The organism is Brevibacillus sp. SKDU10 (assembly GCF_001645205.1).
Lineage (GTDB): Bacteria > Bacillota > Bacilli > Brevibacillales > Brevibacillaceae > Brevibacillus_B > Brevibacillus_B halotolerans.
The window spans coordinates 1-41,056 of record NZ_LSSO01000101.1; the positions used below are offsets into that span (position 1 = coordinate 1).

A 41,056-nucleotide genomic window follows, 5' to 3' on the forward strand; every position below is an offset into this window, starting at 1 on the left:
CTGATAACGCAGGAATAACACCTGATAAATTCGAGAATTTCGTAATAGTTAGTGATCTACTTGTATCCCTGGCAGAACAACAAAAGGGTAAAAAGCAAGTACATTGTGTAAATCCGAAAACTAAGGAGCAATTTTGGGAACAGGTTGATCGACCACTTACCCAAGATGAAGAAATATTACAGTTAAAACAAGACAAACAGATGCTACAACTTGCAATTACTGATTTATATGAGCAAATCCTTGCGCAATCTAATACAGGAAAGGATGTAGAATAATGAAATATATCGCTAAAATCTATTGTGAGTTAATAAACGATGGGCTTAAGTTACTGGAAGATGTCCCTATCTGTATACGTCCAGAAGTCGAACAACTACTAACTGAAAAATAAACGCCTTTTCCGATCAGGAGAGGGCGTTTTTTAATGGGAGCTTCGGCTCCCTATTTTATTTGCCCCTAGGGGGTGATAAGGAGAGGGAAAAGCATGGAAGAGAGCGTAATGAACACATTGCTTCAACAGGGCCCGTTCGCTGCTCTGTTTGTTTGGCTGTTATTCTCTACAAAAAAGGAAGGAAGAGAGCGCGAGACCCAACTAGTTAAACAGGCTCAGACACGTGAAGCAAAGCTTATGGAACATAACGAGCGAATGGTAATCCAATTAGAACGTAATACCACTACATTGCAACAGATTGAGCGCAGTCTAAACGGCTTGGAAAACGAATTACAAGAACTAAAAGAAAAGGTGGGCTAATGATGATAGAAATTGGTTTAGTAATTGCAGTAGTAATGGCGTCAGGAGCATGGCTGAAAACACGGAGTTGGTTCCCAAATGATTACATTCCTCTGGCTATTGTTGTAATGGCAGTAGCTTATAATGCAATCAACGCTTTATTGTTCGGGGGAGATTTACTGGAAGCTGGCAAGCTGGCTTTTATTGAGGCAACGGCTGCCATTGGAATTCATTCAGGAGTGAAAAATTCATTTCAGAAGGGGGATGAGCAGTGATGCAGACTATCCAAGATTTTGTTCCAGCAGGGAGAAGGAACCGCCCAGGACGTAAGATGACCCCAAAATACATCACAATTCATAATACAGGCAATGCAGGAAAAGGCGCTGACGCTCTTTCACACGCTAAATACATCAAGAGTGATGCGGCTGCTCAACGTCAGGCATCTTGGCATTTTACTGTAGATGATAAACGCATTATTCAGCATTTACCTTTAGATGAAATGGCATGGCATTGCGGTGATGGTAATGGTCCTGGTAATTCATCATCAATTGGGATTGAAATTTGTGAGAACATTGACGGAGATATTCGAAAAGCAGAGGATTTGGCTGCTCAGCTCGCTGCTGATCTGCTCAAGCAGTTTAATCTTGGAATTGATAGAGTTAAGCAACATTGGGATTGGAGTGGGAAGAACTGCCCACACGTTTTAAGAGCGCGTCCTAATGGCTGGCGAGACTTTGTAGCATTAATTAAATCAAAAGGAGAGGTTCAAATGAAACCAGAGGTAGCGAACGAAATTATTGATCACTTACAGACTCAGTGGTTAATGTTCAATAAATTAGGGATGGAAGAACATAAAAATCGACTTCATCAACTTGCTAATGAGTTACGAATTGCAAGTGGACAAGAGCCAAAAAGCGTTTAAATGATGAATTTTTTGGGTTAATTTTCTATATATACATTTCCTGTGATTCTAAAAAATGTAAAATAATTTTCTGATAATAGTGACTTCATGGCTTGGATTTGATAGAATAGGAGTATCAATAGAAACGGTCGGGAGGATTTTTAGGTATGGATGAGAAGGTGAATGATATCGAAACACCGGAAGATAATGGACATCCCTATCCTCCTGATCAACCTACGATATTTAATCATCTTTGGGCTAGATTTGTATATATTCTAATAGCGTGGGTGATACTTGGAATGGGAATTAATGAAGGTTTTTTTACATCTTTGACATTGTTTTATGTCCCACTTTTCTTGGATTATCTAAAATTCGATAGAAAAACTTACATACGTAAATGGGTTAAGGTATGCGGAATCTTTACATCAGCCTTTTGGGCAATAATGGGTTTTGTTGGCACATCAGGTATTTTAAAGGTTGTCACAGAAGATGGAAGATTGATGGGAATGGTAAGTGAAAAATACATTATTTTTTCGGGTGCATCTTTTCCTTTAATTATCATATGGTGTTGTATAGCCTTTAATGTTTTATTGGCTGCAATTGATCCGTTTATATACGAAAGCACCAGTGAGAAGAAAGTTATTATGAAAATGGAAGTACCACAAAGAGTGGAAGGATGATTCTTATGCTAACATTTGGGCAAATTATTTTTATTGTTATAGCAGTAGGATATGTATCTATAAGTATTGGTGTAACAATAAAATTATACAATGTGGGTCTAAGAGGTCTTCTCCTCCTTTGCGGTACTTTTCTGCCGTTTGCCTTCGCTATAATGTGCGTAGCAATAACTAACAGTATTGCAAATGAGTTGAAAATAAAACCAAGACATAAGGTGAGTTTTTTTATAGCTGCTTTTAAACACGCCCCATGGTTGTTGCCCACAAGTACAGCAATGGTAGGAAAAGTGTTGATGAAAGTTAAATCAAAAAGGAAAAGCGATCAATTAGGGAATGTAACAAGCAGTTATAAAGAAATACTCTTTAAAGAACTCTTGCATATGAAATTGTCTTGAAATAAAAGTAATCCTCCAGTGACGGAGGGTTATTTTTATTTAAACAAATTACTAATCAAGTTAAAAAACATGAGAACCCCCTCCGTGTGTAGGAAGGGGTATCTTATTATCTACTGTATTCTTGAACCTCAAAGCTTTCAATATGACTGTAGCTAATGAAGTCTTTTCTAGAATTGAAAGGTCCGATGTTGTATTTCTTATTAACGATGTATGCTTCTCTACCGTTTCCTTTGGCTCTACCTTCATACCATTCGGTAAAGTTTCTTATTTCTTCATTTGTCATTTCATATTCTTTGATTAAACCACTATCCATGTAAATAACTAAGAGGGCGTTTCCGGTTGGGTTTGGATTAGGGTTCGGTTCTGGATTAGGATCGGGATTAGGATTAGGGTCTGGGTTCGGATCTGGAGTCGAGTCCGGATTAATTAGTTCGGAAAGATTTAACTCAACTACCTCTGAAGTAGTACTAGGTGCTCTCCCGCCAATCATGTATAGTTTGTCGTTTACAATACCGTAAGTACCACCACTTCTATCAAACGGGGGTACAGAATACGTAACTAGTTTATTATTAACATCATAACTAGATAATGTAAATGGGGTTACAAATATAATTTTTCCATTAAAATTTAATGCTCCTATGACCACTCCTAATTCTGATGGGATTTCATCTATTTTTGTCCAGATATCTTCTACATGGTTATAATGATAAATAATGTTTTTATCATCTTTTGAAAATACAGCATAAATAGAATCGTTTGCTATAAATGCTTTTAAATATTCCTTCTCTGGCATTGGGTTTTTCAAAGTCCAAGAGCCAGTTTGAGTGTTAAAAGAGTATACCAAATTAGTGTATTCATTTCCATTTTCTATTCCACCAAAAGTATAGATAGTATTATCTAAAGAAATAGCATTAATAAAACGAAGAGATTTTGGCATTGACTGCGCCGATGTCCAGTTATTTGAAACAGGGTCAAACACTTCGACAATGTTAGTAGGTCCAGAGTGAGTGTCTCCCCCGATGGCATAAAATTTTCCTTTGTTTTCTACAAACGCCATAGAGCCTCTAGCATGAGAAGAACTAGGTAACACTTCCCACTCATCTTTTGCTGGATCATATACTTCAAAATTAGCCAAGGAACCAGATCCGGGAGTCCCACCATATACATAAATCTTATTATCATATACTATACCACCAACGTTGTATCTAGCCGTCGGCATTGGTGCTTTTTTAACCCACTCCATTTCTTCTGCTGCAAACGAAGACGTTTGAAAACTAAACAAGGTCATAATCATCGCAATAGCGAATAATCCTATTTTTTTTAGGTTCATTTGTTTAACACTCTTACTCTATTTATTATAGAAAGAGAAAAGTGCTTACCTCCTTTATGAGTGTATGTAAGAATAACGAATAAAAAATGTTGTAAGAATATTAGCTATGTCGGCCGACACATTTGCATTATACGAAATTAAATTTCATAAAACAAAACATAAATTGAAAAATATGTAATTAATTATGGTGTATTTTGTATATTTTTAAAAAAATATTTTCTTTTTTAATTATGATAGAGAATGGATATAATCTCTTTCTTAGGCGTAACGGAACATTAAATCATTTATACATAGAAAAACCCCCTAGGAAGCCTAGAGGGTTTTAGTTATTTAAACAACTTATCAATTACCTTAAATATATCAAACGTAGTCTTGTTATAAACTTTATTATAAGCATACTTCTTAGGATTTCTGAGCCATCCCCATCCTCTTGGCATCTTCAATCCAGCTCGATGTACTAATTGTCTTTTTAGGCTTGTCCTAGCTGCTACACGCTTTTTGAAACTTGGTTTACGCATTCCAAACTTCATAGCAACCACCCTTTATTTTTTATCTGAATCAGGAAGGTAAATCATCCATGGTGATTTAGGATCAGTTGGCTCCAGCAATTGAGCTTTTAACTTTCCAGACTTGCAATCGTTTCGTATTTGTCTTTCTGACTTCCTTAAAATTTGCGCTGCTCTTTTTGTGCTTATAATCCCCTCAAATGGGTTTTGCTTACCTGCCAATTATCTACCCTCACTTCCGTAATCGGAATATTTAATCTAATTGTATAATTTCCGTAAACGGAAGTCAACAGCTTACACTGGAAAGATTTTTATTTACTACCTTAATATTGAAAATATATGTAAAATAATGTAATATATTGTAAATTAACAAAATAAAAAGTTGGAGGATGGTCATGAAAAAGTTTCTTGTTGGTGTTTTGAGTTTGGCTTTACTGATTCCTGCGTTGTCCGTATCAGCAGCAGAAAGTGAATACACACAAGAAGAAGAAAAAATAATAAAAGAACTATCTCAAGACAAATCTTATAACAATTTGTATCCAACAAGCGATGAATTTAAAGCTGGGAAAGTTTCAAGAATAGAAACAGAGGTAGACACCACTTGGGTAGGTAGTAAAGACCTCAAAGCAAAAGAGGAAGAAGATGACGAGGTAAAGCCTTTCAAAGTTGACTGCGATTGCGAACCCATCAAGATGCGGACGAATGTTATTGACATGTACGGGATTCCTTTAGAATACACTATCAAACATGGGGAGTTTTCTATTTTTAAACGTCCAGACATTTATTATTACCAACAGAATGCGAAAACTACCTGGTTTGACATGGCAACAGGCGATGTTGCTAAAATGGCTGCAAATTCTTTAGGCACTTATGTGTCCTATAAAATTATAGATAGAATCCCATACGTTTCGAGATTGCTTGACAAATACGGAAAAGAAAAGCCTTATAACTGGCAGGATTGGACGAAAAGTGGTTTAGCCCTTTATGCCCAATATAAACTTCCACTGTGGGGTTCAATAGTTTCAGCTTCCGTACCGAGAAGAGGAACGGAAACCATTTTGGTATATCTAAGCGAAGACGATAAGAATTGGGAAAGAAGAATCAATATACAAATTGATTCTGAAGGCACTGTTACTACCAAAAAATGGTGGGTAGATTAATAGTATAAAAGAGTAAAATTCTTGCTAGGAGGTACATCATGGACAATTTGTTAACCATTTTTCTTATAATGTCGGGTTTCCAGTTGCTCCTGTACACTTCCAAAGGTAAGAAAAAAGAACAGCTAAAATATATTATCATTGAAACAGTGATTACCTCAGTATTAATATGGGGCGTTATTAATCTGGCGAAGATAATATTTTGATCGCTCTCATGAATAGCATATCGTAATATTGTAATCCCCTGTCTAAAGTGGCAGGGGATTTTATTTTGCGGTATATCCATTTCTAACCATTGCATAAATTCCTTACCATCTAATAAAATAGGAACATATATTCGCGTTCAAGGAGATGTTTTGATGGCTAGCAAAATTCTTGATCCACTTGTAACAAAATTTATTTTGCCAGAGCATGCAGAAATGTTACGTCAGTATCACGAGGATAAGAAACTGATCGAGAAACCGATCATTGAAGAGGATGAGCTGGCCGAGTTTTGTTACAGGATATCTGACTCACGTCAGTATGACTATGCCTTAACGATTAGCTGGTGGAAAGAAACAAAAGAAGGTAGAGGAGTAATTGAATCAGCTTGGGGCTGGGTAGATAGGTTTGATTCAACGTATAAACAAATCAAATTAAAGAATGATGAGGATTTTTGGTGGATACCTGTTGAGAATGTAGTCAATATGGAAGCCTAATAGCATGTCTTACAATCACACAGAATTTGCTACCTTTGAAATCAGATACATAGTAATTCCCCGTCATTGATAGCCTGACGGGGCAGGAATTTTGAAGGGTATCTGTAGAGTTTACATATATTTAAATATTATTGGCGTTTTTAATGGGTTACTTATGGTATGCACGGGGAACCCCTCCACTTGGTTCCTATTGAACTACGTCCTGAATTTGAGCAAGAATTTGGTGTGAAGATTGAAGGAGAGCTAACTCCTTTCAACAGAATGCGATTGGAAACAGAGTACAGTGGCCGAATAGAAGATTTCCCCGTAACACGGATTTTCTTTTCGGAGTCGAAAAGAGTGGGGATTGGTACCTTTAGCCCGTCTGATCCAAAATCGCAGGATATTGCCGATTTAACGGGGACTATCGATTTTTCTACGATTACGAAGTATGGTTCTGAATCTGATCCTCGTGCCTATCGGTTTGATGGTGAATTAAACAAAGCGAACCGTGGTATCATGGAATTCCAAGAGATGCTGAAATGCGATGAAAAATTCCTGTGGCATTTATTGTCGCTAACTCAAGAAGGGAATTTCAAAGCGGGTAGATTTGCTCTGATTTCAGCAGATGAGCTTATAATTGCTCACACAAACGAAACGGAATATAAAACCTTTATCGGAAATAAAAAAAATGAAGCATTACAGTCTCGAATGATTGTTATGCCAGTACCGTATAATCTTCGCGTGAAAGAAGAAGAGAAAATTTATGATAAATTAATTAAGCAATCTGATTTAGGTCATGTTCATATTGCTCCACATGCGTTATATACAGCGGCTATTTTTTCCATTTTAACTCGTTTAAAAGAGTCCAAAAAACAAGGTGCCGATCTTTTAAAAAAATTGCGTTTGTACAATGGAGAATCCGTTGAGGGTTTCAAAGGATCAGATATCGAGGAATTACGGAATGAGTATACAGATGAAGGAATGTTTGGGGTTGATCCTCGTTATGTCATTAATAGGATCTCCAGTGCACTCATACGCCGTGATACGGAATCTATAAATGCCTTGGATATTTTGCGGGCGTTAAAAGAAGGACTCGATCAGCATGCTTCCATCAGTAAGGAACAGCGAGAGCGTTATTTAAATTTCATCTCAATTGCGCGTAAAGAGTATGATGAAATTGCAAAAAAAGAAGTCCAGAAGGCATTTGTATACAGCTATGAGGAATCAGCGAAAACGATGATGGATAATTACTTGGATAATGTTGAGGCGTATTGCAATTCTAACCGCTTGCGTGATCCAGTAACAGGTGAGGAATTGGAACCAGATGAGCGCCTCATGAGATCTATTGAAGAGCAAATCGGTATTTCTGAAAATGCCAAGCGTGCATTTCGTGAAGAGATTCTTATTCGGATATCAGCTTATGCGCGTAAAGGAAAGCGGTTTGACTACAACACGCATGATCGCCTACGTGAAGCGATAGAGAAAAAATTATTTGCAGATTTAAAAGATGTGGTCAAAATAACAACCTCCACAAAAACGCCAGATGAGCACCAATTGAAAAAAATCAATGAGGTAACACGTCGCTTAGTAGAAGAACACGGATACACGCCAATTTCAGCAAATGAACTGCTGCGTTATGTAGGTAGTTTGCTGAATCGATAGGGGGGAGCTTGATGAACGATTCCTCGTTTATCGTCTCCAAAGAAGACTGGTCTCTGCATAGAAAAGGTCATCAGGACCAGAGCAGACATCAGGAAAAGGTAAAGGAGGCGATCAAGAGAAACCTGTCTGATTTAGTAAGCGAAGAGAACATCATAATGTCGAATGGTCGAGACATTATTAAAATACCAATCAGATCGCTGGATGAGTATCGCTTTCGTTACAATTTTAATAAAGGGCAGCATACAGGCCAAGGTAAAGGTGACTCCAAGGTAGGAGATGTTATAGCTAAAGACGGTGACACGGCTGATGCTAGTGCTGGTCAGGGGCAAGGAGCCGGGGATCAACCTGGTGATGATTATTATGAAGCTGAGATTACAGTTGAAGAATTACAGGAGATGCTATTTTCAGAGTTAGAGTTACCCAACCTTCAAACAAAAGATGAACAGAAAATTACCATAGAAGATATTCAATTTAATGATGTTCGGAAAAAAGGTTTGATGGGGAATATTGATAAAAAACGTACCTTACTGTCTGCCATTCGTCGGAATGCATTAGCTGGGTATACTGATCTGGAACTAGGAATTTCTATGGAAGATTTGCGCTTTAAAACCTGGGAAGAGATTGTGAAGCCTCATTCCAATGCTGTAATTATAGCGATGATGGATACGAGCGGTTCTATGGGAGTTTTCGAAAAATATGTAGCGCGTAGCTTTTTCTTTTGGATGCTTCGCTTTTTGCGCACCAAGTATGAAAAGGTGGAGATTGCTTTTATTGCACATCATACGGAAGCGAAAGAAGTGACAGAGGATGCGTTCTTTTCTAAAGGAGAAAGCGGTGGAACTATCTGCTCGTCGGCCTATCGGAAAGCCTTGGAAATTATTGACGAACGATATCCTGTAAGCCAATATAACATCTATCCGTTTCATTTTTCAGATGGGGATAACCTCACCTCAGATAATGAACGCTGCGTAAAATTGGTAAAGGAATTAATGGAAAGATCGAATATGTTTGGATATGGTGAGGTAAATCAGTATAACTCACCGACATATATACAGAACGGTCCCCTATGTAGGGAACCGCAAGATAACTTCAAGTTCAAATTGCTCAGGCTTCAACCATTCTTTCTTACGAATATACATAACCTTCTCAATAACTGATTTGAGGAGGTTATTTTTTTGTTCAGCATCCTCTAAAGATTTATATGCTTGAATAACCTTATGAATTTTAGGGATAAGTTGAGCTTGCATCCTCATTCTAATTTTCAATTGAGCAATTTCTTCCTGAGACTTTTCTATTTCTGCCTCAAGTTGTTTTATCTTATCAGAAATGATTTTATGACGCTGTAAAAATAATTCCTCAGTGTAGACTTTTCGTTCTAACATTTCAAAGGTGGTTTCTCTCATGCTGTGTTGTTCGTTCAGCTCAGTAGTGGCTTTTTGAATATAATTAGTTAAAGCAAGTATTCGTTCTTCATTCTTATTTTTTCGTTCCGCGCTATTATTTAATTCTGATTGTGTCATTTTCCTTTGCTCTACTAATTCTTCTAAACTAGATATAAGCTTTTCCTCAAAAAGGTAAGTGAGTGAACCCTTTTGTATAGACTTGCATGCAGGGTTGTTGCATCTTATTTGAGGATTGGGTCTATCGTAAGAATGAGTTTGTGTTAAAGTGCGTCCACATACTCCACACTTAGCAATACCAGCAAGGGGATTAGTTATAGCTGTACCTTCTTTTCTGGAGACACGTAAGCGCCCTGTATGGGCTTCATTAGCTCTATCAAATAGTTCCTGGCTTACTATCGGTTCGTGAGCATTATCGTGTCTGGTCCATAATTCTGGAGGGAGATTTTTTCTTACCCTTCTCCCGTTACGTTTCGTATGCTTTTGTTTACCCCATACGAGGTGGCCAAGATAAACTTCATTTTTTACTATATAACTTATAGTTGACTGCTCCCAAATATCTTTGTTTGATGGAGCTTTATATCCGGATCGCATAAGATAATCTATTACTTTATAACGTCCAGATCCTTCAGCTAGTAATTCGAATATTTTTTTCACAACAGGAGCTTCTTCGGGATGAGGATAGAGCTTTAGGTTTTCGTCTCTTAAATAGCCATATGGAGGGTTTTTTGCGATATGCCTACCATCTTTTACTGCGCGTCTTCGACCACCTTGCAGACGCTTATTGATCTGTTTTAACTCTTCACGAGCGATAATTGACTTCACGCCAAATAAAAGTTCAGCGCCTTCGGCGTTACAGTCGATGACTTCGGTAGGGGTGATAATGAGTGTTTCGGAATATTTGAAGGCTCGAAAGATGGTTCCTGCGTCGATCATATCGCCACGCCCAAGACGATCTAAGTCCATTACGATTACAGCATCGCATTCCCCGTCTTCAACGTTACGTAGCATTTCTTGTGCTTCGGGTCTTTCGGATAGAAATTCGCCTGATACAATTTCCTCAAAGATTCTAATAACATTATGCTGCTCTCTTCTGACAAGCTCCATGAGTTCACGTTTGTGCTTATCGAGAGTATCAAAAGGCACACCAGTTTCAAGGGCCTTTTTTTCCTCTTCGATATCTTTTCGGCTTTTTCGTAGATGGATAATCACGTCAAGGTTTGTAGGTCTAGTCATCAAATCACCTCTCCGTCCATTATACACATGGTTGTAGAAAAGTAGAGAATAGTAAAATTTTTCATGTTACAATAGCCATGTACAATTGACTAGGCTCTCTCAAGGGTGGTCGGCTCACTCTCTTTTATCCCGATAGGGAAGGGGGTGAGAATATGGAGGTATAAGCTTTGTCTTTAATGCTCATGTTTGGCATGTTCATTTTAGCTCTGCTTACCTACCTAAAAAAGAAATGACCTCCCTTGAGCTTGACAGGCTGGGAGATCATTCTCACTAGTTCTTGAGCCACCCCTTTGCAGGGACAGTCTATTGTATCGACCGTAGGTGTTGGAGCACCTGCGGTCTTTTTTATTATATGCGTACTTGTACTCTTATAATACCATATTCTAGGTATTTATAAAAAGCATTCCAACAATATAAATTCTATTATTAAGAAATGTTCAATAAAATTAATTAAATTTGACTTTTTTTTACATTATGGTAATATCTAGTGGGGATGAAAATTACAAATATTAGAAGGTGATATGATGGTTGCAAAAAAAGGGATACATTACTTTTTATTAGCTTGTTATATACTTGCATTTTCACTGATATTAATCTCATGTGACGATAAAAAAAATTCGGTAGTTCTTGATAGCAATAAATTTAACAACATGTATGAGAATATTAAAAATAATTTTAAACCAGAAGGGTATGTTGAAATTACTGGTGATTGGAAAATTTCAACTATGGTTCCAACACTAGTGGGAGAATCTGAAAAGCAGCATGATGTATTTCAAGAAAATAATAAAACTTTAGTATATAAAAACGAAAAAGAAGGAATTATTGTTCAAATGGGTTTAACGCCTAGTAACACCGAAGCGTTTGAGTGGAAAAACGCAATTAGATATGCACCGAATTTTTATAACTCTCAAAAAAAAGATTATGGGATCTCAGATCATTATAGTGATGTGTATCCCAATACCGAGGTTAATACCTATATTTTCACGGGAAAAGGGCTGAATTTAAGCATAGTTTCTATTTCAGACAAAATAAAAGTACCAAATGGAACTGACCTTTCTGGTGATTTCCTCAATTCTTTCTTGGAGTTTTTAAGTAAACAACCTTAACTATGGTTTTATAGCAAAATTGGCTATGAAATATATAATTTATTTTTAGGAGGATTATTTTTATGAAGAAGAGCAAGGTATTACCTTTATTGGCTTTAGGAGTGGCTTTATTCTCAACTAATGTAACCTCTACTGTATTTGCAGAAGACATTACTACCTATGAAAAAGATAGTAATCATCCAGATAAATATCGTGAGGTGGGCTCTTATAGTGAACCAGAGTCTACTAGAGTGAAGAGAGATACTGGTATTACATATTATGCGGACGGGTATGTTGATGGTACAGCTAAAGCAAAATATTATAAAGATGATAAAAAATTTAAATTGATTCACAGAGAATATGTAACCTTTGTTAAAGGGGTTAAAATTAAGCATGAATATTCTTCGAATGTTAAAGCAGTTGTTGAAAGTGAACATAATTTTAAAGGTGGTGTAGAATTTCCAATCAAAGTAGTAAAAGCGGATTTAGGATACGAGTATGTCTCCAAAACAACTCATATAATTGAAAAAGGGCAAAAAATGAATGCCGAGTTTGATGAACCAGGAGAATATGTTGTAAATATATATGCAGTAGGAAAAGTATACGATATTACTGCTGATTGGAAGGCAGTTAAATACCCTAATAATAAAACTACTGTTCGTGACAGACATATTGGTAGAATCACAGTTCCAACTGAGTACCGTCATACTCAAGTTATTTTAGATAATTAAATGTAAAAGGGCTGGATTAACAATGATTTTCTCTAAAAAAAGAAAATGATCTCCTTTAGCTAACGAGCTAGGAGATCATCTTCAAGTAAATTTGACCCAATTTGAAACGTTGACCGTAGGTGTTGGTAGCACTTACGGTCTTTTTTATTATATCACGAACTAATTATTCCTGTTAGACAATAGAATTTGCAATCTCATAGCGCTCATAAATAAAGGTCACGATGGTACTAAAGCAGAAGGTAATATTGTAATCATCGCTCGAAAATAAATTAAGGTAAAAGCCGGCTGCTTAGTGTTGCAGTCGGCTTTCTTTATGAGATTCTTTAGTTTTAGACAAAATTGCTATAAACGAAAACCAGCCTTTAACAAATACGAATCCTATCACACCACCTACTACATTAAGAATGATATCATCAATATCAAAGAAGCCAACTCGAATTACTAATATCATTGAATTCATTAAAAGGCTAAGGGCTAGAGTAAACACAAAATTTCTTGACATGTTATTTATCGAGCTAAATAACAAAGGAATCAGAATTCCAATAGGAATATAAAGTAGAATCTTCCCTAGTAATTCAAAGCGATTGTAGGATTCAAAGTGTGTAAAAAAAGAGATGATAGTATCAAACGGAATCAAACTTATTTCAAAGTAACTACCATGTAAACGTATTGTTTTTAGAAGAATGTATAGTAGATAAAGGGGGAGGATAAAGAAAAGCGTGTTATACAGGAGTAGATTCTTTTTAATCATCGTAATAGAACGCCTCCTTAACGTAATTAATTAAAAAACAAATCTTACATATCAGGCAAAGTATACCAAAAAACAAGTAAAATTCTAATTAGAGGGAATAGTTTTATTATAACGTATCATATTTAGATAAACCTATGATACAGAGGGCAAACCTCCTAGAAATAAAAAAAGCGCATCCAAAAAGGTGCGTTTTTTATGTTGCAATCGACTTTAATTACCTTACTAATTCGCTAGTGTTGCATAAAAATCCTTTTTTTTTATTTTATGCAACCCACTTGGATTTTTTTGATAAACTGCTATAATTTTCTTATTACAATAGATCAGTACTCTTTTTGTGGTTGGTTCATCCCCAGAAAGGGGGTGAGCTTATGGCGGTAACTCACGAAACTCTTTCTCTATTGTTCCAGTTTGGAGGCTTCATTGTGTCCATACTGGGACTAGTCGTGACAATTGTCGTTGTTCTGAGACAAACTGTAAAATGATGACTATAAACATCATTTTGTTGAATATTGCTTACATTTTATACTACAAGACTTACTTCTTGCCTATAATATAAAAGACCGCTGGTGCTGCAACACCAATCGGTCTTGTTAATTACAATAGTCTGTCCTTTCATTTGGGCCGGCTCATGATGAAATTTTAAGGCCGCTACTAAAAACTTACTCGTTGCCTAGTAGACGGTCTAATTTTACTTCAAGTCTTATCTGTCCTAACTTACAAAAGATAGATATTTAAAGTGGCTTATCCTGGAAACTCATAGTAAACTAATAGTATTACAATAGATCGGTGCTCCTCGTTGGCGGTCGGCTCATCCCCAAGGGAAGGGGGTGGGCGAATGGTAATTACTCACGAAACGCTTTCTTTACTGTTCCAGTTTGGAGGCTTTATTGTGGCCTTGCTGGGATTAGTCGTGACAATAGTGGTTGCCTTGACCAAAAAAAAGTAAGACCGCCATCGAGCCCTCAGAAGCTTTAGCGGTCTAACTATCTTAGAATTCCATATGAGCCGCCCCATTGGGGACAGTCTATTGTAATAAACCGTAGGTGCGCCAACACCTGCGGTCTTTTTAATTATAAGCAAGGTGATTTAAAAATATTCAGTTGATATGATTTTCGTATCAATACTTTTATTATAAACGTATTGGAAAAAACCGCAACAGTAAAGTTAGGTGTGATTTTCTTCTACCTGTTATTCGAACAGCTTCCAACAAATTCATTATATATTTTTATACATTATTATGGGCGGCTCACTCCTATATTCTTTATAGGAAGGGGATGAGATCATGACAGTAACCAGCTTTCTACTAATGATTTATATAATCAAATTAGTAAATATAAATAAATAATTGGTTATAAAGTAAAGAACAACGAAGGAGAGGAGCATATTTATCAAGGCCTAAATTATAAACAATTTAAAAATAAAGGAGAACACATATATTGTACATGACTAAAATGTATTTCCTTTATTTTTTATTAAAGCCCAAGTTTTAGCTTTAAAATAAATTTTATTCAAAAATATTCATCAAACTCATATTCTGCGACATAAAAAAAGAATCATTTTGAATGGATTAAATGAACATTCCATTTTATAAACAAGTTTGATTAAAAATCACTTAGAATTCTTTAATCTAAAAGAAATGAAACGATATAACTTTCTTTAAAAACAGTATATTTTAAATTCCCATTTTTGAAAATTTAGATATGCCTCTCAAATCCCATTTCATGTATATCCAGATTAATTTGGTACATCCTATTTGTGAGCCATCATAAAACACCATTCTGGGCTAGAGTGCACACTACCGTTGCTACTCTTCGAGATATGAATGACGATTCCACTGACATCAGAAGTCGTCCGGATGTCTGTAGTCTTGAAGCCCCAAAGGTGACCTCCCCAGATCCGGTATGGATTAGAGGGAGATATGAGTAAGGCTACATAATCCATACGGAGGTAATGCAAGGTGAATACAAGTAAATCCTCGGAGGAGAAACCAACGGTTTTAATGTTTCAACCCCTTCCATTAGATTTCTTCGATGACGAACGCATTTCAAATTGGGAAAAGCAAAAATGTGAGGAATTTGGCCTATCCAGTGATTCGGCGAGACGCAATCCTAGCGTTTCGTACTGTCAACATGGTGACCACTACCATGCTTGCGACAGTGATGAGGTCTGATTTCAAAAGAGGTTGTGTGGCAATTGTGAGTCACCACAACGATCTTCATGCACATGCTGTTCAAAGAGAATTAGAAACATATATGGATATACAGTGTCATATTATTCCTAGTGATCGAATATCTGAGAGTGGGCAGCTAACGTGGACGAACCTTAACGAGCGAGAAAATTCTTCCGTGTTGCCTACTTACGACGGACAAGGGATAGATATAAGAGAGATTGATACGATCTGGTATCGTCGTGGTTTCGTACCCCAGGAAGTAGGGATGAACGGTGATCCAACACGCATAGACGCTACAAAAGACGTGATCAATAATAGTTCTAATTGGGCATTGTATGGTCTCCTTCTTAGCAATTTCAGGGGCAAGTGGATCAATGATCCTAGCTCTAATCGTATCGCCGAGAACAAAGCAGTCCAACTCAAGGTTGCACGAGAGGTTGGCTTGGTCACTCCAAGAACATTAATTAGCAGTGACCCTGTTGAAGTAAGAAAATTTTGTTCACTGCTCAATAATCAGGTTGTTGTGAAGCCAATCCGACCCTGCCGTTACACACCAATCGTAACCCAAAAGCTCAGACCTGAACATCTTGCGTCAGATGAGTCTATTCGACTCTGTCCAGCTATATATCAGGAGTACATACCTGGGGATCGTCATTTGCGAGTTCATGTATTCGGTGATCTCATCCTCGCTAGCTCCATAGAGTCAAGTAGTTTGGACTGGAGACCTGACATTGATTTTAAATGCCACAGTTACGATTTAAGTGAAACGCTCTCCTCGAAGATTCGTCAGGTTGTACAAGCACTAAATCTATGTATGGGAATTGTCGACTTAAAACTAGACGGTGAGGAGCCCATTTTTCTTGAAATTAACCCGCAGGGGCAGTTCCTCTTCGTTGAAGCCTTGAGTGATGCACCACTAACTGCCGCTATGGCTAAATTCCTGTACTCAGAGTCACTGGCAGCTCGCTTAGTATAGCTAGATTCCATAACATACCAGTGCAAGCAAAACCGCCCAAAATTAGGGGCGGTTTTGCTTGCAATTGCCATTTTTACAAACGCCGGTTAGATGGTGAAAACAAGTATAAATGACTATTTTATAGGCGAGAGGATTTATTTTTTATAACACCATATTATGGGAATTCGGTATCATTTAATTAATGAATATTTAGGTGGATTGAAAGTATTTGGAAGGGTAAAATGTTAATTGAAGTGAAAAAATCATCATCGGGGAAATGTTATGGATATTTTGTTATATCTGGTGTTTGGTGTGCTGGACCAAATGGCTGTCATGATTATTGCTTTTAAGATGTTCCGGTTTCCTGTTTTAAGCTATATAAGAGATTTTTTACTAATTGCAAGTGTTTTATCACTAATCTCTTATTTTAATAGGTTTATACTGGATATTCCTCAATACGATACTGGTATACAGTACATAGCACTAGTTATATTCTTTAGACGATTGTTAGTGTTTAGATTATACGAGGCTACATTGGTTACAGTTGCAGGATGCATAGCCTTTACAGGAATACAATTTATAGCACTTTCCTTGCTTTTAAAAACCAGTTTGGTATCTCTTAATGATCTAGGGCAATTTACAGAACTAGGAACGTTTATCATACAGTTTGTTGCAGATGCTTTAGTAGTGCTGGTTGCGTGGTTGCTGAAAGTTTTAAATCTAGGCTATAGTTTTATTTCTCAGCCTCCGCATAGCATGACTTACAAGCCAGAAATGAACAAGTTATCATTCTTATTAATCTTAGCAGTAGGGCTGTCAGTATTTGTTTTAATAACAGTTTTATATGTATTGATCATGAGCAAAGCTAATACATTTATTATATTGGGATATGTATTGATTCCACTTGCTATTCTATTATGGCTACTAAGGAAACGGGATTACTTATGATTGAAAAAATTTCGAAGAAAATTGCTATATTAATTAATAGAACAGATCCTGCTCAAACAAGCAGTGTTGCTGTATTAACTTATTCTATATCTGTAACCATAAATTTTATTGTGGTCTTGATGTTTTCAATTTTGTTTGGTTATCTATTGGGAAAATTGGCTGATACAATGATGGCTTTATTTTCTTTTATGATACTGAGAGCCTTTTCAGGAGGGTATCATTTCAAATCGTTAGATGGATGTGCAGTAGTTACAGTAGCTATCATGTCTATTATTCCGAACATTCCTATGACACCTATAGTTACTATTACATTAACTGCAATTTCAATGATTCTGGTACTGTTACTGGCTCCAAATAATGTGTACGACGAAGTAAGAATACCTAAGGAGAGGCATTTATTTCTAAAGGTAATGTCACTTCTGATTATTTGTTTTAATTTTATTCTTTATTCTCCAATATTATCTTTGTCGTTCTTTGTTCAATCTATTTTATTACTCCCTAAAAAGGAGGTGACATCATGATGAAAAGCAAAACGGCAATTACACTATCTAAAATTTTTTCTGCACTTGCAGGTGTATATGTAGTTAGTTTCAAGTTTACGATTGGTAGCCCTGAGGTACCAACAGAATTAAAAAATAAGCGAGTGTAATCTATGACAATGTTTTCGGGTATTCGTTTTGGAACCAATGACATTGAAGAGTTTAGCATTGAAGAGGTCAATAAGGTCGACCTCTTCAGACCCAAAAATTCGAAAAATGGTATATTGCAATACCACACCAATAATGGAAAATTTCTCGGACTATCAACCCTTGAGGATGTTTGGCAAAAGTGGGGAAAGTTCGGTTTTATGCAGTTAGATCCCGTAAATGTGGTAAATCTATACGCAATAAAATATATAGTAGATGATTCATTTTCAATACGAGCATATTTTGAAGATGGGACATATGCTACAGTATCAAGGCCAAAATATAAGCAAATTGAACAATTGGGAATACCAAAAAGGGACCATCCAGATTAAATCGGATGATCCCTTTTTGGTATTTTAGGAATAATATTATAATTTCTATAGATTGTGATGTCAAGATAAATCGTCCCGGGTCAATTGTTGTACAAAAATCGCAAAATTCGACAAAAAATTCATTTGTTAAGTGATACCATTTTTTACAGAAATAAAATTTTAGTAAAGAAATATCTAAAACCACTTTATCACTCAAGATAGACTTTTAATACGAAGGGAGATCATTCGATGGTAGATTCTAAACAAATAAAAACCTCTAATTTAACCCAACAGGAAGTGGAGTGGGTTAAGGTGGTTCTTAAGTGTCAGGATGATGATCCCAAAGCTAAGGAATTGATTGAGAAAATAAAAAAAAGCCGTTCGCTATTTATTAGTTGAACGGTTTTTTGCTTTTAAACCCTCAGCAAAAATTCTTGCTTGGTTAATAATAATAGTTCTTTCCTCAGGTGGAAGCTGCATGAGGTCATCAAGTAATTCTTTGATTTCACCTGTTACGGTAGGGTCTTTAGTATAATCATAATTTTCTTCCTGTCTTCCTAACAAGTAATCAATCTTGACATTAAAAAAGTCAGCTAATTTTTGGAGGGTTTCATTATCTGGTTCTCGCTTATTTTGCTCATACATTGCATATGTAGTACGTGCAATACCAATTTTCAATGCGACATCTTCCTGACGCAAATTCCTTCTAATCCTTTGTTCTTTTAAGCGCTGACCTAACATATAAAGCACCTCCCATATTGTAATTATAGCTACACAAAGAGTGACATTAAATTCATGTCACGAAAAGTGTAATTAATCATTGACATGTCACGAGTGTGTATTAAATTAGTAATTGAGATACACGATTCGTGACATTGCGGGAGGTGAACTATGAGACATTGGATGATTAAGAAACGTGTTGAACTCAATTTTACACAAGAACAAGTCGCTAACAGAGCTGATATTGCAAGAACAACTTATGCAATGATAGAACAAGAAAATCGTACGCCAAGTGTTAATGTTGCTAAGAAAATAGCAAGAGTATTAGGAGTAGATTGGACAATTTTTTTTGAAGAAAAATGTCACGATTCGCGTCACGGAACGCAAAAACTAGCTTGAAAGCAGTTAAGGCTTCAAAGAAATACAAAGAGAACCGACCTATCGTAATCACATCCATTGAGACGCATTTCTCCATAAATAACAACGGATAGGACAAACTTCCTCACACATGTACATAGATACAGGGTGGGATAGAGATGATTCAAAATAACCAGTATAGGAGTGATAAGAATGTCAATTACAACTCAACAAGAAGTAGAAAAAACTATTGTTATTTTATGCGGATGGGTCAACGAGCGAGTTACAGGTACATGCTCGGAAGAACAAAGAGAAATCCTTCCGAGCGTAATACAAAGTATTTCTGGTTTAGTTGAAGCGATTAAAAACTAACTGCGTGTACCTGAAAGGAGAAACCAAATGTCAATATCATCTAGGGTTGTCCCATTAACATCACCACATATACATAGGTCAAGAGGTGATGGGAGAATGGAAAAATTCGGTCCATGGTTCAAAGTACTACGTGAATCAAAAAAGATGACGGTTGATGAACTATCTAACATCTCAGATGTAAGTATTGATTACATCACAGAGATGGAGGAAGAAGAAAGATTTTTGATTGAACCAGAAGCATTTAGGAAGTTAGCCAGCGCTTTAGAAATGGACTTTGTAGACCTCATATCCAAAGCAAGCTTCTTAGCCAAAAGAGAAGATCGACCTTTATATGTAAAAAAACTCGGATTAACGACAGTAAAAATCAGATCTGCACTTCCGTTTATGACACCAGATGAAAGAGACAAGTGGTATGACGATAATTCTGATCTGCCAGAAGTGAAGAACTATCGTAGAGCTTTAGCCGAAGCAAATATTTACATTCACGAAAGAGAGCAACAAAAAAATGCAACAACAGCTTAAATGCCCAGTATGGGCATGGTGGACAAGCTTACAAAAATTCCCCCAGGTGAGCAGCCCGAGGGAAAGCATGAAAGATGAACACAACTTAATTGTAATGCCTGATTAAGACGAAAGGGAGACTATTTTCATGGCGATTCAACCAAGTTTTATGTGGAATTTCGGGGAGTTTTTACGACATTTCAGGGTTAACGGAGGTAATCACGACTTTTCAACGCAAGTCAAACTTGCTAAACACTTATGTGTCGATCCTAAGAAAATTTCCAAAGTGGAATGCGAAAACGAAAGCATTGATGTTGAAGTAGCAGCTAAGTGGTGCAAAGCAGTGGGATGGTACGAAGGGCTAGACCTACTATCAAGCAAGATTGGTCTTGATCCCTTCGGGCTAGTCCCAGTAAATCCAAAGCTTAACGAAAATGTCTTAGCAGCACTGAATAACTTACATACACAACTTACAGAAGCGTTACGAGCAGTAGAGAAATTGCAGGAAGAGGAACGCAAAGCCCAACCAGCAATAGCAAGGGGAGTATACAAGCCAAACAAAAACATGGTGATGTACAAGAAAGAAATTGCTGATTGTATCCCTGCTGTAAAAACATTCTTCTATGCTAACGAGCGACAAAACAGAATTGGGATGAAAGAAATAGGGGCTTTATGGAACCAGCAAGCTTTAGATGATCTTGTTGCAATGCCAAGGCTTGATGAGTTAAGAGCTTCAGTAGCTCTTTGAAAGGAGGTGAAAAGGTGAAAGAAATGCTGGATGGTTTGGACGAAGAGGAGCTATATCACATTGTAAATGGGATGCTCGATCAATCTGAGATAAGCCTCCAGAATGGCGATCCTATTGACGCTAAAAAGAAGCAAATCATAGCAGAAAAGGTTTTAAACATTAAGTTATCAAGACAAGCTGAACAAATTGAAAGAATCCTGAAAGGGAGGTGAAAATGTGAGCATCGAGACTGCTGAAAGAAAGCTTCTGTTCTATCAAAGAATGATGGTCATTGCCAAAACAGATGGAGACAACATCGCTTACGAAATTTATAGGCAGATCACTCGTGAGATTGAAAAAACGATAAGAGAGCATGAAAAAACCGCCTGCGACCAACAGACGGCATCTTAACAAAAATTTGTACCTCTACAATATCAAATAATCGGAGGTTGGACAAGCATGGAACGAAAAATCGGAACCGTTCAAATGGAACTAAACGAACAAAATCGTGCTATCGAGCGCTTGTATACAGAAATTAGATCAATGGATGAAGACATGCGAGCTTTAGAAGAAAAGTTAAACAAGATCAGCAGAGAGCTTGCTGAAATGGAATCAACAAGAAGTGGTTTACGGGAAGAGTTATGGCGCCGCGAAGATTATGTAGCAGCCTTAGTACGGGAGGGAAAACAATATGCCAGCATTGCATGATTTTCCACAACATGTAGAGCGTGTTGAACCTGATCGTCAAGGGTATCTCCTGCATGGTATTAAAGCCTTTAATGAACCGGGGGATGAGTTACGGGAGAAGGTAGAAAGCATTAGTGATGATTTAAAATACCTAACCTCATCTTGGGAGGAATTTTCAACAGAACAAAACCTTGAATACCTAGTGGATGTAAAAAAACACTTTGACCACGTGATGAAGCTCTACGGAGGTGTTGGGCTATGAGGCTGTATGATCTTGCTGGTGCTTATGCTGAGGTTGCACAAATCATATTGGATGATGAGACGCCAACAGAGGCTCTAGTCAACACTCTACAATCCCTAGAGGACGCTATCGAAAACAAGGCTGATAACATTGCCAAAATGGTTCGTAATATCGCAGCTGAGGTAGAGGCGATTAAACAGGAAGAGGCTCGTCTAGCTGAACGCAGGAGACGCCTAGAAAAGAAGCAGGAGGGCTTAAAACTCTATCTGAAGGAGCAACTAGAGGTTGCTGGAGTACAAAAAGTCAAAACACCGATTTTCACTATTTCAGTTAGAAAAAGTCCTGGTTCAGTACAGGTGGTAAACGAAATTGAAATTCCTCAAATGTTTTGGGTAACACCACCGCCTATTCTGGATAAAAAGTCGATGTCAGAACGTTTGAAATCAGGTGAGGAAATACCAGGGGTAACGCTAGTAAAAGGTACTTCCTTACAGATCAAATAGGAGTGAGAACATGAGTGTATACAAGAAGATTCTCGCTGTCATGAATGATGTGTCCTATCTCCAGAAAGATGACAAAGTGGAGTTTAAAACAACGAAATATAAGGCTATTTCAGAAGAAAAGGTAACGTCTGCTGTTGGACAAGCAATGCGGAAACATGGGCTTGTGATAATCCCTATCCATCAAGAGCATATCAAAACGGATCAGCTTACCACAGTAAATGTTCGGTACCGGATTGTTGATGTAGATACAGGAGACAGTATAGAAGCTGTTTCAAGTGGAACAGGGGTAGATACACAAGATAAAGGTGTAGGTAAGGCTATGACATATGCCTATAAATATCTGCTTCTAAGAACCTTTGCAATCCCTACAGGAGAAGACCCAGACAAAGTAAGTTCTGCTGAATTAGATGAAAATAAGGCAAACACTCAATCAAAGGCTCAACCGAACGTTAACGACAGTAAAGAAGCTGTATTAAAAGCTAAGTGGCAGTTGCTTGCCGGCTCGTTAAACGGGTTTGATGATTGGTATAAAACAGAACGATCAAAAGGAAAAACGGATGAACAAATTGAGAGATTCTTAACAGAAAAGATGAAAGAAAAGGGGGTTGCATGATTTGAATAGGGTCATTCTCATCGGGAATCTTGCACGAGATGTTGAGATGAAATACACCACAAATGGAGTACCGGTTGCTACATTCACATTGGCAGTTAATCGGCGTGTTCAGAACGGACATAACGAAGCAGATTTCATCAATATCGTGGTTTGGAGACAGCTTGCCGACCTATGCGCTAATTATCTATCAAAAGGGAAGAAATGCGCGTTAGAGGGACGTATACAGGTTCGTAGCTATGATGATCAGGATGGTAAAAAACGATTTGTCACTGAGGTTATAGCAGAAAATGTACAGTTCCTAAGCAGTAAAGATGGACAAGCTCAACAGAGCAATAAGAGTTCGTTGGATGACCCTTTCGCTAGTGACAAACCAATCAATATTTCAGATGATGACTTACCTTTCTAGGATGGTGATAAGCATGGGATTGTTTGATGAAGTAAGAGCCGTACCAAAGCCAGATTACAAGCGTAGAACGAAAAAACGGGTAGATCAGGGGAGAATTACTCCCCAGGTCTACAAAGAAGTAATGGAGCGAGACAAAGGGCGTTGTGTGCTGTGTGGTAAGACGACATGGTTACAAGCACATCACATCATTTTTAGAAGCGAGGGAGGCACTGGAGAGGCTCATAACCTTGCTTTAGCTTGCGGACCATCTACTCAAACAGGCACGTGTCATTGGAAGGCTCACCACACGAAAGAAGGGCGTCAAGCGTTTCGGAATTATCGAGAGAAAGTATTGCTTCCGTACTACACAAATGGAGCATCGTAGGGGTGAGGACATGATCAAATGGCTGAGACTTTATCCAGAAATATTAGTTGACCCGAAATTACGAAGATTAAACGCAACACAGAAATGGTTATGGATTGCAGCTATGTGTGAGGCATCTAATTCAACAGATCGAGGCAGATTATTCATCGCTGATGGCATTGAATACACCGATCAAGATTTAGCCCATGTTGCTGGCCTAACAGCATCAGAATTAGATCAAGCAAATGGTTTTATTGAAATGTGTGTCACGCTCAAAATGATGGAGCGTCACGCCGATGGTAGCGTGACATTGATCAACTTCATGAATCGACAATACGAAAAATCATCTGATAAACCGGAGAACACACGAGAGAGAAAAAGGAAGCAACGGGCTAAAGAAGCAGAAGAGAAGAAAAAGCAGAAAAAATCAGAAGAGAAAAAAGCTAATGATGACGCTGGTTCTACTGATTCTAAGCGTGACGGTCACAAGGCAAAAGAAGGTAAGTCACAAGATGTCACGCCAAGTCACGCTATATATACAGATACAGATTCAGATACAGAACCAGATACAGATAATACTACACCCCCTATATCCCCCTTAGGGGAAGTGGTGGAGGTAGGCGGTAGAGATTTGTATGTTTTAAACAGTGTCCTTGACCAATACAAAAAATATTTCGTTTTCGAGCCAACTTTCATCATGACGGAACTCTTACATAGTTACCTCGATGACGGAATAGAAATGTCAGCTATTGCTTGGGCTATGAGGGAAGCAGCAGAGAAAGGCAAGGATTGGAACTATTGCAGAGGCATTATTAATAAATTCCCATCAAGAGGTATTAAGACAGCCGAACAGGCTGAACAGAATAAGGAAGATCATGAACGTTCCAAAGCAGAGAAGGCTAACCATTTGCATGTTGTACAAGGCAAAAAAGGATATGGCAATAGACCAGTTCTTCAAGATAAATACCCAGCTGCTGTTCAACGCCAGATAGATCGGGAGCAACAAGAACAGCCAGCACTTCTCCAGCAAAAACAAACCATCATGGATGATCCTGAGCTAAAGGAATTATATGAGTCCCTGAGAGGAGAGAAACGCGCATGAATCAATTAGTATTTATTAAAAACAACCAGGTAGTTACTGATAGTCTGACAATCGCTGAGGTATTCGAGAAGCGTCATGCTGATGTACTTAGAGATATTGACGTTCAGATTGAGAAATTAGACCAAGCAGGAGAAAGTGAGTGGGGTCTACGCAACTTTGCACACACCCAGTATCAGCACCCACAAAACAAACAATGGTATCCCAAATATGACCTTACTGAGGATGCTTTTGCTCTAGTAGCCATGAGTTATGTAACACCAGAAGCAATGAAAATGAAAGTGAAGTTCCTGGAGCAGTTCAAGCAGATGAAGGAGCAAATAAATAACCCTTTAGCTGGTATGAGTAAAGAGCTTCAATCCATTGTGATGATTGATAAACGGACGGTAGAAATCGAAAATAGATTGTTCAATCTTGAGCAAACAAAGACAGTAGATTACAGCCAGCAGCAAGTTTTAAATTCGCTTTGCAAGCGCAGAGTGATGGAGATTATCGGTGGTAAACAAAGTCCAGCATATAAACAAATCGTGTTCAAAGTGTTTAAAGCAGCATGGAATGAGTACCAGGAATATTTTGCAGTTAACTCTTACCGGAACACTGCAACTAAAGATTTCGAAAAAGCAAAAGAGTTTTTACAAAGATGGACACCACGTGGCAAATTGCTTCGGGAAATTGAAGAGGCGAATGGTCAGATGAACATGTTCGCTGGATTCAAAGGAGCGTAGAAATGAACAACGAGAAAGCAGTATTAGCTATACAAATTACTTACTTTAAAAATTATATCCATGAGTTAGAAGAAGATATCAAAAATGTGCAGTATGACTACTCCAGAAGAATCCTAGAGGGCAGTCTTACAGATTATCAGAAGGGCTTGGCAGAGGTTCAAGCTAGATGGGAGGCACTAGATGCGAGAGGCAAAGTATCAGGCTTGGTTTGATGGTGAAATGATCTCAGATTGGTACCCAAGAACGCAATTTAGAATCTGCACAGGTTGGGATAACAAGATCGGGCTAGAGACGTTTTCCACCATGGAAGAAGGCATTTTTAATGGGGAGCCAGTGACCCTTCCTGTTTGGAAAAGTACAAATGGAGCAAAGTTACGCCAATACACCGGACTCTATGACAAGAACGGTAAAGAGATTTATGAAGGTGATATTGTTCTTAGTCGAAGTGAACCAGCAACAGGAACGGTGGAATTTTCATATGGAAGTATTATTGTTGATTGGCATGGACCCGATATTGACGATCTGAGAGATTATCACGAATTCCTTGAAGTAATCGGTAATATCTACGAAAATCCAGAGCTACTGGAGAAGGCAAAAAAAGCCCTCTACCTTTTTAGGGGCATGGGATTTTAAGCATTAGACTTCAAATGGAGGTTCCATGAAAACCATCTTAATAAATGATATTCAAATTATGAAAGACTTGGGGACGTTTACAGAAAAATTGCTGGATAATCGCAAGTGAAGCATTGAAAGAATCTTGAGCAAACGGAGGGAGAGCATGAGAATGAACACGAGCTATGCAAATAGAGGAATGGTATTTGAGCAAATGCTAGAGCTAGCAAATAAGCAATACGAACGAAAAGATATTGCAGTAATTAAAAAACTCCACACTCCTGTAAAGGTGTTGAGAACAGAAGGGACTAACATCAAGAAAGCTGTTTATGGTTCAAAATCTACAGTCGATTATTACGGAGTATACAAAGGCAGGGCCATCTATTTCGAGGCAAAGTCTACTAAGAGTCATACAAGCTTTTCACTAGCAAACATCGGTGATCACCAGTTAGAACATTTGGCAAAGACGGAATTAAATGGCGCCCTGTGCTTCTTTCTAATCGAGTTTGCAAGTAAGAGGGAGGTTTACTTTGTCCCTTACTCATTCATTCAAATGTACGTGCTTAACGCCCGTCTAGGAGGTCGGAAAAGCATACCTTATGATGAGTTCGAAGTTTACGCTTACTTGGTTCAGAAATCTCAAAGGGCCTCACTGGATTACCTGGTATACGTAGATCGGATGATGGGAGTTGCTTGAAAGGGCACGTTAGCTAGAACTACTCAATAAATCAAGAGGAGTGAGCCTTAATGGATATACAGGACAATCAAATAGTTAAAGAAATATTAAACAAAGAGCAAATAGATTGGCAGAAACAAGTCATTCGTAAGGAGATGGACACTGATGGAAATTAGCCTAGAGACGCTCTTTGAAAAACAAAAGCAGCTAGATGATTACATCATCAAGAAGAAAGGTTTAGATACATTGCCAAAGCAAGAGTTGCTAAATAATACAGTGCTTGCTTTACAAGTAGAGATTTGCGAACTAGCGAATGAATGGCGTGGGTTTAAGCATTGGTCAGAGAATCGGGAACCACGTTACGAGAGAAAATGCCATGCATGCAAAGGTGAAGGAAAGTTCGTACAGGTAGATATATGCGGATATTGTGACGGAACCGGTGTAGAGGCTAGGCCACTTCTTGAGGAATACGTTGACTGCTTACACTTTTTCCTTAGCATAGCAAGACAACTTGGATTATCAACAGATGACTTATATGCATGGGAAGACCAGTTGGAAGGAGAAACAACAATACTTTTAACTGAACTGCTGATGAATGTTGGTCAAATCATCGGAGATCAGATATTCGCGAATAAACCAAAAGATGTTTTTCAACACAGACGCGAACATTTTAGAGCATCACTTTTCATCTTCTATAACCTTGGAGAACAAAGACTTGGTATCTCTTATGAAGATATGGTACAAGCCTATCTCGATAAATGGCAAATCAATATACAACGTCAGGAGAGTGGATATTGATGGGCTACGGCTTTACATGGATAGAGATTGACGAGGCTCAGGCGTTGCGAGAGTGGGCGGAGAAAGCGAGTGGGGATTGATGGGGGCTGCTCTCAGGGAAATCGTAGTTGATAACTTTGCTGGCGGTGGTGGTGCATCAACAGGAATTGAGCTGGCTACTGGACGGAGCGTTGATATTGCCATCAATCATGACGAAGATGCAATTGCCATGTATCAGGTGAACCATCCGGATACGGAACATTATTGTGAATCAGTTTGGGATGTAAACCCTGTAGAAGCAGTGAAGGGGCGACCTGTAGCACTTTGCTGGTTGAGTCCAGATTGCAAGCATTTTAGTAAGGCCAAGGGTGGAAAGCCCAAAGAAAAGAGTATTAGAGGGCTGGCTTGGGTTGCACTACGTTGGGCAGCCACAGTCAAACCACGGGTAATCATTCTGGAGAACGTGGAAGAGTTTAAGACATGGGGGCCATTGCTTAAAGATGGGAAACCAGACCTAAAGAAAAAAGGACACACGTTTAACTCATTCGTGAATGCGTTGAAACGGCAAGGGTACCAGGTTGATTGGCGAGAGCTTAGAGCTTGCGACTATGGCGCTCCTACTATTCGAAAAAGATTTTTTATGATAGCCCGTTGTGATGGGCGTCCAATTGTATGGCCTAAACCAACGCATGGTGATCCGAGAAGCCTAGAAGTTCAGGCAGGTAGGCTGGAACCATGGCGGCCAGTTGCTGAGGTAATTGATTGGGCCATACAACCCCCATCAATCTTTGAAAGAAAAAGGCCACTGAAAGAAAATACAATGCGTCGGATTGGGCGGGGGATTGGAAAGTTTGTAGTAGAACCCGAAATGCCTTTTCTCGCTCCTATTCCAGCCAAAAATAAAGATCATAAGATTCGAGTAGCAGCCTTTCTTGCTCAGTATCACACAGAAACCACAGCAAATGAAGCTAGAGGACAAGCTTTAGATAAACCAATTATGACACTTGATACCTCGAACCGATATGCGCTAGTGACTGTGTACTTTGCAGAACAGCAGATCGAGCAATCTAACCACGTAAAAGCTTTTCTGATGAAATACTACGGTTCGGACACAGGACAATCTTGCACAAAGCCGTTACACACAATCACAACGGTAGATAGATTTGGTTTAGTTACAGTTCATTATCAAAACAATCGAATTACTGATATCGGGATGCGAATGTTAGAACCGCACGAACTCTTTGCCGCACAAGGGTTTCAGCCAGAATACATTATTGATCGAGATATTCACGGGAAGTCTCAAACAAAGAAATCAAAAGTAGCAAGGTGTGGAAACTCAGTTCCACCACCGTTTGCAAAACACCTGGTCAAAGCAAATTTACCAGAGCTGTGCGCTGGATCGGGTAGAGAGCTAAAATTCGAGCGATATAAACAAGCTGCAGGTCAGATGAGCTTTTCAATGTAAGGGTGAGCCAGCTTCACCAAACACTAAATGCACGACATGATACTGCCGCACAGGTAGATCAGGAAACGCAAACCGAACGTTATCGCTGTTTGGGATAGGTTCAACTTCAAAAGGGATGCTGTGTAGTCGAAACTTTCGAATTAGCCTAGCAGATCGGCTACACGGCACGATATGATCATTTAAAAATTGCTGATTCCGCGACGACTTAGTCACCTGACGCGTTACTCATAAATGCTATCGGCATTTTCAGCGCGGATCATCTCGGACTTGACCGTTTTTGTATGTGTTCCTTCTTTTTCAGCATTGGCTAATCCCTTAGTTTTTAAAGTTTTCTCTTGGTTCTTTAAGTCACCTTTGTTTGTTGTTTCATCCATGCAAATCCCTCCTCATTAAGAATAAGGTTAGTGTTATCCAAAAGGGGTCACAGTATGTTTTATCTTTACAAAGCAAAGAGTGTAGGGAGGAAAGGAGGATTTACCGTGACAAGAACAAGATTTGAAAGCGAGTCGAGTTTAGTCTACAGATGTTCCGAATGCAAAGCATTGATTTCGGCTTTCACAACTAAATGTCCATATCACAGCGAGGATAAAAAGAAAGCGAAGGAAAGCAGCTTATCACAATAGTTAGGGAGAAAACACAATGACCAGTAGATCATTTGGGACAAAAATAGGAGGGCAACAAATGGAACGGATTTATTGCACATATGCAGATACTGAAGTGGCAAGCCTTTACACACATGTTCAATGCCCGTATTGCAATCATGAACAAAACAAACTTGACATGGACGAATGCGGAAAAATCTATGTCATTGAGTGTGAAGAGTGTGAAGAGTGTGAAGAGCAATATGAAGTGTACTTTGATGCAAGTTAACACATAAATCAGGTTGAGGAACTCGCTTAACAAAATAGTTAGGGAGGAATCACAATGACCGAACAACAGATCATTGTAACACTGGCAACTAAGGTTATGGGGTGGGAGCAAAAGAATTTACCGAACAACGATGTTGGATTACCGTATTACGCAGAATATTGGATCAATGGAGAAGGTTTGAAGATAAAGCCAGTAAACTTCTGGAATCCTCTGCACAGCCTGGCAGATGCCTTTGAAGTGGTAGATAAGCTACTAAGCCATTTTTATATATTTGAGCTTTTGGGTTGTGAGGTTGGATGGGTTGCAATATTTAAGCTTATAGACGGGAATCTTAATTATCCAAAAATGTTTGAAGGTACAGGAAAAACTAGGGAAAAAGCTATTTGCAAAGCTGCTATGGAAGTGGTTGCTGAACACAATGGAAAAAACACTTCTCATCGAGAAGTGTAAGAAGTGAAGTTGATTCTTACTCTTTTACATCAATTTCCCAATCTTCTGAACCTATAATATATCCTTTCTCTACAGAAAATCGAAGGGTATATTTTCCTGGTTCTTGGAAGAAAACTGTCCCTTCATATCCATCCTCATAAGGTTGCATTACAAAGTTCACATTTTGGTTATTGTCAATGTAAGTTACTTTTACAAGTGCATTCCGTAACGGCCTATCATTGTAAAACAAATTGCTCGCTACATTAATTGGAGTTTTGGCTACAATTCCATTGGCAGAACCGGCTTGTAAGTTCCATCCAAATTCATTTCTTTGGGCTGGTGATGGGCCAAGTAAAAAACTTGCAGGAATTAAAAGTGCAAATAAGAGAGGCAGAACAACTATTAAGTTTCCAGATTTAAAAAGTTTTTTGTTCAAAATGAATTACCTCCGATTCAAGTCCTGATAATGCTTCCACTAATATGGACGAAGGTAATGGTAATTAGTTACAGTTTCATTCAAAATTTTTAACAAATCACACGCTGTGATAAGTAGGAGGTTAGCGAGAATGGTCAACCTAATCAAAATCGAGAAACTAGAGGAAATGACGAAATATGAAGATCCAAGAACCTCTGAAATTCATCATGGGTGTAAAAAATGGACAAGAGGCGTACCTATCATTTTGGTTCATGAAGATGGAAGGGTAATTGTCACAGATCATTGGATTTATCTTAGCCACTACGATGAACTGGTTTACAACAAGAAAAAGAATTCATGGTGCCAAGGGTCGAAGTGTTACGACATAGGAAAATCACACATCAAAGAAATTTATATTGTTCAAGCGATTTAACAAACCATTACTTGTGATAAGGGAGGATGCGGAATGAAGAGCCGACAACGTAAAAAGATTTTAAAAATAGTTGCTCGTCAGATTAACAGTGGTGATTTTACTAAGTTAAAACCAGTCCACTTCCGATGCGTTGATAAAACGATTGACGACTATATCTATAAGAAATACATTACAGAGTTTCGACCGTGGTGGTACGACCAAATCGACAACTGGAGCAATATGAAACTTGGGGAAGAGCATGGGAAGCACTACGATAAAACTATCGCAGAGCTACAAAATTGGACAGGCATTAACATGGAACAATACCGTCAGTATTTTGAACTCAATCACGAAAGTATCCCAAAGCGTAAACGTGGAAAACGCAGGATCAGAAAATCAAAGGAACAACCGATCAGGAAGCTGAAAAATCCTAAGGAGTACAAAATAAGGGTTATTCGAGACGGTAAACCAGAATGGGAAAGTATTATTGCTGAACAAGCCTTTCAATACCGTGGATATGAGTTCTTTATTGCTCATTATCGTGGTTGGTGGGTTGTATCGGATGTTGCAGCAGGAATTCAAATTGCTTGCCATGACCGGTATAAAAAGTCGATTCAAATTGCCAAGGAACGGATAGAGAAGAATTTTGAGAAGTATGTATCTCAGGTTACGCAGTTGAGAAAGGAAGAAGCCAATGAGCAGAGAGACTGAAGTAGTTAAGAGGGTACATAAAGTACCCCCAGGTTAATTAATACAATATTGAACTTTACCATGGTTCATGACAAAAACGGTTCCCCATGCAACCTTGTGGTTCAGCAGCAAAAGCAGCACTAGAAATAGAAACAACGGATAAAGCTAGCATAGCTACTACTAGAAACTTTTTCATAGTATCACCTCCAAACACAAGAGATTATAGAATGTTCTGAAAATAGTATAACATATTTGTAATTATTTAGGAACTAAAATAAAAAAAGCCCCTTCATCAGGAGCAACATGCGTTCGTAAAACTATTATACCATGAGCGCTGATGAGGGGGAATGGAAGATGAACACAATGCAAGAACTTTTAAAAGAGTACAAAGAGACAAGAAAAAAATTGAAAAAAGCATACGCTGATCTAAGAGCAACAGAGACAGTTCTTGATGATTCAGAAAAACGCTACCTCTCTGAAATGATTAGCGATGTAGAGTATGTAATTGAATGGCTGGAGACGGGACGTAGACCAGAAAGTAAACGCGGGATTGAGAGAAGAGCAGCCTATGAAAGAGAAAAGCCGGTGGATCCATTAAGAATGCAGGCATTTGTTTATAGAGGCACGGCAGGTAGTCCTTGCAACCTTACAGAGTGGGAAAAAGAACAGTTAGAGGATGCGTTGTGTTGCCTATCAGCTAGAGAAAGAGAGTGCTATATACTTACCCACGGTGAAGGATTTTCATTTGAGGAAACGGCTAGATTTTTGTGTATTTCGAAGAGTAGTGTACAAACACTGGTAACACGGGCACAAAATAAAATTGCAAATCGTGTAGTTTCAAGCCTATTCCTTGTCGGATAGGCTCTTTTTTGTCATACGAAAGCCCACTATAAGTAGAAGGGTAAAACGGCTACCTTATAAATCGGGTGGATATTTCTATTCATGCTTGACAAATATTTTAGCCTTTTGTACTTTAACTGGGACGAAAGGTTGTGGAAGATTTGGATTTTAGTGTAAATATGTGGCCTGTGTTCGGGATGCTTGTTAAAGTGATATTATGCTTGGCTATACCAGGTTTTATAGCAGCAATACTAACCTCACGGTTTCCTGCTAACATTGGCAGGATCGCTATAAGAATGAGCATATTGCTCGGTCTGTACGTTTGTTTTAAGTATGTCATATAAGAAAGAAGTCACTCTTGATGAGTAGCTTTTTTGTCATGCAAAAGCTACCTATATATAGAAGGGTAAATATGAGCGAAAACAAGTTGCTTTAAAAGAGAATATATTTTTTGTGGAAATATGAAACATTAAAAAAGTAAGGCAAAACCCCATGTATAATAGAGGATATAATATGTACGAAAGGGGTTGCTGCTATGGAGAAAGTAAGGATAGTTGGTGACATCAACAGTGGTAATTATTCTGCTTATAAAAATGATGATACTGAACCATTTGTTAGTATAGTAGGCTGGAAAAAGTTTGGGTTATCAGCAATAAGAAAAATGGTCGGTAATTATTTGGTAACTCAGTGTGGTTATTCAACAACAACCAATATACCACAGCATAATATCAAGCCAGGTAGACCAGATAGTGATAATCGTTTGCACAAGATATGTACTGTTCAAGATTATATTGATGGAATTGACCCAGATGAAAAATACAGAAAATCTTCAACTGTCCGTTAAACTGATAAATAACAAAAAGGCTACTCGATAAATCGGGTGGCTTTTTTGTATAGCGAGGGGTAGGGAGTATCAAATAATAAGCATATGCAAATGTGTTAGCTGAAAATATTGCATTCCCTTATTTCTAGCTCTCTCGACAGTTTAAGCAAGAAATAGCAGAGTTTCATTCGCGGGAAAAAATTTAATATTTTTAATTATATTTATACTCTTTTAACTTTACTAAATTTTATTTACCATTATAATCAATAATTACCATGGTAAAATTTATAAATGGAGGTTAAAATTATGAAAAAGATTTTTGCACTATTCTTTACTGTCGCAATGTTGTTTGGTGCTGTTTTACCTACTTTGACGCCTAATACGGCACAAGCAACTGGTCTCACTCTTTATATGTATCTATTGGAAAGATATGAAGATGCAAAAGAAGAAGGCGAGGAAACTGACAATCATGAAGTTGTAGATGATAAAAGAGTTTTGCCGACTAAAGGAGATAGTTTTTCTTCAAAAGATTTAGTTAAAAAAGGTGAGTTAGTGCAACGTAGATACTATGATCACACCGGTAAAGCCGATATGGATATTGACTATACTAATCATGGAAACCCAAAAGAGCATCCAAAAGTACCTCATAGACATGATTGGAATTGGAAGAATACTCCTCCAAGAGGAGATGGGTACTAGAAGTACCAGAACCACTAAATGGTGGTTCTTTTCTTTAATTTAGTGTATAAAGGGTAATAGGCATTCACTTTATTGAGTTGATTTTAGATTGATTTATATCCCTATTTTGTGAGGAGATATGTAATGGACTATACATACAAGCAATTTAAATCGGATTTACTAGACGGGAGAGAAGTGGAGTTTAAATATAAGGGAGACGATTATTCAATTACGAATACAAAAAACGGTTTTTGTTTTTGCAAATTTTACGAGGACAGTGTGTGTTTTACCACCCCTCAAGAACTTATTGATAAAGTTAGAATTGATGGGAAATCTTTTGAAGAAATTTTTAATTTAAATGAGTTTGAATTGGAAGTATTGTATTAAGAATCTAATTAGGCACATAAGCACCCACTGCGGTGCTTTTTCTTTTGTAAAACAAACTCAGTGGAGGGATTATCTTGAATCACCAAATCGAAAATACCTTTATGTATCATTCTCCAAAAGAAGGGCAGCCAGAGAAATATACAGCGTTACGCGAGAAAGCAAAACAGTTGGCATATTTAATTGAAGAACTATGTCCTAATAGTCGTGAGAAATCACTAGCCATGACTAATTTAGAGCAGTCTATCATGTGGGCAAATGCTTCTATAGCACGAAATGAAGTTTGTACAAGCAAAAGGAATACCGTAACAGTATCACCGACTTTCAATGTAACGACTGCTCAATGTGCAGATGCGGTTTCTACCAAAGTGATAGAACAGATAAATGATGAAATTACCAAGTCTCTTGAAGTGAGTGGCAGAAAGTATGGACTGTAATTCCGTAATTATATTAAAAAATTGCTGTTAAATTATGGCGAAATAAAAACGTATTGTTAAACATATTTTTCCATATTACCATAATAATGTATTTAATGAGCTGAAAGGGGAAAATATTTATGAAAAAAGTTCTCACAACTCTCTGTTCTACTGCTTTAATGTGTTCCGTAGTTGTTTCGCCTGTTTTGGCAACTAACACAATTGAAACTAAGAATGCGGAGACCGCTGGACTTCAAGTAATGGCGGATGATAAAGTATGGGTTGATAGTGGAGCTATTACTTCTGGAAAAGTAGAATTAGCAACAGTTACAACTACAGGTGGTTTAAGTTTTAGTGGTGAAGTGAAAGGAGGAACACTATATTTATACGTAGGTGATCAAAAAATAGCTGAAATGGTGCATGGAGATTATCACGGAAGTAATAGTATTAAAATGCCAAATATCAAAAGAGGAACTTACAAGATAATCGCAAAGCATCATTATGATTCCCCTAGAATTAGAGGGTATATATATTTTAATAAATAATTCAATAAAGGGATTTTGTCTTTGTCATCAGACTTAGCAAAATCCCTTTTCCTTTTGCAAAACAAACTCAATAGGTGGTGGTGATAATGTAAATGGCTAGAGCAAGAAGTCCAAATAGAGAAAAAGCCGAAACAATGTATCTCGAAAGTGGCGGAAACATGCTTTTGAAAGACATTGCGGAACAACTTGGGATAAGTGATTCACAAATACGTAAGTGGAAAAATCAAGACCAATGGGAATCAAAGCTCAATAGTAACGTTACCAATGCTAATAGTAACGTTACTAATCGAGTTAGCGCACCAAAAGGGAATAAAAACGCCGTAGGCAATCGTGGAGGATCAGCTCCAAAAGGAAATAGCAACGCTGTAACCCATGGCTTCTTCCGCAAATATTTCCCAGAAGAAACAGCAGATATCATGCTGGAGATAGAAACCAAGTCTCCTATCGACATGCTTTGGGAAAACATCGTTATCCAGTACACAGCGATAGTAAGAGCGCAACGTATTATGTTTGTGCGTGATCAGGATGATGAGACAAGGGTATTAAAAAAAGAAAAGCCTGGTATGTTCGGAACAGAAGAAGAGTGGGAATACCAACATGCTTGGGATAAACAAGCTACATTCCTAAATGCCCAATCAAGGGCTATGGCAACTCTACAAGGCTTGATTAAACGTTATGAAGAGATGCTTAACAGTTCACTAGCAACCGAAGAACAGCATTTGCGTGTTCAAAAACTGAAAGGTGAAATAGCTGTCCTGGAACAAAAGACTTCCAAAGATGATGATAAATCTATTGAAATCCTCATCAAGCGAAAGGGTGAGGGATAATGGTTGAAAAAGAGGTTAATCCGCACTTTGAGGAATTTTTGTTCAACTGGGATCACAAGTTTTATTTTCTTGTAGGTGGGTATGGTTCATCTAAGAGCTATCATGTGGCCTTAAAGCTAATTCTGAAGCTTTTAGAAGAAAAACGAACTGCACTAGTTATCCGTGAGGTCTACGATACTATTAGAGACTCTTGTTTCACATTATTTGAGGATATCGTTATAGAGCTAGGACTTGATGAAAAGATAAGGTTTGTAACATCCCCTATGCAGATTCGTTTTCCTAACGGCAGCAAGATCATATTCAAAGGAATGGACAAGCCTGCTAAATTGAAATCCATTCATAATGTCTCAATCATCTGGATTGAAGAGTGTTCAGAAGTTAAATATGACGGGTTTAAAGAGTTATTAGGGCGGCTTAGACATCCAACGTTGAAATTACACATGATCTTGTCAACGAATCCAGTAAGCACATCCAATTGGTGTTTCAAACACTTTTTCAAGAACACCAAAGCAAAACATTTTATCCTTGATGACAAAGATTTATACAAGGAAAGGGTATTGGTTGTAAAAGACACGTATTATCATCACTCAACTGCTGATGATAACTTATTTCTGCCAGCCAGTTATATTGAGCAGTTAGATGAGTTGAAAATACATGACCCTGATTTACACAGAATCGCTCGTAAAGGGGAGTTTGGTGTGAATGGTGTAGTTGTATTCCCTCAGTTTCAATCGCGTCCACACAGCGAAGTTATGCAGGCTATCGAGAGGATTAGAAGACCTATCTTGCGTGCAGGGATGGACTTTGGTTTTCAAACATCCTACAATGCGCTGCTACGGCTTGCGGTGGATCACGGGGAGAAGATTCTTTATATCTACTGGGAGTATTACAAAAATAAAATAACAGATGATAAGACGGCAGAGGAAATAGATGAGTTTAGACGTTCTGGTGAGCTTATTAAGGCTGATAGCGCCGAGCCGAAAACCATTAGTTTCTTCCGTCAAAAAGGATTCAACATGAGGGCAGCTAAAAGTTCCAAGGCTCCCGTGAACAGTACACAAAGAAGATCAAACGTTTTAAAAAGATCATTTGTTCTGATCAATGCCCAAACACCATAGAGGAATTGAAGGAACTGACATTTGCAGTCGATAAACAAGGGGAAATTCTCGAAGATGAGTTCACCATTGACCCTCATACGTTATCGGCTATTTGGTATGCGCTAGATGATTACGAGGTATCAGACTTAAAAGGTGGATCAGTTTCATTTACTAGAAAGGAGGGCCATATGATTTTTACCGAAACAGATCGAATTAACAAAATAATTGCTGATGGCGCTAAGTCAGGAATAACATTAGAAGAGTTTATCCAACGGGAAGTAGATGAGTGGGAAACGTCAGAAGTCCGTGAGCTTATGATCAAGGGTGATAAATACTATCGCGGTGACAGTGAGATTTTAAACAGGAAACGAGAAGTAATTGGCGATGGTGGTAAGGTAGAAGATAAGAATCTAGCTAACAATAAACTTGTACACAACTTCGCAAGGAAACTAGCAGATCAAAAGGTTGGCTATCTGCTTTCTAAACCAATGAGCGTACAAACAAATAACAACAGATACCAAACCTTGCTGGGGGAATACATTGGCAAGGCTTTTTTGCGCACTCTCAAAAACGTTGGCAAAGAATCTATCAACAAAGGGAAAGCGTGGCTCCAGGTCTACTATAACGAGGCAGGAAAGCTATCATTCAAGCGTATTCCCAGTGAAGAAGTCATTCCTATGTGGAGAGATAGCGAACACACTGAACTGGACGCTGTTATCCGAGTCTATGAGGTTGAAGCTTATGAGGGTAAAGAGAAGAAGCTTATCAAGAGAGTGGAATACTGGGACACTCAAGGTGTTAAACGGTATGTATACGATGGACAACTCATACCAGATGTAGAAATAGGTGACGAAGGTAGTCATTTTGTTGTCATGAGTGGAGCAGGTAAAGAGCTAGGTCTAAACTGGGAGCGAGTACCGTTCATCTGCTTCAAGTATAACGATGAGGAAATACCTTTAATCAAGTTTATTCAATCACTCATTGATGACTATGACTATCGTAAATCAGATAACGCTAACAACTTAGAGGATATGCCGAACAGCATTTATGTGTTGAGGAACTATGACGGTACCAACTTAGGGGAGTTTCGATACAACCTAGCTGCTTATCGTGCTGTTAAAGTAACGGATGATGGTGGAGTAGAAACCATTAGCTTGCCGATTGATACTGAGGCGTTTAGAACTCATATGGAGATGAATAGAAAAGACATCTATGAGTTCGGACGTGGTGTTGATACGCAGTCTAATAACTTCGGAAATGACCCTTCAGGAATCGCATTGAAATTCCTTTATGCTGACTTGGATATGGATGCCAACATGCTTGAGACAGAGTTCCAAGCATCTATGGAGCATCTACGTTGGTTCATTGATCAACACATTAGTAATACTGGTGGCGGTGACTTCTCTGACGAAACAGTAGAATTCATTTTTAACCGAGATATTCTGATCAACGAAACGGATGCGATAACGAACGCAAAGGATAGTGTGGGCATCTTATCTAACGAAACAATTGTCGCTAACCACCCATGGACAACTAATGCGCAAGAAGAGTTAGCTAGGAGAAAGCGAGAGCATGAAAACATGATGGCTGAATCAGATCCATATGCTGACTTTGCTCCTAAGGATGAAAACGAATGAAAAAGCGCAAACAGCCACCGCGTAGTTATTGGCAAAAGCGTAGTGAACAGATAGCGCAGTTGTCTTTTGATGAGGCTGATAAATATGCAGAGCAACTTAGAAATGAGTATGACCGAGCTATAGCAAGTATTAAGCGAGACATTGAGGTGTTCTATCAGCGCTTTGCTAACAACAATGAAATTAGTCTAGCACATGCCCGTAAACTACTTACAGGTAGCGAAATGAAAGAGTTCAAAATGACGCTAGAAGAGTTTACAGCTAAAGCTAAGGGTAACATAGATGGTCGTTGGACCAAGGAACTGAACAACGTCTACTACAAAACTCGTGTAAGCCGTTTAGAGACTCTTTTAGTCCAGATAAGGCAATCAGTCGAGGAACTAACCTCAAAGCAAGAGAAAGGCACTAAGGAGCTTCTGGAAGGGAATTATACAAACACCTATTACCGAACTTTATTTGAAATACAAAAAGGTACGGGTATAGGTGTTTCTTTTGCTCGAGTAGATAAAGAATCGTTAGAGAAGACTTTGCAAATCAACTGGAAGGATGGCAATTACAGCGAGCGCATCTGGAGCAATCGAGACAAATTGCTCTCCGAGATTCAAACGTTGCTTTCTCAATCGTTTATTCGCGGAGATAGTTCTGATAAGACAGCAAAAGCATTATCAGATCGGATGAATGTTTCCTATTCACATGCAGCAAGGATTGTAAGAACAGAGAGTAGTTACATCACTCATCAAGCTACTATGGATGGTTATCAGGCAAGTGGAGTGGTTAGAAAATATGAGATTTTAGCCTCTTTAGATGGTCGAACAAGTAGAATTTGCCGGAGTCTTGACGGTAAAGTGTTCAGACTAAGCGAACAAGAAGTTGGGGTTACATATCCCCCATTCCATCCGAACTGCCGAACAACTGTTGTTCCTTACTTTAATGATGAAATTAACGTAGGTGAACGCTTTAGTAGAGATCAAGAAGGTAAACAGTACTACGTACCAGGAGATATGGCTTATACACAATGGGAAGAGAAATATGTGAATAACTAGCCGTTTCGGTACTGTCGGCGTAAAAGAACAGGACATCACCGGACGCAACCGGGGTAAAAAGCGTAGATGAAAGGGTGGATATCATGGACTTGAAAGAACTGTTGAAAAGCATGGGTCTTAGCGAAGAGCAAATTACTAAGATCATGGGAGGCGTTGAAGAAAAGTACAAGGGATATGTACCAAAACACAGGTTTGATGAGGTCAACGAGGCTAAAAAGCAACTAGAGACAGATTTGAAAGACCGCGATAAGCAATTGACTGACTTAAAAAAGAGTGTTGGAGACAACGAGGACTTGAAAAAACAAATCGAGACACTACAAAACGATAACAAGACAAAAGATGAGCAATATCAAGCAAAGATCAAAGATATGCAAGTGTCTACAGCTATCAAGCTTGCTTTAGCAAATGAAGCCCATGACCCTGATCTTATTGCTGGTCTCCTAGACAAATCAAAAATCGAGATCAATGAAGACGGCACATTAAAAGGCGGTCTTGATGATCAAGTTAAGGCGTTGCGTGAGAGCAAGGCTTTTTTATTTGTCGAAAAACAACAAGATAAAGGATTTCAGTTTAAAGGAGCACAACCTGCTGAAGGGACAAGAAGCAATGGAGACAACAAAGGACAGACAGATGATTTCGGTAAGCGCCTAGCTGATTTCGCTAAGGGTAATGAGAGCTTAGATAAAGCACGAGCATCTTATTTTGAGTAATGGAGGTAATTAAAAAATGAGTAAATATGTTGAAACGAGCTATAGCAATAAAAAAGAAATCTTGAAGTTCCCCGATCATTACGTAGCTTTAGCTGTAACAGTAGATGATAC

At 38.2% G+C, this 41,056-nt stretch carries 60 protein-coding genes and 3 pseudogenes; 55 read left to right on the top strand and 8 right to left on the bottom strand.

Annotation, left to right across the window (positions count from 1 at the left end; translation table 11 throughout):
- The 6 genes from AYJ08_RS23880 to AYJ08_RS05820 all read left to right on the top strand — a co-directional run.
- The coding region (locus AYJ08_RS23880) for a hypothetical protein (protein ID WP_197490599.1) at positions 1-275 on the top strand (275 nt) is incomplete at its 5' end.
- Positions 276-481: 206 nt separating this feature from the next.
- A complete protein-coding gene (locus AYJ08_RS05800; protein WP_022584466.1) occupies positions 482-748 on the top strand; it encodes a BhlA/UviB family holin-like peptide in 267 nt (88 codons plus the stop codon).
- Positions 748-1,002, top strand: a complete 255-nt coding sequence (locus tag AYJ08_RS05805) for a hypothetical protein (protein ID WP_157452799.1) — start codon at positions 748-750, stop codon at positions 1,000-1,002. Before AYJ08_RS05800 ends, AYJ08_RS05805 begins: the two co-directional genes overlap by 1 nt.
- On the top strand, positions 1,002-1,649 hold the full coding sequence (locus tag AYJ08_RS05810; protein WP_064016935.1) for a peptidoglycan recognition protein family protein: 648 nt from the start codon (positions 1,002-1,004) through the stop codon (positions 1,647-1,649). The genes AYJ08_RS05805 and AYJ08_RS05810 overlap by 1 nt, the downstream gene beginning before the upstream one ends.
- 146 nt (positions 1,650-1,795) lie before the next feature.
- Complete coding sequence (locus tag AYJ08_RS05815) at positions 1,796-2,308, top strand: hypothetical protein (RefSeq protein WP_064016936.1); 513 nt, start codon at positions 1,796-1,798, stop codon at positions 2,306-2,308.
- Positions 2,309-2,313: 5 nt separating this feature from the next.
- Positions 2,314-2,700 carry a hypothetical protein gene (locus AYJ08_RS05820; protein WP_157452800.1) on the top strand — a complete coding sequence of 129 codons (387 nt, stop codon included), beginning with the start codon at positions 2,314-2,316 and terminating at the stop codon, positions 2,698-2,700.
- Between the two features lie 106 nt (positions 2,701-2,806).
- Here AYJ08_RS05820 and AYJ08_RS05825 read toward each other — a convergent pair whose 3' ends face one another.
- The 3 genes from AYJ08_RS05825 to AYJ08_RS05835 all read right to left on the bottom strand — a co-directional run bounded on the left by AYJ08_RS05825 (position 2,807) and on the right by AYJ08_RS05835 (position 4,758).
- Positions 2,807-4,030, bottom strand: a complete 1,224-nt coding sequence (locus tag AYJ08_RS05825) for a Kelch repeat-containing protein (RefSeq protein WP_064016938.1) — start codon at positions 4,028-4,030, stop codon at positions 2,807-2,809.
- A 326-nt stretch (positions 4,031-4,356) separates the two neighbouring features.
- The gene (locus AYJ08_RS24345) at positions 4,357-4,560 is read right to left on the bottom strand and encodes a hypothetical protein (RefSeq protein WP_064016939.1); all 204 of its coding nucleotides are present in this window, start codon (positions 4,558-4,560) and stop codon (positions 4,357-4,359) included.
- A 12-nt stretch (positions 4,561-4,572) separates the two neighbouring features.
- Positions 4,573-4,758: a hypothetical protein gene (locus tag AYJ08_RS05835; RefSeq protein ID WP_064016940.1), complete on the bottom strand. Its 186-nt coding sequence runs from the start codon at positions 4,756-4,758 to the stop codon at positions 4,573-4,575.
- A 173-nt stretch (positions 4,759-4,931) separates the two neighbouring features.
- Between AYJ08_RS05835 and AYJ08_RS05840 the strand changes: the two genes are divergently transcribed.
- The 4 genes and pseudogenes from AYJ08_RS05840 to yhbH all read left to right on the top strand — a co-directional run bounded on the left by AYJ08_RS05840 (position 4,932) and on the right by yhbH (position 9,192).
- Positions 4,932-5,696 (top strand): hypothetical protein, encoded by a 765-nt coding sequence (locus tag AYJ08_RS05840; protein ID WP_064016941.1) that lies wholly within the window; start codon positions 4,932-4,934, stop codon positions 5,694-5,696.
- A gap of 356 nt (positions 5,697-6,052) precedes the next feature.
- On the top strand, positions 6,053-6,391 hold the full coding sequence (locus AYJ08_RS05845) for a YolD-like family protein (protein ID WP_064016942.1): 339 nt from the start codon (positions 6,053-6,055) through the stop codon (positions 6,389-6,391).
- Positions 6,392-6,550: 159 nt separating this feature from the next.
- Positions 6,551-8,035: pseudogene (locus tag AYJ08_RS05850) on the top strand (PrkA family serine protein kinase); the annotation flags it as partial.
- 11 nt (positions 8,036-8,046) lie between these two features.
- Complete coding sequence (gene yhbH, locus AYJ08_RS05855) at positions 8,047-9,192, top strand: sporulation protein YhbH (RefSeq protein ID WP_064016943.1); 1,146 nt, start codon at positions 8,047-8,049, stop codon at positions 9,190-9,192.
- On the opposite strand, the gene AYJ08_RS05860 is transcribed toward yhbH, so the two are convergent.
- Positions 9,100-10,671 carry a recombinase family protein gene (locus AYJ08_RS05860; protein ID WP_064016944.1) on the bottom strand — a complete coding sequence of 524 codons (1,572 nt, stop codon included), beginning with the start codon at positions 10,669-10,671 and terminating at the stop codon, positions 9,100-9,102. The genes yhbH and AYJ08_RS05860 overlap by 93 nt on opposite strands.
- Before the next feature lie 167 nt (positions 10,672-10,838).
- Here AYJ08_RS05860 and AYJ08_RS24725 point away from each other — a divergent pair, with 167 nt between their 5' ends.
- The 3 genes from AYJ08_RS24725 (at position 10,839) to AYJ08_RS05870 (ending at position 12,487) form a co-directional block, all read left to right on the top strand.
- Complete coding sequence (locus tag AYJ08_RS24725) at positions 10,839-10,904, top strand: putative holin-like toxin (RefSeq protein ID WP_255365453.1); 66 nt, start codon at positions 10,839-10,841, stop codon at positions 10,902-10,904.
- Positions 10,905-11,192: 288 nt separating this feature from the next.
- Complete coding sequence (locus AYJ08_RS05865; protein ID WP_157452802.1) at positions 11,193-11,777, top strand: hypothetical protein; 585 nt, start codon at positions 11,193-11,195, stop codon at positions 11,775-11,777.
- Positions 11,778-11,839: 62 nt separating this feature from the next.
- Positions 11,840-12,487, top strand: a complete 648-nt coding sequence (locus AYJ08_RS05870) for a hypothetical protein (protein WP_064016946.1) — start codon at positions 11,840-11,842, stop codon at positions 12,485-12,487.
- 289 nt (positions 12,488-12,776) lie between these two features.
- Here the strand turns inward: AYJ08_RS05870 and AYJ08_RS24885 are convergent, their stop codons facing one another.
- On the bottom strand, positions 12,777-13,238 hold the full coding sequence (locus AYJ08_RS24885) for a VanZ family protein (protein WP_064016947.1): 462 nt from the start codon (positions 13,236-13,238) through the stop codon (positions 12,777-12,779).
- A 368-nt stretch (positions 13,239-13,606) separates the two neighbouring features.
- Here AYJ08_RS24885 and AYJ08_RS24355 point away from each other — a divergent pair, with 368 nt between their 5' ends.
- The 8 genes from AYJ08_RS24355 to AYJ08_RS23380 all read left to right on the top strand — a co-directional run bounded on the left by AYJ08_RS24355 (position 13,607) and on the right by AYJ08_RS23380 (position 18,707).
- The gene (locus AYJ08_RS24355; RefSeq protein WP_231929016.1) at positions 13,607-13,720 is read left to right on the top strand and encodes a putative holin-like toxin; all 114 of its coding nucleotides are present in this window, start codon (positions 13,607-13,609) and stop codon (positions 13,718-13,720) included.
- A gap of 353 nt (positions 13,721-14,073) precedes the next feature.
- Positions 14,074-14,184 (top strand): putative holin-like toxin, encoded by a 111-nt coding sequence (locus AYJ08_RS23375; RefSeq protein WP_157452803.1) that lies wholly within the window; start codon positions 14,074-14,076, stop codon positions 14,182-14,184.
- A gap of 1,084 nt (positions 14,185-15,268) precedes the next feature.
- The gene (locus tag AYJ08_RS05880; RefSeq protein ID WP_157452804.1) at positions 15,269-16,384 is read left to right on the top strand and encodes an ATP-grasp domain-containing protein; all 1,116 of its coding nucleotides are present in this window, start codon (positions 15,269-15,271) and stop codon (positions 16,382-16,384) included.
- 261 nt (positions 16,385-16,645) lie between these two features.
- The gene (locus AYJ08_RS05885; RefSeq protein ID WP_064016949.1) at positions 16,646-17,311 is read left to right on the top strand and encodes a hypothetical protein; all 666 of its coding nucleotides are present in this window, start codon (positions 16,646-16,648) and stop codon (positions 17,309-17,311) included.
- The gene (locus AYJ08_RS05890; protein WP_064016950.1) at positions 17,308-17,832 is read left to right on the top strand and encodes an accessory gene regulator ArgB-like protein; all 525 of its coding nucleotides are present in this window, start codon (positions 17,308-17,310) and stop codon (positions 17,830-17,832) included. The genes AYJ08_RS05885 and AYJ08_RS05890 overlap by 4 nt, the downstream gene beginning before the upstream one ends.
- Positions 17,829-17,960, top strand: coding sequence for a hypothetical protein (locus AYJ08_RS24730; protein ID WP_255365452.1), 132 nt, complete (start codon positions 17,829-17,831; stop codon positions 17,958-17,960). Before AYJ08_RS05890 ends, AYJ08_RS24730 begins: the two co-directional genes overlap by 4 nt.
- A gap of 3 nt (positions 17,961-17,963) precedes the next feature.
- Positions 17,964-18,329, top strand: coding sequence for a LytTR family transcriptional regulator DNA-binding domain-containing protein (locus tag AYJ08_RS05895; protein WP_064016951.1), 366 nt, complete (start codon positions 17,964-17,966; stop codon positions 18,327-18,329).
- Between the two features lie 228 nt (positions 18,330-18,557).
- A complete protein-coding gene (locus AYJ08_RS23380) occupies positions 18,558-18,707 on the top strand; it encodes a hypothetical protein (protein WP_156037920.1) in 150 nt (49 codons plus the stop codon).
- On the opposite strand, the gene AYJ08_RS22875 is transcribed toward AYJ08_RS23380, so the two are convergent.
- Positions 18,693-19,049 carry a helix-turn-helix domain-containing protein gene (locus AYJ08_RS22875; RefSeq protein ID WP_081873061.1) on the bottom strand — a complete coding sequence of 119 codons (357 nt, stop codon included), beginning with the start codon at positions 19,047-19,049 and terminating at the stop codon, positions 18,693-18,695. The two genes, AYJ08_RS23380 and AYJ08_RS22875, sit on opposite strands and share 15 nt — an antisense overlap.
- Positions 19,050-19,199: 150 nt before the next feature.
- Between AYJ08_RS22875 and AYJ08_RS05905 the strand changes: the two genes are divergently transcribed.
- The 19 genes from AYJ08_RS05905 to AYJ08_RS05985 all read left to right on the top strand — a co-directional run bounded on the left by AYJ08_RS05905 (position 19,200) and on the right by AYJ08_RS05985 (position 29,132).
- On the top strand, positions 19,200-19,427 hold the full coding sequence (locus tag AYJ08_RS05905) for a helix-turn-helix transcriptional regulator (protein ID WP_064016952.1): 228 nt from the start codon (positions 19,200-19,202) through the stop codon (positions 19,425-19,427).
- 171 nt (positions 19,428-19,598) lie between these two features.
- On the top strand, positions 19,599-19,757 hold the full coding sequence (locus AYJ08_RS23385) for a hypothetical protein (protein ID WP_157452805.1): 159 nt from the start codon (positions 19,599-19,601) through the stop codon (positions 19,755-19,757).
- 96 nt (positions 19,758-19,853) lie between these two features.
- On the top strand, positions 19,854-20,279 hold the full coding sequence (locus AYJ08_RS05910; RefSeq protein WP_064016953.1) for a helix-turn-helix domain-containing protein: 426 nt from the start codon (positions 19,854-19,856) through the stop codon (positions 20,277-20,279).
- 127 nt (positions 20,280-20,406) lie between these two features.
- On the top strand, positions 20,407-21,006 hold the full coding sequence (locus AYJ08_RS05915; protein WP_064016954.1) for a helix-turn-helix domain-containing protein: 600 nt from the start codon (positions 20,407-20,409) through the stop codon (positions 21,004-21,006).
- A 23-nt stretch (positions 21,007-21,029) separates the two neighbouring features.
- Positions 21,030-21,218, top strand: a complete 189-nt coding sequence (locus tag AYJ08_RS05920) for a hypothetical protein (protein ID WP_064016976.1) — start codon at positions 21,030-21,032, stop codon at positions 21,216-21,218.
- A 4-nt stretch (positions 21,219-21,222) separates the two neighbouring features.
- Positions 21,223-21,396: a hypothetical protein gene (locus AYJ08_RS23390; protein WP_157452806.1), complete on the top strand. Its 174-nt coding sequence runs from the start codon at positions 21,223-21,225 to the stop codon at positions 21,394-21,396.
- 48 nt (positions 21,397-21,444) lie between these two features.
- A complete protein-coding gene (locus tag AYJ08_RS05925) occupies positions 21,445-21,693 on the top strand; it encodes a hypothetical protein (RefSeq protein WP_064016955.1) in 249 nt (82 codons plus the stop codon).
- Positions 21,677-21,934 carry a hypothetical protein gene (locus AYJ08_RS05930; RefSeq protein WP_064016956.1) on the top strand — a complete coding sequence of 86 codons (258 nt, stop codon included), beginning with the start codon at positions 21,677-21,679 and terminating at the stop codon, positions 21,932-21,934. Before AYJ08_RS05925 ends, AYJ08_RS05930 begins: the two co-directional genes overlap by 17 nt.
- Positions 21,931-22,416: a siphovirus Gp157 family protein gene (locus tag AYJ08_RS05935; RefSeq protein ID WP_064016957.1), complete on the top strand. Its 486-nt coding sequence runs from the start codon at positions 21,931-21,933 to the stop codon at positions 22,414-22,416. The genes AYJ08_RS05930 and AYJ08_RS05935 overlap by 4 nt, the downstream gene beginning before the upstream one ends.
- A gap of 10 nt (positions 22,417-22,426) precedes the next feature.
- Positions 22,427-23,029 carry an ERF family protein gene (locus tag AYJ08_RS05940; RefSeq protein WP_064016958.1) on the top strand — a complete coding sequence of 201 codons (603 nt, stop codon included), beginning with the start codon at positions 22,427-22,429 and terminating at the stop codon, positions 23,027-23,029.
- A gap of 1 nt (position 23,030) precedes the next feature.
- A complete protein-coding gene (locus tag AYJ08_RS05945; protein ID WP_064016959.1) occupies positions 23,031-23,435 on the top strand; it encodes a single-stranded DNA-binding protein in 405 nt (134 codons plus the stop codon).
- A 13-nt stretch (positions 23,436-23,448) separates the two neighbouring features.
- Positions 23,449-23,799 (top strand): HNH endonuclease, encoded by a 351-nt coding sequence (locus tag AYJ08_RS05950; protein ID WP_064016960.1) that lies wholly within the window; start codon positions 23,449-23,451, stop codon positions 23,797-23,799.
- A 10-nt stretch (positions 23,800-23,809) separates the two neighbouring features.
- Positions 23,810-24,880: a DnaD domain protein gene (locus tag AYJ08_RS05955; RefSeq protein ID WP_064016961.1), complete on the top strand. Its 1,071-nt coding sequence runs from the start codon at positions 23,810-23,812 to the stop codon at positions 24,878-24,880.
- Positions 24,877-25,602 carry a Rha family transcriptional regulator gene (locus AYJ08_RS05960; RefSeq protein WP_064016962.1) on the top strand — a complete coding sequence of 242 codons (726 nt, stop codon included), beginning with the start codon at positions 24,877-24,879 and terminating at the stop codon, positions 25,600-25,602. Before AYJ08_RS05955 ends, AYJ08_RS05960 begins: the two co-directional genes overlap by 4 nt.
- A 2-nt stretch (positions 25,603-25,604) precedes the next feature.
- Complete coding sequence (locus tag AYJ08_RS05965) at positions 25,605-25,814, top strand: hypothetical protein (RefSeq protein WP_064016963.1); 210 nt, start codon at positions 25,605-25,607, stop codon at positions 25,812-25,814.
- Complete coding sequence (locus tag AYJ08_RS05970) at positions 25,783-26,235, top strand: YopX family protein (RefSeq protein WP_197490601.1); 453 nt, start codon at positions 25,783-25,785, stop codon at positions 26,233-26,235. The genes AYJ08_RS05965 and AYJ08_RS05970 overlap by 32 nt, the downstream gene beginning before the upstream one ends.
- A gap of 151 nt (positions 26,236-26,386) precedes the next feature.
- Positions 26,387-26,911 carry a Holliday junction resolvase RecU gene (locus tag AYJ08_RS05975; RefSeq protein ID WP_231929017.1) on the top strand — a complete coding sequence of 175 codons (525 nt, stop codon included), beginning with the start codon at positions 26,387-26,389 and terminating at the stop codon, positions 26,909-26,911.
- A 144-nt stretch (positions 26,912-27,055) separates the two neighbouring features.
- Positions 27,056-27,688 (top strand): dUTP diphosphatase, encoded by a 633-nt coding sequence (locus tag AYJ08_RS05980; protein WP_082890878.1) that lies wholly within the window; start codon positions 27,056-27,058, stop codon positions 27,686-27,688.
- Between the two features lie 79 nt (positions 27,689-27,767).
- Positions 27,768-29,132 carry a DNA cytosine methyltransferase gene (locus tag AYJ08_RS05985; RefSeq protein ID WP_064016965.1) on the top strand — a complete coding sequence of 455 codons (1,365 nt, stop codon included), beginning with the start codon at positions 27,768-27,770 and terminating at the stop codon, positions 29,130-29,132.
- Positions 29,133-29,353: 221 nt separating this feature from the next.
- Here the strand turns inward: AYJ08_RS05985 and AYJ08_RS23395 are convergent, their stop codons facing one another.
- Positions 29,354-29,506: a hypothetical protein gene (locus AYJ08_RS23395; protein ID WP_157452807.1), complete on the bottom strand. Its 153-nt coding sequence runs from the start codon at positions 29,504-29,506 to the stop codon at positions 29,354-29,356.
- Positions 29,507-29,813: 307 nt separating this feature from the next.
- On the opposite strand from AYJ08_RS23395, the gene AYJ08_RS05990 reads away from it, so the two are divergent.
- The gene (locus AYJ08_RS05990; protein WP_064016966.1) at positions 29,814-30,002 is read left to right on the top strand and encodes a hypothetical protein; all 189 of its coding nucleotides are present in this window, start codon (positions 29,814-29,816) and stop codon (positions 30,000-30,002) included.
- Between the two features lie 54 nt (positions 30,003-30,056).
- The gene (locus AYJ08_RS05995) at positions 30,057-30,452 is read left to right on the top strand and encodes a BC1872 family protein (RefSeq protein ID WP_064016967.1); all 396 of its coding nucleotides are present in this window, start codon (positions 30,057-30,059) and stop codon (positions 30,450-30,452) included.
- Positions 30,453-30,468: 16 nt separating this feature from the next.
- Here AYJ08_RS05995 and AYJ08_RS06000 read toward each other — a convergent pair whose 3' ends face one another.
- A complete protein-coding gene (locus tag AYJ08_RS06000; protein WP_064016968.1) occupies positions 30,469-30,867 on the bottom strand; it encodes a hypothetical protein in 399 nt (132 codons plus the stop codon).
- Positions 30,868-30,997: 130 nt separating this feature from the next.
- Between AYJ08_RS06000 and AYJ08_RS06005 the strand changes: the two genes are divergently transcribed.
- The 13 genes and pseudogenes from AYJ08_RS06005 (at position 30,998) to AYJ08_RS06065 (ending at position 40,945) form a co-directional block, all read left to right on the top strand.
- On the top strand, positions 30,998-31,279 hold the full coding sequence (locus AYJ08_RS06005) for a hypothetical protein (protein ID WP_064016969.1): 282 nt from the start codon (positions 30,998-31,000) through the stop codon (positions 31,277-31,279).
- Between the two features lie 33 nt (positions 31,280-31,312).
- Positions 31,313-31,969, top strand: a complete 657-nt coding sequence (locus AYJ08_RS06010) for a hypothetical protein (protein ID WP_064016970.1) — start codon at positions 31,313-31,315, stop codon at positions 31,967-31,969.
- A 333-nt stretch (positions 31,970-32,302) separates the two neighbouring features.
- Positions 32,303-32,809 (top strand): sigma factor-like helix-turn-helix DNA-binding protein, encoded by a 507-nt coding sequence (locus AYJ08_RS06015; RefSeq protein WP_082890879.1) that lies wholly within the window; start codon positions 32,303-32,305, stop codon positions 32,807-32,809.
- 514 nt (positions 32,810-33,323) lie between these two features.
- Positions 33,324-33,632 (top strand): hypothetical protein, encoded by a 309-nt coding sequence (locus tag AYJ08_RS06020; RefSeq protein ID WP_031411270.1) that lies wholly within the window; start codon positions 33,324-33,326, stop codon positions 33,630-33,632.
- A 285-nt stretch (positions 33,633-33,917) separates the two neighbouring features.
- Positions 33,918-34,310 carry a hypothetical protein gene (locus AYJ08_RS06025; RefSeq protein WP_064016971.1) on the top strand — a complete coding sequence of 131 codons (393 nt, stop codon included), beginning with the start codon at positions 33,918-33,920 and terminating at the stop codon, positions 34,308-34,310.
- Positions 34,311-34,433: 123 nt separating this feature from the next.
- Positions 34,434-34,676 carry a hypothetical protein gene (locus AYJ08_RS06030; protein WP_031411268.1) on the top strand — a complete coding sequence of 81 codons (243 nt, stop codon included), beginning with the start codon at positions 34,434-34,436 and terminating at the stop codon, positions 34,674-34,676.
- Between the two features lie 74 nt (positions 34,677-34,750).
- Positions 34,751-35,110 (top strand): Acb2/Tad1 domain-containing protein, encoded by a 360-nt coding sequence (locus AYJ08_RS24360; protein ID WP_231929018.1) that lies wholly within the window; start codon positions 34,751-34,753, stop codon positions 35,108-35,110.
- Between the two features lie 119 nt (positions 35,111-35,229).
- A complete protein-coding gene (locus AYJ08_RS06040; RefSeq protein ID WP_064016972.1) occupies positions 35,230-35,634 on the top strand; it encodes a hypothetical protein in 405 nt (134 codons plus the stop codon).
- Positions 35,635-35,726: 92 nt separating this feature from the next.
- Positions 35,727-36,461, top strand: coding sequence for a phage terminase small subunit (gene terS / locus AYJ08_RS06045; protein ID WP_064016973.1), 735 nt, complete (start codon positions 35,727-35,729; stop codon positions 36,459-36,461).
- Positions 36,461-37,710 (top strand): annotated as a pseudogene (locus tag AYJ08_RS23400) (PBSX family phage terminase large subunit); the annotation flags it as partial. The gene terS and the pseudogene AYJ08_RS23400, both read left to right, overlap by 1 nt.
- 174 nt (positions 37,711-37,884) lie before the next feature.
- Positions 37,885-39,195: pseudogene (locus tag AYJ08_RS06055) on the top strand (phage portal protein); the annotation flags it as partial.
- On the top strand, positions 39,192-40,235 hold the full coding sequence (locus AYJ08_RS06060) for a minor capsid protein (protein ID WP_064016974.1): 1,044 nt from the start codon (positions 39,192-39,194) through the stop codon (positions 40,233-40,235). The pseudogene AYJ08_RS06055 and the gene AYJ08_RS06060, both read left to right, overlap by 4 nt.
- Before the next feature lie 83 nt (positions 40,236-40,318).
- Complete coding sequence (locus AYJ08_RS06065) at positions 40,319-40,945, top strand: phage scaffolding protein (protein WP_064016975.1); 627 nt, start codon at positions 40,319-40,321, stop codon at positions 40,943-40,945.
- Positions 40,946-41,056 lie beyond the last annotated feature (111 nt).

What these genes read in the sequence shown, in the direction of transcription:
- AYJ08_RS05800 (WP_022584466.1), top strand. Translation starts at nt 482, where the DNA reads ATGGAAGAGAGCGTAATGAACACATTGCTTCAACAGGGCCCGTTCGCT.
- AYJ08_RS05805 (WP_157452799.1), top strand. Translation starts at nt 748, where the DNA reads ATGATGATAGAAATTGGTTTAGTAATTGCAGTAGTAATGGCGTCAGGA.
- AYJ08_RS05810 (WP_064016935.1), top strand. Translation starts at nt 1,002, where the DNA reads ATGCAGACTATCCAAGATTTTGTTCCAGCAGGGAGAAGGAACCGCCCA.
- AYJ08_RS05815 (WP_064016936.1), top strand. Translation starts at nt 1,796, where the DNA reads ATGGATGAGAAGGTGAATGATATCGAAACACCGGAAGATAATGGACAT.
- AYJ08_RS05820 (WP_157452800.1), top strand. Translation starts at nt 2,314, where the DNA reads ATGCTAACATTTGGGCAAATTATTTTTATTGTTATAGCAGTAGGATAT.
- AYJ08_RS05825 (WP_064016938.1), bottom strand. Translation starts at nt 4,030, where the DNA reads ATGAACCTAAAAAAAATAGGATTATTCGCTATTGCGATGATTATGACC.
- AYJ08_RS24345 (WP_064016939.1), bottom strand. Translation starts at nt 4,560, where the DNA reads ATGAAGTTTGGAATGCGTAAACCAAGTTTCAAAAAGCGTGTAGCAGCT.
- AYJ08_RS05840 (WP_064016941.1), top strand. Translation starts at nt 4,932, where the DNA reads ATGAAAAAGTTTCTTGTTGGTGTTTTGAGTTTGGCTTTACTGATTCCT.
- AYJ08_RS05845 (WP_064016942.1), top strand. Translation starts at nt 6,053, where the DNA reads ATGGCTAGCAAAATTCTTGATCCACTTGTAACAAAATTTATTTTGCCA.
- yhbH (WP_064016943.1), top strand. Translation starts at nt 8,047, where the DNA reads ATGAACGATTCCTCGTTTATCGTCTCCAAAGAAGACTGGTCTCTGCAT.
- AYJ08_RS05860 (WP_064016944.1), bottom strand. Translation starts at nt 10,671, where the DNA reads ATGACTAGACCTACAAACCTTGACGTGATTATCCATCTACGAAAAAGC.
- AYJ08_RS05865 (WP_157452802.1), top strand. Translation starts at nt 11,193, where the DNA reads ATGATGGTTGCAAAAAAAGGGATACATTACTTTTTATTAGCTTGTTAT.
- AYJ08_RS05870 (WP_064016946.1), top strand. Translation starts at nt 11,840, where the DNA reads ATGAAGAAGAGCAAGGTATTACCTTTATTGGCTTTAGGAGTGGCTTTA.
- AYJ08_RS24885 (WP_064016947.1), bottom strand. Translation starts at nt 13,238, where the DNA reads ATGATTAAAAAGAATCTACTCCTGTATAACACGCTTTTCTTTATCCTC.
- AYJ08_RS24355 (WP_231929016.1), top strand. Translation starts at nt 13,607, where the DNA reads ATGGCGGTAACTCACGAAACTCTTTCTCTATTGTTCCAGTTTGGAGGC.
- AYJ08_RS23375 (WP_157452803.1), top strand. Translation starts at nt 14,074, where the DNA reads ATGGTAATTACTCACGAAACGCTTTCTTTACTGTTCCAGTTTGGAGGC.
- AYJ08_RS05880 (WP_157452804.1), top strand. Translation starts at nt 15,269, where the DNA reads ATGACGAACGCATTTCAAATTGGGAAAAGCAAAAATGTGAGGAATTTG.
- AYJ08_RS05885 (WP_064016949.1), top strand. Translation starts at nt 16,646, where the DNA reads ATGGATATTTTGTTATATCTGGTGTTTGGTGTGCTGGACCAAATGGCT.
- AYJ08_RS05890 (WP_064016950.1), top strand. Translation starts at nt 17,308, where the DNA reads ATGATTGAAAAAATTTCGAAGAAAATTGCTATATTAATTAATAGAACA.
- AYJ08_RS24730 (WP_255365452.1), top strand. Translation starts at nt 17,829, where the DNA reads ATGATGAAAAGCAAAACGGCAATTACACTATCTAAAATTTTTTCTGCA.
- AYJ08_RS05895 (WP_064016951.1), top strand. Translation starts at nt 17,964, where the DNA reads ATGACAATGTTTTCGGGTATTCGTTTTGGAACCAATGACATTGAAGAG.
- AYJ08_RS23380 (WP_156037920.1), top strand. Translation starts at nt 18,558, where the DNA reads ATGGTAGATTCTAAACAAATAAAAACCTCTAATTTAACCCAACAGGAA.
- AYJ08_RS22875 (WP_081873061.1), bottom strand. Translation starts at nt 19,049, where the DNA reads ATGTTAGGTCAGCGCTTAAAAGAACAAAGGATTAGAAGGAATTTGCGT.
- AYJ08_RS05905 (WP_064016952.1), top strand. Translation starts at nt 19,200, where the DNA reads ATGAGACATTGGATGATTAAGAAACGTGTTGAACTCAATTTTACACAA.
- AYJ08_RS23385 (WP_157452805.1), top strand. Translation starts at nt 19,599, where the DNA reads ATGTCAATTACAACTCAACAAGAAGTAGAAAAAACTATTGTTATTTTA.
- AYJ08_RS05910 (WP_064016953.1), top strand. Translation starts at nt 19,854, where the DNA reads ATGGAAAAATTCGGTCCATGGTTCAAAGTACTACGTGAATCAAAAAAG.
- AYJ08_RS05915 (WP_064016954.1), top strand. Translation starts at nt 20,407, where the DNA reads ATGGCGATTCAACCAAGTTTTATGTGGAATTTCGGGGAGTTTTTACGA.
- AYJ08_RS05920 (WP_064016976.1), top strand. Translation starts at nt 21,030, where the DNA reads ATGCTGGATGGTTTGGACGAAGAGGAGCTATATCACATTGTAAATGGG.
- AYJ08_RS05925 (WP_064016955.1), top strand. Translation starts at nt 21,445, where the DNA reads ATGGAACGAAAAATCGGAACCGTTCAAATGGAACTAAACGAACAAAAT.
- AYJ08_RS05930 (WP_064016956.1), top strand. Translation starts at nt 21,677, where the DNA reads ATGCCAGCATTGCATGATTTTCCACAACATGTAGAGCGTGTTGAACCT.
- AYJ08_RS05935 (WP_064016957.1), top strand. Translation starts at nt 21,931, where the DNA reads ATGAGGCTGTATGATCTTGCTGGTGCTTATGCTGAGGTTGCACAAATC.
- AYJ08_RS05940 (WP_064016958.1), top strand. Translation starts at nt 22,427, where the DNA reads ATGAGTGTATACAAGAAGATTCTCGCTGTCATGAATGATGTGTCCTAT.
- AYJ08_RS05950 (WP_064016960.1), top strand. Translation starts at nt 23,449, where the DNA reads ATGGGATTGTTTGATGAAGTAAGAGCCGTACCAAAGCCAGATTACAAG.
- AYJ08_RS05955 (WP_064016961.1), top strand. Translation starts at nt 23,810, where the DNA reads ATGATCAAATGGCTGAGACTTTATCCAGAAATATTAGTTGACCCGAAA.
- AYJ08_RS05960 (WP_064016962.1), top strand. Translation starts at nt 24,877, where the DNA reads ATGAATCAATTAGTATTTATTAAAAACAACCAGGTAGTTACTGATAGT.
- AYJ08_RS05965 (WP_064016963.1), top strand. Translation starts at nt 25,605, where the DNA reads ATGAACAACGAGAAAGCAGTATTAGCTATACAAATTACTTACTTTAAA.
- AYJ08_RS05970 (WP_197490601.1), top strand. Translation starts at nt 25,783, where the DNA reads ATGCGAGAGGCAAAGTATCAGGCTTGGTTTGATGGTGAAATGATCTCA.
- AYJ08_RS05975 (WP_231929017.1), top strand. Translation starts at nt 26,387, where the DNA reads ATGAACACGAGCTATGCAAATAGAGGAATGGTATTTGAGCAAATGCTA.
- AYJ08_RS05980 (WP_082890878.1), top strand. Translation starts at nt 27,056, where the DNA reads ATGGAAATTAGCCTAGAGACGCTCTTTGAAAAACAAAAGCAGCTAGAT.
- AYJ08_RS05985 (WP_064016965.1), top strand. Translation starts at nt 27,768, where the DNA reads ATGGGGGCTGCTCTCAGGGAAATCGTAGTTGATAACTTTGCTGGCGGT.
- AYJ08_RS23395 (WP_157452807.1), bottom strand. Translation starts at nt 29,506, where the DNA reads ATGGATGAAACAACAAACAAAGGTGACTTAAAGAACCAAGAGAAAACT.
- AYJ08_RS05990 (WP_064016966.1), top strand. Translation starts at nt 29,814, where the DNA reads ATGGAACGGATTTATTGCACATATGCAGATACTGAAGTGGCAAGCCTT.
- AYJ08_RS05995 (WP_064016967.1), top strand. Translation starts at nt 30,057, where the DNA reads ATGACCGAACAACAGATCATTGTAACACTGGCAACTAAGGTTATGGGG.
- AYJ08_RS06005 (WP_064016969.1), top strand. Translation starts at nt 30,998, where the DNA reads ATGGTCAACCTAATCAAAATCGAGAAACTAGAGGAAATGACGAAATAT.
- AYJ08_RS06010 (WP_064016970.1), top strand. Translation starts at nt 31,313, where the DNA reads ATGAAGAGCCGACAACGTAAAAAGATTTTAAAAATAGTTGCTCGTCAG.
- AYJ08_RS06015 (WP_082890879.1), top strand. Translation starts at nt 32,303, where the DNA reads ATGAACACAATGCAAGAACTTTTAAAAGAGTACAAAGAGACAAGAAAA.
- AYJ08_RS06020 (WP_031411270.1), top strand. Translation starts at nt 33,324, where the DNA reads ATGGAGAAAGTAAGGATAGTTGGTGACATCAACAGTGGTAATTATTCT.
- AYJ08_RS06025 (WP_064016971.1), top strand. Translation starts at nt 33,918, where the DNA reads ATGAAAAAGATTTTTGCACTATTCTTTACTGTCGCAATGTTGTTTGGT.
- AYJ08_RS06030 (WP_031411268.1), top strand. Translation starts at nt 34,434, where the DNA reads ATGGACTATACATACAAGCAATTTAAATCGGATTTACTAGACGGGAGA.
- AYJ08_RS06040 (WP_064016972.1), top strand. Translation starts at nt 35,230, where the DNA reads ATGAAAAAAGTTCTCACAACTCTCTGTTCTACTGCTTTAATGTGTTCC.
- terS (WP_064016973.1), top strand. Translation starts at nt 35,727, where the DNA reads ATGGCTAGAGCAAGAAGTCCAAATAGAGAAAAAGCCGAAACAATGTAT.
- AYJ08_RS06060 (WP_064016974.1), top strand. Translation starts at nt 39,192, where the DNA reads ATGAAAAAGCGCAAACAGCCACCGCGTAGTTATTGGCAAAAGCGTAGT.
- AYJ08_RS06065 (WP_064016975.1), top strand. Translation starts at nt 40,319, where the DNA reads ATGGACTTGAAAGAACTGTTGAAAAGCATGGGTCTTAGCGAAGAGCAA.